The organism is Streptomyces sp. YPW6 (genome assembly GCF_018866325.1).
Taxonomy (GTDB): domain Bacteria; phylum Actinomycetota; class Actinomycetes; order Streptomycetales; family Streptomycetaceae; genus Streptomyces.
Genome location: NZ_CP076457.1, coordinates 228,612 through 286,282, shown reverse-complemented (window position 1 = coordinate 286,282; position 57,671 = coordinate 228,612). Strand labels below are relative to the sequence as shown.

At 72.3% G+C, this 57,671-nt stretch carries 45 protein-coding genes and 3 pseudogenes (2 of these 48 cut by a window edge); 24 read left to right on the top strand and 24 right to left on the bottom strand.

All coding sequences use genetic code 11. The annotated features are described in order from the left end of the window. A protein-coding gene (gene hypE, locus KME66_RS01225; RefSeq protein ID WP_301184485.1) for a hydrogenase expression/formation protein HypE crosses the window boundary here: on the top strand, positions 1–894 show its 3' portion. 177 nt of this gene lie to the left of the window's left edge; 894 of the gene's 1,071 nt are visible here — the last part of the coding sequence; its start codon lies beyond the left edge, outside the window; the stop codon is at positions 892–894. Positions 895–918: 24 nt separating this feature from the next. Here hypE and KME66_RS01220 read toward each other — a convergent pair whose 3' ends face one another. Beyond that, a complete protein-coding gene (locus KME66_RS01220) occupies positions 919–1,947 on the bottom strand; it encodes a S66 peptidase family protein (protein WP_216317965.1) in 1,029 nt (342 codons plus the stop codon). A gap of 208 nt (positions 1,948–2,155) precedes the next feature. On the opposite strand from KME66_RS01220, the gene KME66_RS01215 reads away from it, so the two are divergent. The 5 genes from KME66_RS01215 to KME66_RS01195 all read left to right on the top strand — a co-directional run bounded on the left by KME66_RS01215 (position 2,156) and on the right by KME66_RS01195 (position 5,331). Then, positions 2,156–3,049 carry a siderophore-interacting protein gene (locus tag KME66_RS01215; RefSeq protein WP_216317963.1) on the top strand — a complete coding sequence of 298 codons (894 nt, stop codon included), beginning with the start codon at positions 2,156–2,158 and terminating at the stop codon, positions 3,047–3,049. A 168-nt stretch (positions 3,050–3,217) separates the two neighbouring features. Continuing rightward, positions 3,218–3,436 (top strand): MbtH family protein, encoded by a 219-nt coding sequence (locus tag KME66_RS01210; protein ID WP_073223454.1) that lies wholly within the window; start codon positions 3,218–3,220, stop codon positions 3,434–3,436. A 220-nt stretch (positions 3,437–3,656) separates the two neighbouring features. Beyond that, entirely contained in the window at positions 3,657–4,220 is a 564-nt protein-coding gene (locus KME66_RS01205) for an FABP family protein (RefSeq protein ID WP_216317961.1), read from the top strand. Between the two features lie 243 nt (positions 4,221–4,463). Continuing rightward, positions 4,464–4,892 carry a DUF4190 domain-containing protein gene (locus tag KME66_RS01200; protein WP_216317959.1) on the top strand — a complete coding sequence of 143 codons (429 nt, stop codon included), beginning with the start codon at positions 4,464–4,466 and terminating at the stop codon, positions 4,890–4,892. Positions 4,893–4,944: 52 nt separating this feature from the next. Next, on the top strand, positions 4,945–5,331 hold the full coding sequence (locus KME66_RS01195) for a VOC family protein (RefSeq protein ID WP_073223448.1): 387 nt from the start codon (positions 4,945–4,947) through the stop codon (positions 5,329–5,331). A gap of 362 nt (positions 5,332–5,693) precedes the next feature. Here the strand turns inward: KME66_RS01195 and KME66_RS01190 are convergent, their stop codons facing one another. The 8 genes from KME66_RS01190 to KME66_RS01155 form a co-directional block, all read right to left on the bottom strand. Further along, a complete protein-coding gene (locus KME66_RS01190) occupies positions 5,694–6,629 on the bottom strand; it encodes a PfkB family carbohydrate kinase (RefSeq protein WP_216317957.1) in 936 nt (311 codons plus the stop codon). Further along, positions 6,626–7,615: a zinc-dependent alcohol dehydrogenase family protein gene (locus tag KME66_RS01185; protein ID WP_073223444.1), complete on the bottom strand. Its 990-nt coding sequence runs from the start codon at positions 7,613–7,615 to the stop codon at positions 6,626–6,628. Before KME66_RS01185 ends, KME66_RS01190 begins: the two co-directional genes overlap by 4 nt. Next, on the bottom strand, positions 7,612–8,496 hold the full coding sequence (locus tag KME66_RS01180) for a carbohydrate ABC transporter permease (RefSeq protein ID WP_216317955.1): 885 nt from the start codon (positions 8,494–8,496) through the stop codon (positions 7,612–7,614). The genes KME66_RS01185 and KME66_RS01180 overlap by 4 nt, the downstream gene beginning before the upstream one ends. After that, the gene (locus tag KME66_RS01175; protein WP_216317953.1) at positions 8,493–9,458 is read right to left on the bottom strand and encodes a carbohydrate ABC transporter permease; all 966 of its coding nucleotides are present in this window, start codon (positions 9,456–9,458) and stop codon (positions 8,493–8,495) included. Before KME66_RS01175 ends, KME66_RS01180 begins: the two co-directional genes overlap by 4 nt. Further along, on the bottom strand, positions 9,455–10,819 hold the full coding sequence (locus tag KME66_RS01170; protein WP_216317950.1) for a sugar ABC transporter substrate-binding protein: 1,365 nt from the start codon (positions 10,817–10,819) through the stop codon (positions 9,455–9,457). Before KME66_RS01170 ends, KME66_RS01175 begins: the two co-directional genes overlap by 4 nt. 132 nt (positions 10,820–10,951) lie before the next feature. Further along, entirely contained in the window at positions 10,952–11,713 is a 762-nt protein-coding gene (locus KME66_RS01165) for a DeoR/GlpR family DNA-binding transcription regulator (protein WP_073223435.1), read from the bottom strand. A 265-nt stretch (positions 11,714–11,978) separates the two neighbouring features. Further along, the gene (locus KME66_RS01160; protein WP_216317948.1) at positions 11,979–12,878 is read right to left on the bottom strand and encodes a TIGR03620 family F420-dependent LLM class oxidoreductase; all 900 of its coding nucleotides are present in this window, start codon (positions 12,876–12,878) and stop codon (positions 11,979–11,981) included. 98 nt (positions 12,879–12,976) lie between these two features. Continuing rightward, positions 12,977–14,179, bottom strand: a complete 1,203-nt coding sequence (locus tag KME66_RS01155; protein WP_216317946.1) for an erythromycin esterase family protein — start codon at positions 14,177–14,179, stop codon at positions 12,977–12,979. 58 nt (positions 14,180–14,237) lie between these two features. Here KME66_RS01155 and KME66_RS01150 point away from each other — a divergent pair. Beyond that, a pseudogene (locus tag KME66_RS01150) lies at positions 14,238–15,012 on the top strand (TioE family transcriptional regulator). Positions 15,013–15,021: 9 nt separating this feature from the next. Here KME66_RS01150 and KME66_RS01145 read toward each other — a convergent pair. The 3 genes from KME66_RS01145 to KME66_RS01135 all read right to left on the bottom strand — a co-directional run bounded on the left by KME66_RS01145 (position 15,022) and on the right by KME66_RS01135 (position 18,647). Next, a complete protein-coding gene (locus KME66_RS01145; RefSeq protein WP_216317944.1) occupies positions 15,022–16,680 on the bottom strand; it encodes an acyl-CoA dehydrogenase family protein in 1,659 nt (552 codons plus the stop codon). Positions 16,681–16,753: 73 nt separating this feature from the next. Continuing rightward, on the bottom strand, positions 16,754–17,359 hold the full coding sequence (locus tag KME66_RS01140) for a TetR/AcrR family transcriptional regulator (RefSeq protein ID WP_073223428.1): 606 nt from the start codon (positions 17,357–17,359) through the stop codon (positions 16,754–16,756). 55 nt (positions 17,360–17,414) lie between these two features. Further along, positions 17,415–18,647 carry a metallophosphoesterase gene (locus tag KME66_RS01135; RefSeq protein WP_216317942.1) on the bottom strand — a complete coding sequence of 411 codons (1,233 nt, stop codon included), beginning with the start codon at positions 18,645–18,647 and terminating at the stop codon, positions 17,415–17,417. 467 nt (positions 18,648–19,114) lie between these two features. On the opposite strand from KME66_RS01135, the gene KME66_RS01130 reads away from it, so the two are divergent. Together KME66_RS01130 and KME66_RS01125 are read left to right on the top strand one after the other, a co-directional pair. Then, complete coding sequence (locus tag KME66_RS01130) at positions 19,115–20,728, top strand: S8 family peptidase (RefSeq protein ID WP_216317935.1); 1,614 nt, start codon at positions 19,115–19,117, stop codon at positions 20,726–20,728. 213 nt (positions 20,729–20,941) lie between these two features. Continuing rightward, positions 20,942–24,032, top strand: a pseudogene (locus KME66_RS01125) (AAA family ATPase). 266 nt (positions 24,033–24,298) lie between these two features. Here KME66_RS01125 and KME66_RS01120 read toward each other — a convergent pair. Then, positions 24,299–25,231: an aldo/keto reductase gene (locus KME66_RS01120; protein ID WP_367303621.1), complete on the bottom strand. Its 933-nt coding sequence runs from the start codon at positions 25,229–25,231 to the stop codon at positions 24,299–24,301. A 555-nt stretch (positions 25,232–25,786) separates the two neighbouring features. Then, positions 25,787–26,434, bottom strand: coding sequence for a CBS domain-containing protein (locus KME66_RS01115; RefSeq protein ID WP_216317933.1), 648 nt, complete (start codon positions 26,432–26,434; stop codon positions 25,787–25,789). An 870-nt stretch (positions 26,435–27,304) separates the two neighbouring features. On the opposite strand from KME66_RS01115, the gene KME66_RS01110 reads away from it, so the two are divergent. From KME66_RS01110 to KME66_RS34375, 7 genes are all read left to right on the top strand, one after another. Next, positions 27,305–27,727 carry a pyridoxamine 5'-phosphate oxidase family protein gene (locus KME66_RS01110; RefSeq protein ID WP_216317931.1) on the top strand — a complete coding sequence of 141 codons (423 nt, stop codon included), beginning with the start codon at positions 27,305–27,307 and terminating at the stop codon, positions 27,725–27,727. 589 nt (positions 27,728–28,316) lie between these two features. Then, positions 28,317–29,012: a response regulator transcription factor gene (locus KME66_RS01105; protein ID WP_073223855.1), complete on the top strand. Its 696-nt coding sequence runs from the start codon at positions 28,317–28,319 to the stop codon at positions 29,010–29,012. Positions 29,013–29,139: 127 nt separating this feature from the next. Then, a complete protein-coding gene (locus KME66_RS01100) occupies positions 29,140–30,897 on the top strand; it encodes a GAF domain-containing protein (protein ID WP_216317929.1) in 1,758 nt (585 codons plus the stop codon). A 678-nt stretch (positions 30,898–31,575) separates the two neighbouring features. Beyond that, on the top strand, positions 31,576–32,451 hold the full coding sequence (locus tag KME66_RS01095) for a universal stress protein (protein WP_216317928.1): 876 nt from the start codon (positions 31,576–31,578) through the stop codon (positions 32,449–32,451). Positions 32,452–32,754: 303 nt separating this feature from the next. Further along, on the top strand, positions 32,755–33,654 hold the full coding sequence (locus KME66_RS01090; RefSeq protein WP_216317926.1) for a universal stress protein: 900 nt from the start codon (positions 32,755–32,757) through the stop codon (positions 33,652–33,654). Between the two features lie 32 nt (positions 33,655–33,686). Next, positions 33,687–34,718: an alcohol dehydrogenase AdhP gene (gene adhP, locus KME66_RS01085; RefSeq protein WP_216317924.1), complete on the top strand. Its 1,032-nt coding sequence runs from the start codon at positions 33,687–33,689 to the stop codon at positions 34,716–34,718. Next, positions 34,715–34,843: a hypothetical protein gene (locus tag KME66_RS34375; RefSeq protein ID WP_269086424.1), complete on the top strand. Its 129-nt coding sequence runs from the start codon at positions 34,715–34,717 to the stop codon at positions 34,841–34,843. The genes adhP and KME66_RS34375 overlap by 4 nt, the downstream gene beginning before the upstream one ends. Positions 34,844–35,400: 557 nt before the next feature. Here the strand turns inward: KME66_RS34375 and KME66_RS01080 are convergent. Beyond that, complete coding sequence (locus KME66_RS01080) at positions 35,401–36,576, bottom strand: cation:proton antiporter (protein ID WP_216317922.1); 1,176 nt, start codon at positions 36,574–36,576, stop codon at positions 35,401–35,403. A 4-nt stretch (positions 36,577–36,580) separates the two neighbouring features. Then, a complete protein-coding gene (locus KME66_RS01075; protein WP_073223416.1) occupies positions 36,581–37,060 on the bottom strand; it encodes a cation:proton antiporter regulatory subunit in 480 nt (159 codons plus the stop codon). 360 nt (positions 37,061–37,420) lie between these two features. On the opposite strand from KME66_RS01075, the gene KME66_RS01070 reads away from it, so the two are divergent. The 6 genes from KME66_RS01070 to efeU all read left to right on the top strand — a co-directional run bounded on the left by KME66_RS01070 (position 37,421) and on the right by efeU (position 43,682). Next, positions 37,421–38,338, top strand: coding sequence for a universal stress protein (locus KME66_RS01070; protein WP_216329009.1), 918 nt, complete (start codon positions 37,421–37,423; stop codon positions 38,336–38,338). Positions 38,339–38,593: 255 nt separating this feature from the next. Continuing rightward, positions 38,594–39,475 (top strand): universal stress protein, encoded by an 882-nt coding sequence (locus KME66_RS01065; protein WP_216317919.1) that lies wholly within the window; start codon positions 38,594–38,596, stop codon positions 39,473–39,475. An 88-nt stretch (positions 39,476–39,563) separates the two neighbouring features. Then, a complete protein-coding gene (locus KME66_RS01060; protein ID WP_216317917.1) occupies positions 39,564–40,121 on the top strand; it encodes a hypothetical protein in 558 nt (185 codons plus the stop codon). Positions 40,122–40,307: 186 nt separating this feature from the next. After that, positions 40,308–41,441 (top strand): iron uptake system protein EfeO, encoded by a 1,134-nt coding sequence (efeO, locus tag KME66_RS01055; protein WP_073223412.1) that lies wholly within the window; start codon positions 40,308–40,310, stop codon positions 41,439–41,441. Further along, positions 41,441–42,718: an iron uptake transporter deferrochelatase/peroxidase subunit gene (gene efeB / locus KME66_RS01050; RefSeq protein ID WP_216317915.1), complete on the top strand. Its 1,278-nt coding sequence runs from the start codon at positions 41,441–41,443 to the stop codon at positions 42,716–42,718. Before efeO ends, efeB begins: the two co-directional genes overlap by 1 nt. Positions 42,719–42,740: 22 nt before the next feature. Then, on the top strand, positions 42,741–43,682 hold the full coding sequence (gene efeU, locus KME66_RS01045) for an iron uptake transporter permease EfeU (RefSeq protein ID WP_216317913.1): 942 nt from the start codon (positions 42,741–42,743) through the stop codon (positions 43,680–43,682). A gap of 457 nt (positions 43,683–44,139) precedes the next feature. Here the strand turns inward: efeU and KME66_RS01040 are convergent, their stop codons facing one another. From KME66_RS01040 to KME66_RS01010, 7 genes and pseudogenes are all read right to left on the bottom strand, one after another. Beyond that, positions 44,140–45,447, bottom strand: a complete 1,308-nt coding sequence (locus KME66_RS01040; RefSeq protein ID WP_216317911.1) for a DUF4241 domain-containing protein — start codon at positions 45,445–45,447, stop codon at positions 44,140–44,142. Between the two features lie 433 nt (positions 45,448–45,880). Then, positions 45,881–46,213: a hypothetical protein gene (locus KME66_RS01035; protein ID WP_216317909.1), complete on the bottom strand. Its 333-nt coding sequence runs from the start codon at positions 46,211–46,213 to the stop codon at positions 45,881–45,883. Between the two features lie 290 nt (positions 46,214–46,503). Further along, a complete protein-coding gene (locus tag KME66_RS01030; protein ID WP_216317907.1) occupies positions 46,504–48,027 on the bottom strand; it encodes an aldehyde dehydrogenase family protein in 1,524 nt (507 codons plus the stop codon). Between the two features lie 99 nt (positions 48,028–48,126). Then, positions 48,127–49,386 carry a GAF domain-containing protein gene (locus tag KME66_RS01025; protein WP_216317905.1) on the bottom strand — a complete coding sequence of 420 codons (1,260 nt, stop codon included), beginning with the start codon at positions 49,384–49,386 and terminating at the stop codon, positions 48,127–48,129. A 114-nt stretch (positions 49,387–49,500) separates the two neighbouring features. Next, positions 49,501–50,088, bottom strand: a complete 588-nt coding sequence (locus tag KME66_RS01020) for an N-acetylmuramoyl-L-alanine amidase (RefSeq protein ID WP_216317903.1) — start codon at positions 50,086–50,088, stop codon at positions 49,501–49,503. 258 nt (positions 50,089–50,346) lie between these two features. Beyond that, positions 50,347–51,740: pseudogene (locus tag KME66_RS01015) on the bottom strand (SWF or SNF family helicase). Continuing rightward, positions 51,737–54,805: a DEAD/DEAH box helicase gene (locus tag KME66_RS01010; protein ID WP_216317901.1), complete on the bottom strand. Its 3,069-nt coding sequence runs from the start codon at positions 54,803–54,805 to the stop codon at positions 51,737–51,739. The pseudogene KME66_RS01015 and the gene KME66_RS01010 overlap by 4 nt, the downstream one beginning before the upstream one ends. 261 nt (positions 54,806–55,066) lie before the next feature. Between KME66_RS01010 and KME66_RS01005 the strand changes: the two genes are divergently transcribed. Beyond that, positions 55,067–56,137 (top strand): acyl-CoA desaturase, encoded by a 1,071-nt coding sequence (locus KME66_RS01005; protein WP_216317899.1) that lies wholly within the window; start codon positions 55,067–55,069, stop codon positions 56,135–56,137. A gap of 80 nt (positions 56,138–56,217) precedes the next feature. Further along, on the top strand, positions 56,218–56,400 hold the full coding sequence (locus KME66_RS01000; RefSeq protein WP_073224262.1) for a hypothetical protein: 183 nt from the start codon (positions 56,218–56,220) through the stop codon (positions 56,398–56,400). Positions 56,401–56,730: 330 nt separating this feature from the next. Here the strand turns inward: KME66_RS01000 and KME66_RS00995 are convergent, their stop codons facing one another. Continuing rightward, a protein-coding gene (locus KME66_RS00995; RefSeq protein WP_216317897.1) for an IS110 family transposase crosses the window boundary here: on the bottom strand, positions 56,731–57,671 show its 3' portion. Its footprint extends 262 nt past the window's final position; only the last 941 of its 1,203 coding nucleotides appear in the window; its start codon lies off the right edge, out of view — the gene reads right to left on this strand; the stop codon is at positions 56,731–56,733.

Here is a 57,671-nt window from a genome sequence, read left to right as displayed (position 1 = left end):
TCCGCGCACGTGACGATGGGCGGCGCGAGGCTGGCCTTCTCCACCGACTCCTTCGTCGTGCGGCCGCTGTTCTTCCCCGGAGGCAGCATCGGCGACCTCGCGGTCAACGGCACCGTCAACGACCTGGCCATGGCGGGCGCCGTGCCCGCCTACCTCTCCTGCGGCTTCATCCTGGAGGAGGGCATCGAACTGTCGGTGGTGGGCCGGGTGGCGCAGGCCCTCGGCGACGCGGCCCGCACGGCGGGCGTGACCGTCGCGACCGGCGACACGAAGGTCGTCGACGCCGGCCACGGCGACGGGATCTTCATCAACACCGCCGGGATCGGCCTGGTCCCCGACGGCGTCGACATCCGCCCGCAGCGCGCGGCGGCCGGCGACGCGGTCCTGGTCAGTGGGCAGATCGGGGTGCACGGCGTCGCCATCATGAGCGTCCGCGAGGGCCTGGAGTTCGGTGTCGAGATCCAGAGCGACACCGCGTCCCTGGCCGGCCTGGTCGGCGACATGCTCGCCGTCTGCCCGGACCTCCACGTCCTGCGCGACCCGACGCGGGGCGGCCTGGCCACCTCCCTCAACGAGATCGCCTCGGCCGCGGGCACCGGCATCACCCTGGACGAGGGCGCCCTCCCGGTCCCCGAGACCGTCGCCAACGCCTGCTCCTTCCTCGGCCTCGACCCCCTGTACGTCGCCAACGAGGGCAAGCTCGTCGCCTTCGTGCCCCCGGACCACGCCGACGCGGTCCTGGAGGCGATGCGCGCCCACCCGCTGGGCAAGGAGTCGGTCCGCATCGGCACCTGCGTGGAGGAGCACCCCGGCATGGTGGTGGCGGCCACGGGCCTGGGCGGCACACGCGTGGTGGACATGCCGCTGGGTGAGCAACTGCCCCGCATCTGCTGACGCCGGACGCGATGGTTCCGGCGCTCAGTCCAGCGTCTGCGTCACCTCGCTGCGCGTGGCGGTGTGCACGATCCGGCACCGCGCCCCGTTGACGAGCGGCAGATACGGCGGCACATGGCCGCATTCGACGTCGGCGACGATCGGCACGTTCAGCGGTCCGAGCGCGTCCATCACGGCCTGGTGCTGGGTGAGCGAGGCGGTGTCCGGGGCCGCCGTCCGGCCGACGAGCACGGCGTTCGCGGCCTCGAAGAATCCGGCCATGCGCATCCCGTGCAGAGAGCGGCAGATGGCGAGCGCGTCGTCGCCGGCGGCCTCCACGTATACGAGAAGGCCCTCCGGGGCGTGCGTCCGGGCGAACGCCGAGGTGTCGAGGTAGGGCGTTCCGGTGAGGTTGCACAGCGTCTCGACGCAGCCGCCGATCAGCCGCCCCTCGACGTCCACGTCGCCGCTGCCGTCGAGCCGGGTCCACCGGCCCGGGATGTCGAGCGTGAGGGTACGGGCGTCGGGGTGTGCCGCCCAGTCGTCCCAGCCCGAGGCCCGGTGCCGTTCCGGCGGGACCTGGGTGAACCGGTGGCCCGGCGGGGCGGCGACGACGTCGAACCAGGACAGCAGCCCCTTCGGAGTCCGGTACGGGGTGTCCATGAGGTTGTTCCCGTGCACGGTCGCCACCCCGGTGAGCAGGGTCAGCGGCGTCATCACGGTCGACATGTCCGAGTAGCCCACCACCCAGGTCGGCTCCGCCGCCCGCACTGCTTCCCAGTCGATCAGCGGCAGCAGGTCGATGGCGGTCTCCCCGCCCCACGGCGGCACCACGGCCCGGATGCCGGGATCCGTCAGCATCGCCGTCAGCTCGGCCGCCCGCTCGGCCGCGGGCCCGCTGACGTGCCCGGAGCCGTCCATGCAACGGCCCGTCACGACCTCGTACCCGCGCGCCTCCACATCGCGTACGGCGACGGCGAGCCGCTCACGCAGCTCCTCGGGCACTCCACTCGAAGGGGAGGTGACTCCGACGCGGTCACCGGGACACAGGGGGCGTGGGTATCGAACAGACATGCGTGGGATCTTGGCACAACCGCCCGCGCCGTCGGGCTCCCCCGCCGGACGGCGCGGGAACCGGGCGTGCGTCATCGGCAGGCGGCCCCCGGACGACGCGGTCTCGAACCTCGGCGCGGGGAAGGTTAGGCTGACCTAAGTCAGTTCGGTTCTCTCGTCCCGCGGGCGAGTTGCTCAGGCCGACCACGCGTACGAAGGGGCAGTGTCCATGACGATCCACCGAGCCGTCGTCGCCCGAGTGCGGCCGCTCACCGCGAGCATGACCCGTGTCACCCTCCACGGAGAGGGCCTGGCGGGTTTCCGGACCACCGGGGTCGGCGACGAGTACGTGCGGATCTTCCTCCCGCACGGCCCGGACCGCACCGACGTCTCGCTGCCCCGGACCACCGAGCAGGGCGGCTGGGAGACCCCCGAGGGGCGGCCCGTCGCGCCGATGCGCACGTACACGATCCGTGCCGTGCGCCCGGAGGCGGGCGAGGTCGACATCGACTTCGTGCTCCACGAGGGCGGGGTGGCGTCCGGCTGGGCCGCCGGGGCGCGCCCCGGTGACGTGGTGGGCGTCAACGACCCCACCGGGCTCTACAGCCCCCCGGAGGATCTGTCCTGGCAGGTGCTGGTAGCCGACCAGACCGGTCTGCCCGCCGCCGCCCGGTTGCTGGAGAACACCCCGGAGCGGGTCCGGACCCGGGTGGTCCTGGAGGCGCCCGACCCCTCGGCCGTGCTGCCGCTGCGTGAAGCGTCCGACTCCAAGGTGACCTGGACCTACGGCGGGAACGGCCACGGGCCGAGCCGTCTCGCCGATCTGGTCGCCGCCGCCGTGCCGCCCGGCACGGACCTCGCGGGCGGGTACGTGTGGGTGGCCGGGGAGACCAACGCCCTGCGCGCGGTGCGCCGCTACCTCCGGCGCGAGCTGGGGCTCCCGGCCGAGCGCTTCAAGGTCGTCGGCTACTGGATACCGAACTCCGACACCTGGTCCGAGCGGTACGAGGCCCTGCCCGACGCGGTGCGCTCCGAGTTGGAGGCCCTCTGGGACAACCCGGCCGGCGATTCCGAGGACCTCACCATCCGCTACGAGGCCCGCCTGAGCGACCTCGGACTCTGACGCCTCCGCAGCCGTGCTCCCCGGGTCCGCGTGCACCGCTCACCGCCGGTGCGGCGAAGGTGCGGGACGGGGGCCGGTTGCGGTATCGGTGAGTCAACCGCCCGATGGATGGGTAGAGTTGCCGCCGTTCGAGTAAAGGTAGCCTTACCTGACATCACGGAGGATGCGATGGCCAATCCGTTCGAGGACGAGGACGGCACCTACCTGGTGCTCGTCAACGACGAGGGACAGCACTCCTTGTGGCCCGCCTTCGCCGAGGTGCCCGCCGGGTGGACCGTCGCCCACGCGGAGGACACCCGCCAGGCCTGCCTGGACTACGTCGAGCGGAACTGGACCGACCTGCGGCCCAGGAGCCTGGTGGAGAGCACAGCCGCCGATTCCGCGTAGGCGTTCCCCGAACCGCCGTTACGGGGGCCCGGCGGGGGAGCGGCCGGCGGCGCACCCCGTGCGGGAGGACCGGGCTCGCTGACGGGTCGTCCGGCGCCACGAAGAACTCCGGGATGATGCTCATCCGGGCGTCATGCGCGACGCCCACCACCATGACCGGCCGGAGACGTCCTCGGCTGCGGCCGGCACCGGCCCCGACGGATTCAGGAGCGCACCCCGCATGAACCACCCCGTCCGTGACGTCCCCTTCCCCGACGCGCCGAGCACCGACGCCTTGCCCGCGCCCCACCCCCTGCTCGCCCCGGTGACCGGATTCCTCGGTACCTGGCGGGGTACCGGGAGCGGCGGGTATCCGACGCTGGAGGCGGACTTCACCTACGCGCAGGAGGTCACGTTCAGTCATGACGGGCGGCCCTTCCTGGCGTACGAGGCGCGGGCCTGGCTGCTGGACGCGGACGGGAATCCCCTGCGCCCGTCCGCCCGGGAGGCCGGCTGGTGGCGGCTGCAGCCGGACGGCCGCGTGGAAGCCCTGATCACCCAGCCGACCGGCATCGCGGAGATCCTGTCCGGTCACGCCCGCGACGGCGCCGTCGACCTCGCCACCGAACAGGTCTCCCGCACCTCCACCGCCAAAGAGGTCGACGCCACCCGCCGTCGTTACACCCTGACGGATCCGGACACGCTGGCCTTCGTCCACGACCTTGCCGCGGTGGGCCGGCCGCTCCAGCACCACCTGTCGGCCCGGCTCCGCCGGACGGCGCCCGGCCGGGGCGCAGGCCTCTGACACGGCGGGCGAGGGCGGACGACGCACGGCACGGCACCTCGGCGGCGTTGCCGCGACGCCCTGCCGACCGTACGGTACGCGGACGATCCCGCGCCGTGCGATGCGCCGCGGCTGACGCCGACCGCTGATCCGCGCCGCTGGTCAGAGACCTGTTGGTTGCCGGAGTGTGACCTGGCCGCCGGCATGGCGACGGGGGCGCTGGGCAGGTGGACGGAAAGCCAGGAGAACAGGAGCACCTTCCCGATGTCCCTTCCCTCGTACCCGGATTCCCCGTACTCGGCGCCGCCCGCGGCGGGCCACGATCCCTATGGCGGTCAGCCGCCCGCCCGGACGAACGGCTTCGCCGTCGCCGCGCTGGTGCTCGGCCTCCTCGCCTGCCTGTTCTTCTGGACCGTGGTCGGCGGACTGCTCCTCGGCCTGCTCGCCGTCGTCTTCGGTGTCATCGCCGCCCTCCGCACCCGTCAGGGCCGCGCCCCGCGCCGCGTGATGGCCATAGTCGGCGCCGCGTTCGGCGCGCTCGGGCTCATCGGGTCGGTGATCGTCCTCGTGGTGGCCGTCTCCGTGTTCGACTCCCAGGAGTTCAAGGACCTCGAGAACTGTGTGGAACGGGCCAACGGGCAGGCGGCGGAGGACCGGTGCATGGAGGACTTCATCGACGGCCTGAGCAGCTGACGGTCCCCGGAGGAACCGCCGCCCCGCCGGGCGGCGGCGTACGCTCGGGACCATGGTGCATGTACTGGGCAGCAGGATCCTGCTCCACCCCGCCGACCCCGAACGTTCCCGCGCCTTCTACGGCGAGGCCCTGGGCCTCGCCGTCTACCGGGAATTCGGAACGGGCCCCGAGCGCGGCACGGTCTACTTCCTCGGCGGCGGCTTCCTGGAGCTCTCCGGCCGGGGCGAGGAGCCGCCCTCGTCGGCCGTGCGGATCTGGCTTCAGGTCGACGACGCCGCGGCCGCGCACGAGGAACTGCGGGCGAAGGGGGTCACCGTCCTGAGACCGCCGCAACGCGAGCCCTGGGGGCTGGTCGAGATGTGGATCGAGGATCCCGACGGCGTGCGGATCGCCGTCGTCGAGGTGCCCGGGGACCATCCGCTGCGCCACCGGCCCTGAGCGGCTCTCTCCGCACATCAGTCCACCCCCGCCCCGTGCCGCACCGCAGGTTGCACACGCACCCGGTGTTTGCCACGGTGTGGGTGGGTAGGCGGCCCGGTGATCACCGGGCGGCCCCGCCCGTTGGACCGTCCGCAACGGAGCACCGAGCAGATTAGGAGGGTTCGATGTCCTCGAAGCGACGTCGCAAGAAGAAGGCCCGCCGCAAGAACGCCGCGAACCACGGCAGGCGGCCCCAGAGCTGAGGCCACGCCGCGGCCCCGCCGGACTCCGAGTCCGGCGGGGCCGCGGCGGTTTCCGTGGGCCGGGGGAGGGCCGTGCGGAACTCGGGTCGACCTCCTGATGCCCGGCGGGCGGCCGGTTCACACCCCGGGCGGGGCCGTGGGTTCCGTTCCCGCCCGGGCGCAGACCGAAGCGGCTGTCGCGGCCGCGTACTCCAGCATCGCCCGCGCCTCTTCGCCGGACAGCCCGGTCCGCCACCCGCTCTCCGCCCCGAGCCAGGTCAGCATCCCCGCCATGAACGCGTCACCCGCGCCGATGGTGTTCACCACCCGCACCGGACGGGCGGGGACGGAGACCGGCGGGCCGTCGGGAAGGTACGCGGTGGCGCCCCGCGAACCTCGCGTCAGCACCACCAGCCGCCCCTGCCCGGCGAGCCTCCGGCAGCTTGCCTCCGGCTCCGCGTCCGGCCACAGCCGCCCCAGATCCTCGTCGCTCGCCTTCACGACCCGTGCGAGGGCGCACAACCCGCGCAGTCGCTCCAGGCTCCGTACGGGGTCCAGGGTGCGGTCCTCGCGCACGTTGGGGTCCACCGCGAGCACGGAGTCGGCGGCAGCCGCCCGCGCGGTGGCGGCCACCACCTCCGCCGCCGGATCGACGACCGCGGCGAGCCCGCCCGCGTACACCGCGCTGAATCGCGGCACCTCCGCCGAGCGGTCGGGCAGGGCGAAGGTCGCCGTGTCCCCGAGATGGAAGTGGTAGGTGTTCCGGTCACCCGGGTCGGCCACCGCGAGCGCCGTCGGCCGCGGCGGGCGGGCGCTCAGTGAGAGGTCGACGCCCGCCCCGGCCAGCCACGCCTCAATGCGGCCCCCGAAAGCGTCGTCGCCGAGCCCGCCCGCGAAGGACGGCCGCCCGCCCAGCCGGGCCAGGCCCACCGCCACGTTCGCCGGAGCACCGCCCGGCTGGGCGACCCGGACCGCGGCGTCGTCCCCGGCCGGAACCAGATCCACCAGCGCCTCGCCCAGCACGAGGACGGAGCCGGGGACCGCGCCGGGGCCCGGGGGCGAGGCGTCGCTCACGGCTGCACCACGATCTTGCGGCCGATCCCCGCCTGGAAGCGCTCGATGGCCTGCGGGTACTGCTCCAGCGGCAGGCGGTCGCTGATGAACACCGAAGCGTCCAGCACCCCGCTCGCGAAGAGCGCGGCGGCCCGCTCGTAGCTGTGCAGAACCGCCATCGACCCGGTGATGGTGATCTCCTGGTTGTAGATCCTGTACGGCTCGATCACCGCCGTCGTAGCGTAGTCCGAGACCCCGAACTGCAGGAACGTACCGCCCTTGGCGACCCTCCCCAGCCCGTCCTGGATCGCGGCGGCGTTGCCGGTGGCGTCGATGACGACGTCCCAGCCGCCCGGACGGTCCAGTTCCTCGGCGCGGGCCGCCGCCCCGGTGCAGCCGAGCGTCGAAGCGGTGGCGAGGCGCTGGGGATTGACGTCCAGCACGTCCACCGAAGCGGCGCCGGTGCGCTTGGCCAGCTCCAGCATCATCAGACCCATGGTCCCGGACCCGTAGATCAGCACCTGGGCCCCGAGATTGCCGTTCAGCACGTCGTAGCCGCGCACCGCGCAGGACAGCGGCTCGATCAGCGCCGCGTCCCGGACGTCGATGTGGTCCGGCAGGCGTACGCAGTTGGCCACGGGCGCCACCGCGAACTCGGCCGCGCCCCCGGGCACGGTGACGCCGATCGCCGCCCAGTTGTCGCAGAGGTTGCCCCGGCCCGAACGGCAGTAGCGGCACTCGTGGCAGTGCAAGGAGGGGTCCACGGCCACCTTGTCGCCGACGGTCAGCTCGGTGACGTCCGCACCGAGGGCCACGACCTCCCCGGCGAACTCGTGCCCCGGCACGATCGGCAGCGTCGGGGCGAACTCACCCTGGAGGATGTGGAGATCGGTGCCGCACAGCCCGCACGACGCCACCTCGACGACCACGTCACGCGGTCCGGGCGCGGGGTCCGGGACGGTGGTCACGGAGACCTTGCCGACGGCTTCGACGATGGCTGCCCTCATTTGACTGCTCCCAGCGAGAGGCCCTGGACGAGTTTGTCCTGGGCGGCGTAGCCGGCGACGAGCACCGGCAGGGACACGACCACGGACGCCGCGCACAGCTGGGCCAGGAAGAGGCCCTGGCTGGTGACGAAGGTGGTCAGATGGACGGGGGCGGTCCCGGCGACCACACCGGTCAGCACCCGTGCGAACAACAGCTCGTTCCAGCTGAAGATGAAGCAGATCAGGGCGGTCGCGGCGATCCCGGGACCGGCGACCGGCGCGACGACTTGGCGCAGCACCGTCGGCAGCCGGGCCCCGTCGACCTGCGCCGCCTCGATGATGGAGACGGGCACGTCCGCGAGGAAGGACTGCATCATCCACACCGCGATCGGCAGGTTCATCGAGGTGTAGAGCAGGACCAGCAGCCAGATGTTGTCCAGCAGCCCGGTGTTCTTCGCGAACAGGTACACCGGGAGCAGCCCGGCGACCACCAGGAGCATCTTGGTGGACAGGAAGAAGAACATCACGTCCGTCCACTTGCGTACCCGCCGGATGGACAGCGCGTACGCGGCGGGCAGCGCGAGCAGCAGCACCAGCACGGTCGAGAAGAACGAGGCGCCCAGGGAGTTGACCAGCGGGGGCCACGGGGTCGGTCCGCCCCCGCCGCCGAAGAACGTGCGGTAGCCGTCCAGGGTCAGGGCGGCGGCGAGCGAGGGCGGGTTGGTCGCCGCGTCGGCCTCCGCGTGGAAGGACGTCAGCAGCATCCACAGGGCGGGCAGGCAGAAGCCGATGCCCACCACCCAGGCGACCACGCCCAGGGCCGCGGAACGGCGGCGGGCCGTGCGTTCGAGCCCGCCGGCGGACGAGGGGACGGACGGGGACGTCGCGGTCGAGGCGCTCATGCGCGGCTCGCCTCCTCACGGAAGAGGGAGGAGACCACCCGGAGCGCGAAGGTGGCGATGATGATCGTGCCGATCACCACGACCACCCCCGCCGCCGACGCCAGCCCGTACTCATGGGCCCGGTAGAAGGTCTCGTAGACGGTGTACGGGAGATTGGCGGTGCCCAGACCGCCGGAGGTGATCGTGAACACCGCGTCGAAGTTCTGCACGATGTACACCGACCCCAGCAGGATGCCGAGTTCGAGGTAGCGGCGCAGATGCGGCAGGGTCAGATGGCGGAAGATCTGCCAGGGCCCGGCCCCGTCCAGCCGCGCGGCCTCGATGATCTCGGCCGGCCGGCTCTGCAGCCCGGCCAGCAGGATCAGCATCATGAACGGCGTCCACTGCCACACGAGCGACGCCTCGACGGCGATCAGCGGCATCTCGGACGTCCACTCCGGCTGCGCGACCGACTCGATGCCGAACAGCTCCCCGAACCAGGTGAGTACGCCGTTGAACAGCCCGTACTCGGGGTTGTAGAGCGCGTGCTTCCACAGCAGCGCGGCGGAGACCGGCACGAGCAGGAACGGGGTGATCAGCAGGGTGCGCACGAACCCCCGGCCGAAGAACGCGCGGTCCAGGAGCAGCGCGAAGACCAGCCCCAGCACGACGCTGACGATCACGACCGTCGCGGTCAGGACGACGGTCGTCACGACCGATTCGCGCAACGCCTCGTCGGTGAAGACGGAGGCGTAGTTGGACAGACCGGTGAAGTGCCGCTTCTCCGGCTTCAGGGAGTTCCAGTCGAAGAGCGAGATCACCAGGGTCGCCACGAACGGCAGCTGGGTGACGGCGATCAGGAAGATCAGTGCGGGCAGCAGGGGCGCGCGGGTCGCCCAGGCGCGCCGCCGGCCACCGCCGCCCGGCTTCGGTACCGGAGCCTGCGCGGAAGCCGTGGGCTCTCTGGTCGCGGTGACGGTCATCGGTACTCCTCCGCTACCTTCTCGGCCAGCTTCTGGGACGCGGCGAGCGCGGCGTCCACCGACTGGCGGCCCGCGATGGCGGCGCTGATCTCCTGCGCCACCCGGGTGCCCAGATCGGTGAACTCCGGTACGCCGACGAACTGGATGCCCGCCGTCGGGCGGGGCTGGGTACCCGGGTTCTTCGGGTCGGCCTCGGATATGGCCCGCTCGGTGACGTCGGCGAACGCCCCCGCCTCCGCCCGGTAGTCGGGGTTGGCGTAGGTGGAAGCCCGTTTGCCCGCGGGGACGTTGGACCAGCCGCTGGTGGCGCCGACGAGCTCCTCGTACTCCTTGCCGGAGGCCCAGGAGACGAACTTCCACGCGTCGTCGGCCTTCCTGGACGCCTTCTGCAGGCCCCAGGCCCACGTGTAGAGCCAGCCCGAGCTCTCGGTCCGCTCCACCGGGGCGGGGACGTACCCGATCTTCCCCTTGACCGGAGAGCCCTCTGCCTCCAGGGAACCGGCGCCCGCCGTGGCGTCGTACCACATGGCGGTCTTGCCCTGTGTCATGTTGTTCAGACACTCCGCGTACCCCGACTGCGGGGCGCCCAGCTCCCCGTGCTCACGCACGAGATCGACGTAGAACTTCGTCGCCTTCTTGAACTCCGGTGCGGTCAGGCGCGGTTCCCAGTCCTCGGTGAACCAGGTGCCGCCCATCGTGTTGACGACGGTGGTCAGCGGGGCGATGACCTCACCCCAGCCGGGCAGCCCGCGCAGACAGATGCCCTTCATCCCGCGCTCCGCCCCGTCCGTCCGCTCGGCGAGCTGCGCCACCTGCTCCCAGGTCGGCTTCTCGGGCATGGTGAGGCCCTGCTTCTCGAAGACGTCCTTGCGGTACATCAGGAAGGACGACTCGCCGTAGAACGGCTGGGCGTAGAGCCTGCCGTCCTCGGCGGTCAGCGACTGCCGCAGCGGCTCCAGGATGTCGTCCTGGTCGAAGGCGGTGTCGGCCGCGGCGTAGTCGTCGAGAGGGTGCAGCCAGCCGTTCTTCGCGAAGAACGGCAGCTCGAAGTTGCTGATGGTGGCGATGTCGTACTGTCCGGCCTGGTTGGAGAAGTCCTGGCTGATCTTGTCGCGCACGTCGTTCTCGGGCAGCACCGTGAAGTGGACCTTGATGCCGGTCTCCTCCGTGAAGTGCTTCGCGGTCAGCTTCTGCAGTTCGACCATCTGCGGGTTGTTCACCATCAGGACGTTCAGCGCGTCGCCGCCCCCGAAGGAGGTCCCGCCCGCTCCGGCGCAGCCGGTGGCGAGCAGGGCCAGTGCGGCGGTCACGGCACACGTCCGCCCCCGCATACGTGGTCGGCGGCGTCCGGGATGAGGCATGGGGGCTCCTGATCAGTCGTAGCGGCTCGGCGATCGGGTGGACAAGGGCATGGCGAGCCACGCCCCGGCGGGTGGGGGAGCGGAGCGGTGAAAGGTGCGTCCCGCGGACGGGGACACGGGCGGTGGGGACGGTCAGACGCGGATGACCTGGGGGCCGAGCAGGGAGTAGCGCTGGGCCTCGGCCGAGGGGAGACCGGCGTCGGTGACGATCGCCTCGAAGTCACCGACCCCCGCGAACCGGCAGAAGCTCACCGCCCCGAACTTGCTGTGGATCCCGGCGAAGACCCTCCGCCGCGAACTGCGCAACGCCTGCGCCTTGACCTCGGCGACAGCGGGATCGGGGGTGGTCAGACCGTACTCGCGGGAGATGCCGTTGGCCCCGAGGTAGGCCAGGTCGATGACGAACTCGGAGAGCATCCGGGAGGCCCAGTGGTCGACGGTCGCCATGGTCGAACCCCGGACCCGGCCGCCCAGCAGCAGCACCGAGGTCTTCTCGACCCCGGCGAGGGAGGTGGCGACGGCCAGGGACGCGGTGACCACGGTCAGCGGCCGGTCCTGGGGCAGCGCCTCGGCGACGAGCTGCGGGGTGAAGCCCTCGTCGACGAAGACCGTCTCGGCGTCACCGAGCAGATCGGCCGCGGCGGCCGCGATGCGCGACTTCTGCGGAACGTTACGGGTGGTGCGGACGGCGAGCGTGGTCTCGAAGCCGGCCGACTCCACCGGGTAGGCGCCCCCGTGGGTCCGGCGGACGAGCCCGTGCTCCTCCAGGACGTGCAGATCGCGGCGGACGGTCTCCTTGGCCACCTGGAACAGGTCCGCGAGGGCGTTCACGCCGACCGATCCCTCCCGCCGGGCCGTGTCCAGAATTCCCCGGCGGCGTTCCTCGGTGTCCACGGTGCACTTCCCTGGTCGCTGCTGCGCCCGTTTCGGGCGGAGCCCGATGGTCCGTTCGGGCTCATGTGTCGTTTGTACAAGCAGTCCAGGGGCCACGACCAGCCGCTTCACCGAATCCCCTCGGCCCGTTCGTGCCCGTTTTCCGGGTGCGACAGCGCAGGTCAGGCCCGGACGGCCGCCGTGTCGGCCGTCCGGGCCGCCCGCTTTCACGTGTTCGCCGCCCGAATGGCGCCCGAATCGCGGGACGGGGGTGTCGCGCCGGCTGTCAGAGGCCGGAGCCGAACGCCTGTGCCAGCTCGCGCCATTCGGCGCGCGGCAGGCCGGCGCCGCCCTCGTCGGCGGTGAGCACCTGCAGCGCGACATGGTCCGCGCCCGCGTCGAGGTACTCCCGCGTCCGGCGCTTCACCTCCTCCGCGTCCCCCAGCGCGAAGAGCGCGTGGAGGAGCCGGACGCTGCCGCCGCCCTCGAAGTCGCCTTCCGTGAACCCGAGGCGCAGCAGGTTGGCGGTGTAGTTGGGCAGCTGGAGATACCTGCCCAGCATCGCCCGCGCGGTGCTCCGGGCCCGGTCGAGGTCGGTGTCCAGCACCGCGGTCAGCTCCGGGGCGAGCAGCGCGTCGGGGCCGAGCGCCGCACGGGCCCGGGCGGTGTGCTCGGTGGTGACGAGATAGGGGTGCGCCCCCAGCGACCGGTCCGCCGCGAGCTCCAGCATCTTCGGCCCGAGAGCCGCCAGGACCCGATGACCGGATCCCACGGACGGTTCGGCGGCGTCGAGCGCGTCGAGGTAGGCCGTCATCGCGCTGTACGGCTTCGCGTACCGGGGCGCCATCGGGCCGTGGCTGACGCCCAGTCCGAGGACGAAGCGGCGGCGCGCGCCGGGATCGATAGCCGACACCGCGGCCGCCACCTCCTCCGCCGTGTGGTTCCAGATGCTCAGGATGCCGGTGGCCACGGTGATCGACCGGGTGGCGGCCACGACGGCGGCGGCGTCCCCGGGCGTCGGACTGCCCCCGATCCAGACGGTGCCGTACCCCAGCTCCTCGAGTTCGGCGAGCGCCTCGGCGGCTGCCTTTCCGCCCGTGTCGTCCACGCGTGACAGGTGCAGGGCGCCGCTCCAGATCCCCACGCGTCCGAAAGCGCTGCCCGTTCCCGCCATCTCAGAAGTCATGATGTGATCAACAACGGTCCGGCCCGGCTATTCCTGGCCGAACGGTCATTCACCCGCCGGATGTGCGGGCCCGGTGCCGCCGACCGGGACGGGTTGCCTCAGCCCTCGGGGACGTCCTTCATGAACACGACCCCGTCGACACGGGCCAGGTGCGCGGGGTCGAGGGGCGCATAGCCGAAGTAGGGGGACGTCCGCCGTACGGGGCCCGTGGCGGAGAGGACGGAGGCCGCCTCGGGGCCGCTCACCAGGAAGGTCGGGGCCGGGAGCGCGTACAGGGCTCCTTCGACGGTGTCCGGCGGCGGGACGTCCACGCCCTGGTGCCGCAGTGTGCCGAAGGCGGTGGCCAGGAAGCCGTACTCCTCTCCCAGGCGGCTGTGCACGAGGGCGCCCGCGCTCCACCACTCCAGCCGCTGCCCGCCCATCCGCACCGAGCTGAGGTCGCGCTGGAGATGGCTGTTGTGCGCGTGGACGAGAAGCGGCCCCCGCTCCGCGAGCGCGAGGAGGTTGCCGGCCATCATCTCGTCCCGCAGGCCCGACAGCCGCGCCAGCCGGTCCGCTGAGGCGTCGGCCATCTTGCGGTGGTAGCGCAGAAGCCCCGAAGCGGTCCGCGCCCGAAGCCGCGCCCGGTCGAACGCCTCCCGTGAGGTCGCCGCGATCAGGTGCGGCGCCCAGGAGTGGAGCAGCGCCTCCAGGTCATCGGCGAGCAGCCGCAGTTCCCGGGCCTCGGCCGACCGGCCGAAGGACGCGGTCGGGTTCAGCATCGCCTCGGGGTCGGTCCACCGGTCGTCGGGGCCGAGCAGACGATCGAGCGTCTCGGCGGTGCAGGGGACGAGCCCCGGGCCGACGTGGTCGGTGAGCGTGCGGTGCAGCGCCGTGAGGGTGGCGCGGGGACTCGCGGCCCAGGCCATCTCCAGCGGACCGTCGAAGCCGGCGAACCGGACCTGGTCGGACGCCGGCCGGCCGTCGTTGAACGCGCGCATCCAGCAGACCAGTTCACGCTGCGCCGCGGACACTCCGAGACCGTGGCTGAACCCGTGCTCCAGCACGTCGTCCAGGGCGCCCGCGCCCGTCGTCACGTAGGCGTCCACGAGGAGCCCGGCCACGCAGTCGCTCTCGACGGCGATGGTCCGGTACCCCTCCTGCTCGACCAGCTGCCGGAAGAGGCCGTTGCGCAGGCGGAGCGGGGTGTCCACACCGTGGGTGGGCTCACCCAGGGCCAGGATCCGGGGCGGCGAGGCGAACAGCCCCATGGCGGAGGCTGCTTCGACGGCATGGGCGATGTCCTCGATGTCGTTGACCATGACATCAACCGTATCGTTGAACCTTCGGTGGAAACTTCTGCGAGATATCCTCGGGAGCATGGCGAAGAACCTTCAAACAGCGGGTCGCCTGCGCCCGGTCGACCTGGCCCGTCGCCACGGAGTGTCGACCCAGGCGGTGAGGAACTACGAAGCGGCGGGAATCCTCCCGCCCGCCGGGCGCACCGCCCACGGCTACCGCACCTACACCCCGCTGCACGCGGTCGCCCTGGGAACGTTCCTCGCCCTGGTCCCCGGCCACGGGCACGCGACCGCGACCGCGATCATGCGGGCGGTGAACAGCGACGCACCGGCGGAGGCGTTCGGCCTCGTCGACGGGAGCCACGCCCAGCTCCTGGAGGACCGCCGGACCCTGGACGCCGTGGAAGGAGCCCTGCGGGACCTGGGGTCGCCGGCCGTGCCCGCACCCGACGACGGGGCGGGTCCCGGCGCGATGTTCGTCGGACCGCTCGCGGCGAAGCTGGGCATCGTGCCCGCCACGCTGCGCACGTGGGAGCGGGCCGGGCTGGTGACCCCGCGCCGGGACCCGCGGACCGGATACCGGGTGTACGACGCGGCCGACGTACGGGACGCCGCGCTGGCTCACCAGCTCCGGCGGGGCGGCCACGGCCTGGCGCAGATCGCCCCCCCTCATCGCCCGCGTGCGGGCGGCCGGCGGTCCGGAGCCGCTCGCCGCCACCCTGCGCGACTGGCACGCACGGCTGACGGCCCGCGGGCGCGCCCTGCTGGCCGGGGCCGCTGAGCTGGACGGCTATCTCCGCGAACGTGAAGGGCCGGTACGGGCGCTGAGCCCGCACCGGCCGAACGGCGCCTGAGCGGACCGGTCAGGCCGGCAGCCGCCCCAGCAGGCCCGCGAAGTCCGTGCCCGCCGGAAGGGTGCCGAACGCGAGCCCCTGGTCCCCGGCCAGGCGCGACGCACAGAACGCGTCCGCCACCGCCGCCGGAGCATGGCGCACCAGCAGCGAGCCCTGCAGGACGAGAGCCGCCCGTTCGACGACCCGGCGGGCCCGGAGCTGCGCGTCCTGCGGGTCGGCCAGCTCCGCCCGCAGCTCCCGCCAGGCCGTGTCGAGCCGCGCGTCCGCCCCGGCGGCCGCCCCGATCTCGGCGCTCAATGCCTCCAGGGACTCGGGCTCCCGCGTCAACGCCCGCAGCATGTCCAGGGCGTTGACGTTGCCGGAGCCCTCCCAGATGCCGTTGAGCGGGGCCTCGCGGTACAGCCGGGGCATCCCGGACGCCTCGTCGTACCCGTTGCCCCCGAGGCACTCCAGGGCCTCCGCGACCGCGACGGGCTGCCGCTTGCACACCCAGTACTTGCCGACGGCGGTGGCGAGCCGGAGGAAGGCGCGCTCCCCGGCGTCGCCCCGGTGGGCGCGGTCGGCGGCCCCCGCCAGGCGCAGGGCCAGGGTGGTGGCGGCCTCGGACTCCAGGGACAGGTCCGCCAGGACGTTGCGCATCAGGGGCTGGTCGATCAGCTCGACGCCGAACACCGAGCGGTGGCGGGCGTGGTGGGCCGCCTGCGCGAGCGCGGCACGTGTGCCGGCGGCGGACCCGAGTACGCAGTCGAGCCGGGTCATCGTCACCATGTCGATGATCGTGCGCACGCCCTTGCCCTCGTCACCGACGAGCCAGGCCACCGTGTCGTCGAACTCCGGCTCGCTGGAGGCGTTGGACCGGTTGCCGAGCTTGTCCTTGAGCCGCTGGATGCGGAAGGTGTTCCGGCTCCCGTCCGGCAGCACCCGCGGCACCAGGAAGCACGACAGACCGCCGGGCGACTGGGCCAGGACCAGGAAGAGGTCGTTCATCGGCGCACTCGTGAACCACTTGTGCCCGCGCAGCCGCCAGGTCCCGTCGGCCTGTTCGACGGCGGCCGTGGTGTTGGCGCGCACATCGGTGCCGCCCTGCTTCTCCGTCATCCCCATCCCGGCGAGCAGGCCGCGCTTGGCCGTGGGGGTGCTCAGCCCGGGCTCGTACACCCGGCTGGTCAGCAGCGGCTCGTACGTCTTCGCCAGACCGGGGGAGCGGCGCAGCGCCGGGACGACGGCGTACGTCATCGAGACCGGGCACAGATGCCCCTGCTCCAGCATCGTGGCCAGCATGAAGCCGCCCGCGCGGGCGACATGGGCCCCGGGGCGCTCGTCGGCCCAGGCGGCGCCCGCCAGCCCCGCCCCCACCGAGGCGGCCATCAGCGCGTGGTACGCCGGGTGGAACTCGACCTCGTCGATCCGGCGGCCGAAACGGTCGTGGGTGCGCAGCTCCGGCTCGTGCCGGTTGGCCTGGTCGGCCCAGTGCTGCGCCTCCTCGCCGCCGACGTACCGCCCGAAGCGGTGCAGCTCCTCCAGGTGCCAGGCGGCGCCCTCGCGGCGCACTCCTTCGAGCAGCACCGCGTCGTCGGCCGCGTCGTGGCCGGTGAGCGGTGGCGCCTGGTTGGTCACCTCGTGCGTCACTGCGGTCGGGTTGCTGCGCGGTGCGGTGGGCACGGACATCGGATCTCCTCCGGAAGGCGGGACGGCGGGGCGGGGCGCACCGGGTGCGGGGCCGGGCGAGGTGCGGACCGGTTCAGGGGGCCGCGCCGACGCAGCGCAGGGCCACGGCGGTCAGTCCGGCGACGAGCAGGTCCGCGTCCTGCGCGGCCGGGGTGCTCAGCGGGTGGACGAGGACCTCGCCGATCGCGCCGGTGAGCGCGGCGGCGGTGATCTCCGCGTCCTGGCCGGGAAACCGGTCTTCGGCGATTCCCTCGTCGATCACCGAGGCGAACAGCGCCCGGTAGCGGCGACGGAACGCCAGGCGTTCCGCGCCGACCGCCGGCTCGGCGGGCGCCGCGAGGAGCGCGTACGCCAGACCCTGGTTCTCCAGGGCGCGGCGGGCGAACACCTCCACTCCCCGCCGCACCCGGTCGGCCGGGTCGCCGTCGCCCCGCAGGACCTCGCCCAGCACGTCCACCTCGCGCTCGGCGGCGCGCCGGAAGACCTCGACGGCCAGCGCGGACTTGGACGAGAAGTGCTGGTAGACGGAGCCGGCGGCGATGCCGGCCGCGTCGGCCACCGCGGTCACGGACGCCTGCGCCCAGCCGACCTCGGCCACCACCTCGGTGGCGCGGAGGACGAGATGGTCGCGGGCGGCTTCGAGCCGGTGGAGCTCGGCGGCGGTCTTGCGGTAGGCCATGAAAGAAGTGAACCATCATTCAGAGGTTCCGGCCATGGCCTGTCCGCTGTCCGTTTCAGGACGGGGCGGCCTCCCGGGGGGACCGGAGGACGAGCAGGGTGATCTCGCTGGGGGCGAAGACCCGGAAGGGCGGCCCCCAGAAGCCCGTGCCGCGGCTGGTGTAGAGCAAGGTCCGCGCACCGTGGCGGCTGAGCCCCGCGACGGCCGGCTGGTCGACGCGGACCAGGTGGTGGAAGGGCCAGATCTGGCCGCCGTGGGTGTGGCCGGACAGTTGGAGGTCGATGCCGTGGGCCGCCGCGCGGTCGATGAACTTGGGCTGATGGGCGAGGAGCAGGACGGGCAGGGCGGGATCGGCGCCGTCGAGGGCTTCCGTCAGGTCGGTGCGGTGGCCCGCCAGCCCGGAGGACTCGGCGGTGACGTCGTCGACGCCGGCGACCACGAGGGTGTCACCACCGCGTTCGAGCAGCAGATGGCGGTTGCGCAGTGGCTCCCACCCCAGTTCGTCCATCAGATCGACCCAGCCCTGGGCCTCGCTGTAGTACTCGTGGTTGCCGGTGACGTAGACCCGGGCCCGGGTGGCCCGCACCGTGCCGAGGGGAGCGGCCTGGGCCCGGCGGCGTTCTGCCGTGCCGTCCGCGATGTCGCCGGTGTGGCAGACGAGGTCGGCCTCCAGGGTGTTCACCGTCTCGCAGACGCGGGCGGACCAGCGGGCGCGGTCGAGCGGACCGTAGTGGGTGTCGGTGATCAGGACGACGCGGGTGCCGTCCAGCCCGGTTCCCAGGCGGGGCAGTTCCACGTCGAGCCGGCGGACGCGCGGCACGCGCCGGGCCTCGGCGTACCCCCGGGCGAGCAGCGCGGCGGAGACGCCGAGGACGGCCCAGGTGACGATCCGCGCCCGGTCCTGCCCCTCCCCGACGCCGGCCACGGTCAGGGTGAGCCGCAGCAGGACGCCGAGCAGTACGGACCAGGTGAACAGGACCCATATGACGCCGAGCAGCGTGTCCCCGACGATCGCGGCCCCGTCCTGCTGACGCCTGCCGTGCCCCCGTGCCATCGCGAACGGCATACCGGCCATGCCGAGGACGAACAGCGCGGTGCCGGCCGGTGCGACGGGCAGCGGCCAGCGCTGACCGGTGTGCAGGAGGATCCAGCACGGCACGGCCCACAGCAGGACGGGGGCGAGCAGGGGGACGAAGCGCATCAGGCGCTGGAGCCGGCCCGGCGGTGCTTCCCGCTCCGCGCCGCCTGCCGCGCCGTCCGCGGATCGGGTGTCTCCGGTCTCGGTCACGCTCGCCCTCCCGGGGTTCTGCCGGGGCGGACGCCGCCGGTGTCCTGCTTCTGCTTCGGCCTCATGGCCGGATTCTCTCGCGGAACGCGGGGTCCGCTTCAGGGGGCCGGCCCGCGCCCCTCCCGGCCGTCGCGGCAGGACGGTGCGCAGCCGTGCGGGCGTCGCGGCCCTGGTGCGGCGGGAGTTCGCGGACGGTTCGCGGGCGGGGGGATTCCGGGCGCGACGCGGCCCCGCACCGCGCCCCGCCCGGTGCCGCAGCCGCCGCACCGCCGTTCCTTTAGGTAGGGCTACGTATTGATAGGCGCCGTCCGAGCGCCGCAGACTCTGGGCGGCAAAGCGCATCACAGGTCATCCCCGCGGCCGCCCGGCCCGATCTCCCGTCATCACGGCTCCTTCGTGGTGCCCGCTCCGGGCGGTCCACCCCCACCAGGCCCGGCAGGGCCTGCAGCGCATCAAGAGGAGTAGCTGTGGATCGTCCAGTTCGCACCCTGCGGAGACTGCTCGCCGTCGGGGCCGGTGCCGCCCTGCTCGTCGGCGCCGCCTCGACCGCCGGGGCCACGGCCTCGCCCGTACCGCCGGGCGGTGGCGAAGGCCGCATCGTCGGTGCGGACCGCCCCGACGCGGTCGAAGGCTCCTACATCGTCACCCTGAAGGACTCCGTGGCCCGTTCGGAGATACCCTCCGTCGCGCGGTCCCTGTCGCAGCGCCACGCGGGCCAGGTCAGGAGCACCTACACCACCGCCCTGCGCGGCTTCTCGGTGAAGATGAGCGAGGAGAAGGCCGAGCGCCTGGCCGCCGACCCCGCGGTCGCCCGGGTGGAGGCCGACGGCGCGGCGTACGCCACCGGAACCCAGCCCAATCCGCCCAGTTACGGCCTGGACCGCATCGACCAGCGCAACCTGCCGCTGGACAGGAGCTTCACCTACCCGAGCGACGCCTCCGGCGTCACGGTGTACGTCGTCGACTCCGGTGTCCGTATGAGCCACAGCGACTTCGGCGGCCGGGTCACCAGCGGGTACGACTTCATCGACAACGACTCCAACGCCTCGGATTGTCATGGGCATGGCACTCACGTCGCCGGGACCGCCGCGGGCAGCTCCTACGGGGTCGCCAAGGGCGCCAAGATCGTCAGCGTCCGTGTGCTGAACTGTCAGGGCAATTCCGGCACCACCTGGGACCCGGTCCTGCGCGGTATCGACTGGGTCACCAAGAACGCCAAGAAGCCGGCCGTGGTCAACATGAGCGTGGGCGGCGGCAAGACCCAGTCCATCAACGACGCGATCAGCAACTCCATCGCCTCCGGCATCACCTGGGTCGTCGCTGCGGGGAACAACAACGCCGACTCCTGCCAGTACTCGCCCTCGTCCACCCCGGCGGCGATCACGGTCGGCGCCACGAACAGCTCGGACGCCCGTGCCACCGGGTGGAACAACGGCCAGGCCTCCAACTACGGCACCTGCCTCGACATCTTCGCCCCCGGCGACCGCATCAACTCCGCGTCCAACGCGGGCGACAGCGCCAGCCAGTCCATGAGCGGCACCTCCATGGCATCCCCGCACACGGCCGGTGCCGCCGCCCTGCTCCTGGCGGCCGACCCGTCGCTCACCCCCGCCCAGGTCCGGGACAAGCTGGTCGCCGACGCCACCCCGGACAAGATCAGCGACGCCCGCACCGGCTCGCCCAACCGCCTGCTGTACACCGGCACCGGCGGCGGCGAGGACCCCACCGACCCGCCCGGCAAGAAGTTCGAGAGCACCGCACAGGTCCAGATCCGGGACAACACCACCGTCGAGTCCCCCATCACCGTGACCGGCATCGACGGCAACGCCCCCACCGACCTGTCGGTCACCCTCGACATCCGCCACACCTTCCGCGGTGACCTCAAGGTCGAACTCCTGCCGCCGGGCGGCGGCGCCGCCGTCCTGAAGAACTTCAACTCCTACGACAGCGCCGACAACGTCCAGGGCACGTTCACGGTCAACGCCTCCAGCAGCCCCGCCAACGGCGTCTGGAAGCTCCGCGTCACCGACAACTGGGTCAACGACACCGGCTACATCAACTCCTGGTCCCTCCAGTTCTGATCAGTCCGCCGCCCCCGGGCCGGTGAGCCTCTCCGCGAACCTCACCGGCCCGGGACCGGGGGCGTCCCCGGCGCCCGCACCCGCGCCGCGGACGCCGCTCCTCTGTGCAGCGCCGCCGGAACGGGCCATCATGAGCCCGTTCCGGCGGCGCGGTCGCATCGCCGGCCCGCAGATCCGTCCCGCCGATGCCGCCCAGGAGCGCGGAAGGAAGCCGTGAACGCCGAGCCGCCGCCCCCCTCCGCCCCCGGCCCCCCGACCGGGCGCTCCGCCCTCCTGGACGACGTGTGCTCGCAGTTCGCCCGCCGGCCCGCCGTCGTGGTGATCACCGGGGAGGCAGGGGCGGGCAAGAGCAGGTTCGTCCGTGAACTCCTGCGGCGGACCACGCCACCGGACGGCGTCACCCTGGTCGCCCGCTGCCACGAGGGGGACACGCCCCTGCCGTTCGCCCCGCTCGTCGAGGCACTGAACCGCTCCCGCCCCGGGCCGCTCCCGGCGGACCTGCCGCCCGTGACCGGGGCCCTCCACGCGCTGCTGCCCGACCTCGCGGACCGGCTCCCGCCCGCGCCGCCTCCCCTGGGCGACCCGAACGCCGAACACCACCGCGTCCTGCGCGCCCTGCACGCGTACACGGCGTCGCTGGGGGAGGCCGTCCTGGTCGTCGAGGACGTCCCCCGGGCCGACGCGTCGACCCATGCCTTCCTCCGCGCGGTCGTCGCCGACCCGCCGCCTCGGCTGGCGCTCGTCCTCACCGCGCGCAGCCCCACCGCTCCGTACACCGATGCCGAAGGAAGCGACGGGCTTCCGTTCCCGTTGCGCACACCGGCCCACGCAACGGTGGTCGAGCGGCACCTCGCGCCGTTGTCCGCAGCGGAGACGGGCGCGCTGGCCGCCGGACTGCTCGGCGTGCCGGCCGTCCCGGACGCGTTCGCCGACCGTCTGCACCGGTGGACGGGCGGCCTGCCCCACGTGGTCGAGGAAGTACTGCGCGGACGGCACGGCTCCGGGGAGATCCCCACCGACCTGGCGGGGGAGCCGCCCCTGCCCGCGTCCGTGCGCCGCGTGGTCGTGGAGCGGGTGCGCCACCTTCCGCCGGCGGCGCGCCAGGTGATCGCCGCGGCGGCGGTCCTCGGCGCCCCCGCGCCCGTCGAACTGCTGCGTTCCGTCGCGGGACTGGGCGATACGGAGACGCGTCGAGCGGTCGCGGCAGCGCTGAGGGAGGGCGTCCTGCGGCGGACGGGCGGCGCCGGGACCGCCCCCCGACCCTTCCCCCACGAGGCCGACCTCCTCGGCGACGGCACCCGCACCTCTCGCCACGACGGCGCTCACGCCTGCCCCTACGGGGCTGACAGCCGCGACGATGGCGATGGCGACGGCACCTCCCGCCACGCCGGCACCTGTGCCCACGCCGACGAGGCCGACATCCCCGTCGACGTCGACGGCGACGGTGACGGCGCGTCCCGCCACGACGCCACTTACGCCTTCCCCTACGACCTGGCGCGCCGGGCCGCGTACGAGGCGGTCGCCGAACCGGAACGCCCTGTGCTGCACCTGCGTGCGGCACGCGCCCTGGCCCGGCACACGAGCCCCGTCCCGCTGGCGGGTATGGCCGAGCACTATCGGCGCGCCGGCCGCCCCGCGGAGGCGACACGCTGCCTGGAGGCGGCCGCGGACCGTGCGGCGCGGCGAGGAACGCCGGCACGGCCGCGGCGCGCTACCTCGGCGCCCTGCGCGGCGGGCCCCGGCCGTGGTCCGCGACCGGGTCGCGCTGAAGCTGGCGCGCGTCGCGCTGAACGCCCGGCCCGGCCCCCAGGTGCCCGCCGCGCTGCGGCACGTGCTCGACCAGCGCTCCCTGGGCCCCGGGCCGAGCGGGGAGATCCGGCTGCTCCTGGGCCTGTTGCTGCGCAACCAGTCGGGTTCGGGGCTGGAGGCACTGGAGGAGATAGCGCGAGCGGTCCCGGACCTCCTCGTCGTCTCGACCGGCCAGGCCGCACGCGCGCTGGCGATCACGGCCATCCCCTCCCTCAAAGGCTGGCCGGTCGACGAGCACCGCCGTCTGCTGGCCGAGGCGGAGCGCCTGCTGCCCGGCGTCGAGGAGGAGGACCTGCGCTCCGCCGTGCTGGCCAACCGTGCCACGGCCCTTGCCCTGATGGGTGACCGGTCGGCGTGGGAAGCGGTGGCGGACCTGCCCGAGGGGCTGACCGGAGAGGCGGCGGCGCGGGTGTACGCCAATCTGGCGGGCGCCGCGAACTTGCTGGGCCACCCGGAGCGTGCCCGTGCCTTCCAGACCCGGGCGTGGCAGGAGGTGCGGACGCACCACGCGCCCTATCTGGAAGCCTTCGTCGAGACGACGGACGTGGTCACGGCCTTCACCGGGGGCCGGTGGAATGGGCTCCTGGGACGTGCCGAGCGTGCCGAGGCGCAGTACCGGGACGTGCCCGACTTCCACGCGGAGGCCCTGCTGGTCTGCGGACTGCTGCGGCTGCACGCCAAGGGGCAGACGCAGGTGGCGCGGCGTCTCCTGGAGCGGGCCGTACGCACGACGGCGCTGGACACCGGCGTGGTGCTGACCGCCGCCGCGGCTGCCGTGGCCCGGGTCCATCTGGCGGCCGGGCGGCCGTCGCAGGCTGTCCAGGCGGTGGACGAGGCGCTGCACCACATCCGGCGTACGGGGGCCTGGGTGTGGGCGACCGCCCTCGTGGCGCCGGCGGTCCAGGCGCTCATCCGGGACGGCCGCCCCGTCGAGGCCCGTCGCCTGGTGGCGGAGCTGGCCGGAGGCATCGCCCACCGGGACGCGCCGGCGGCCCGGGCCGCCCTGCTGACCGGCCGGGCCCTGCTCACCGCCATGGACGATCCGCGGTCCGCGGGTGCGTCGTCCGCCGCGCTGTACGCGTCGGCGGTGGACGCCTGGACGCGGTTGCGGAGACCGTACGAAGCCGCGTACGTGAAGGAGGCCCGGGGTCTGCACCTGCTGGCCTCGGGCGTCGCGGGCGGGCGGACGGTACTGCACGAGGCGATCGCGGCCTACCAGGACATCGACGCCGTATGGGATGTGCTGCGGTGTCAGCGCGAACTGCGGGAACACGGCCAGACCACCGTTCGCAGACCCGGCGCTCTGGGGTACGGCGATCACCTCTCGCCCCGGGAGCGAGCGGTGGCCCAGCTCGCCGCGCTCGGCCTGTCGAACCGTGAGATCGCGCGCGAGTTGGTCCTCTCGCACCGGACGGTCGAGCACCATGTGGCGCGCGCTCTGCGGAAGCTGGGGGTGTCCTCCCGTACCGAGATCGGTCCGCACCTCGGACCGTGACCGAAGGCGATAGGCCGCCGTCGCGCTCCGCAGGCCAGTTTCCGCCGTCCCCTTGCCTTTCACGGCCGATGCCCCACCGATTCGCCCTGAGCGCTGCCCTCGACGGTTCGCCGTCGGGGCAGCGCCTGTTGACGCCGGCGTGCCGAGTTCCCTCGCCACGTTGTCGGGCAGGCCGATCCCGCCGGCCCGTGCCACGGCAACGCAGGTGTCTGCTCACGCTCTTCGTACGCTGTCCGGTTCTCCTCGGCGCTGATGCCCCGTGACCTTCAGGGCCGGTCCTCCGCGGGCGGAGGCATGTTGTCGAGCTCGAAGAGGTCTTGCGGTGTGAGGGCCAGATTCGCCGCCCGGATGTTGGAGCGTGCGTACGCCAGGCGCGTCGTGCCGGGGATCGGGACGACGTGTTCGCCCTGGGCGAGCAACCAGGCCAGGGCTACCTGCGACTCGGGGGCGTCGTGCCGTTCGGCGACCTTGCGCAACGGGGTGAGGATCCGGCGGTTCTCGGCGCGAGCGGCGGAGGTGAACCGGGGGTGACGGGTGCGGAGGTCCCCCGGTGCGAAGGAGGTGTCCGGGGTGATCGTGCCGGTGAGGAACCCCCGCCCCAAGGGGGAGAAGGGTACGAACAGGGCGCCGTTGCGGGCGCACCAGCCGACGACGTCCTCACCGTCCCGCCGGCCGCCGAGGGCTGCCCGGGACCAGAGCGAGAGCTCGGACTGGATGGCGGCGACGGGGTGGATGCGGTGCGCGCGCTCGGCTTCCCGGACGTCCACGTCGGAGAGGCCGATGTGGCGGATCCTTCCGTCCTTCACCATCGAGGCGAGCGCACCCCAGCTCTCCTCCAGGGGGACGGCCGGGTCGACCCGGTGCAGATAGCAGAGATCCACGCTGTCGGTCCCCAGGCGGCGCAGGCTTGCCTCCACCGCCGCACGGAGGTGCGCCGGCCTGCCGTCGCAGTGCCAGGTCAAGGTCGCCAGGTCGTCCACCACCATGCCGACCTTGGTCGCGACGAGGACCTCGGAGCGGCGGTGGCCGAGGGCCCGCCCGATCAACTGCTCGTTGTGGCCCTCGCCGTAGACGTCGGCGGTGTCCAGCAGGGTGATGCCGAGGTCGACCACCGCGTTCAGCAGCGAAGCCCAGGCCCGGTCGTCCAGGTCCGGCCGGGCGTACATCCAGGGGCTGAGACCGGCGCAGCCCAGGCCCACGGCTCCGATCCTTCGCCCGTCCGGCCGGAAGGATCTGGTCTCCGAAGGGTGACTGTTCCGTGCCTGCTCCACCAGGGCCATGCGGCGTCCCCCGTGACGTTCCGAAGCGGTCGTCACCACCCTAGGGGCGGGTGCGCAGCCCCCGAGAGCGCTTCCTCGCCAGATCGCTGGCCGAGTCGCTTCGTTGACTTCCTGGCGGCCACGCGGGCGCCTCCCCGATCCCGCGCGTGACGGCCGTGCACAAGGGTCCGGGCGGACTCCGGGGGAGGGTGCCGCGGCCCCGCGTCCGTGGTGCGAGGCCGCGAGGACCGCGCCGCCCTCTCCGGAGACGACGCACCGGTATCGCCGCTGCGGGGTGGTCGGCGGCGGCCCGCGGATGTGGAAGGAGGCGTCCGGCCGCATCGACCTCCGGGACGTTTCGGGGGACGGCCGGGTCAGTCGTCAGGATGACGTTCGAGCCGCCGGACGGCGGTCCGACGGGTCCGCCACCGTCACGCAACACCCGGCACCAGCCCGGGCCGCCCGAGCTGTCGGCCGACCCTGCTCGCCGGGCGCTCACGCACGTCCGGTACGAGCGGGCCCGGCCGGTTCCCCACCGTCGTCGATGCGGAAGCCCAGACCGTTCACCACGCCGACCACCCCTTCAAGGCGCCAGGCGGCGTGGACGATCTCCCGTACCCGGGAACGCAGTCGCACCCGGCCCTCGAGAGTGACGACACCGTCGCGAACGGAGACGAGGACCCTCTCGGACGGGAGTTCCGCCGCTCCGCCCCCGATCTCCTCGGTCACCTCCCGGCGGATGTCCTCGTCCGCACGCAGGAAGACCCGGAGAAGGTCGCGGCGGGTGGCGATGCCGATGAGGCGATCGGCCTCGTCCACCACGGGCAGCCGCTCGACACCGCGGCGCTCCATGATCCGAGCGGCGTCCGCCACGCTCTGCTCCGGGTGCACGGTGATGGCAGGGCTGGACATCATGTCCTGCGCCGTCACGGCCAGGGGCGGAGCGGAGCCTTCCCGACAGGCCTGGGCGCACACCAGGTCGCTTCCGGACAGCACACCGAGGACCTTGTCGTCGGTGTCGACCACCGGCAGTCCGTTGATCCGGTGGTGGTCGAGCAGTCGCACGACCTCTTTGAACGATGTCGTCGGACCGGCCTGCACGACGTCCCGGGCCATGACCTCACCGACCGTGCGCGTTGGCATGATGCATCCTCCTTCACGAGCAGGGGCGAACAGAGCGGGAGCCGGCGGCCGCCCCCGGTGCCCGCCGGACCTGGCAGGTGCCGCGTGACGCCGACTTCTGCGAGCCGTTCCGCCACGGCGACTGCGCGATCGCCCGACCGGCGCCGCCGTGGTGAGTCCGTTCGGTGCCGTCCCTGACCGCGTGCAGGGTGGGGGAGATCTCACGGGCACCGAGCTGCCGCGTGATCCGTCGCTCCGCTGTCTGTGTCGGGCCGCCACGTCCCAAGACTGCAGCGCTCGGCAGTCACGGACCAGGGGCGGCCGGTCCTGGTGGGGAGGGCCCCCTCGGCCCTGACCACAGGGCCGAGGGGGCCGTGCCCTGCTGCTGTCTGCTCCGCTCGGTGCCTCCGGTGCCTCGGTGCCTCCGGTGCCTCCGGTGCCTCCGGTGCCTCCGGTGCCTCCGGGGCGGCCTGATCGGCCCCCGGACGTGCCTCCGGAGCCTGGAACGGCGGCCAAGAGACGGTTCAGTCCGGTTGGAGGGAGAGGAGGCCGCCGCCTCGCGTCCTCGACCCTGAGGTGGCATCGGGGAGAAGGCGTTCGGCGTCCTCGTGCAAGCGAAGGCGGCGTCGGCCGGGCCCCGGTCACTGTCGCTCTCGGAACGCCGGGACGCTGGTGCCCCGGGACGTTGGGGCCCGGGGCGGCACGGGTCAAGGGGCCCTGCCGCGAGCCTGACGGCTCTCCACCGAATCCGGTCGGCCCCTCCGGAAGGGCGCCGCGGCTCGGTCACACGACTCGCTCGCAGCGGCGGATGCGGCCGTCGGCTGCCGGGACCCGCAGACAGGGGCCGACCGGCCCTACCCGGCGTCCCGGTGAGGCGCGGAGGATGGTGGGATGCTCGAGAACGACGCCATCCGCATTCTCGACCGGCTGGAATGCCTTCGTCTGCTGGCCGAAGTGCCGCTCGGCCGGGTCGTGTACACCCGGCAGGCGCTGCCCGCGGTCCTCCCGGTGAACTTCGTCCTGGACGAGGACGACTCCGTGGTGCTCTACACCTCGGCGGTCTCCGACCTCGTGCAGGCCATCGACGGTGCCGTGGTCGCTTTCGAGGCGGACGAGTTCAGCGCGGCGACCCGGTCGGGCTGGAGCGTGGTCGTCACCGGTCGGGCCGACGTGGTGGCCGAGCCCGCCGACCACGAACGGCTCTCGCGGTCCGGCCCACATTCCTGGATGCCCGTACGCGACGGGGTCTTCGTGCGTATCGAGTCCGATCTGGTCACGGGACGCGCGACCATGGGCACACGCGCCCCCGGATGAGCGAACGCTTCGGCATCGGTGCCTCCGGTCGGCGGTGCCGGCCGGACACGGCCGACCCGAAGGGGCGGTCCGCTCTCCGGGAACCGCCGCTCCGGCGTTGGGCACGCTGCGGCGTGCGCCCCGCGCGCGGGGCGCGACCGCCCTCGGGGCCGTACCCGCACCGGATCAGCAACTGCGGCCACCCGAAACGAGGTCCGCTTGATGCAGGGGGCGGGGCGGGACCGACGAGCAGAACCCGGAGCGACACCGGACGCGGACTGCGGGCGCGCTCAGCAGAAGGGCTTCCGCAGACGGCTCGTCGAGCAGACCGGTGACCGGCGACGACGGGCTCGCTCCTCACCGCGGCCGGGGCATCCCGCACTGCCTCCGCCGCAGTCCGCGCAGCGGTCCCACTCCTGGGCATCTCCTTTCCGCTGGGTGACACGCCGATGCCCGGCCAGGCGCTCGTGGACCGGCTCCGCGGCCCGCTCCGCGAGCGCGGGCCCGCCGTCCACCGACACGGAGGGAAGTGGGGCCGACCGGCCCTGGTCCTGGGCCGTCCGACAGGATGAGGATGCCGGGACAGCACGAGGCGCACGAGGAGCGGTGGATGACGCACAGCGAGCAGGACGGCAGCATGGGAGGCCCGATCAGGGTGTTCCTCCTGGACGACCACGAAGTGGTACGCCGAGGGGTGCACGACCTGCTGGAGGACGAACCGGACATCACGGTCGTCGGGGAAGCGGCGACGGCCGAGCAGGCATGGGTGAGGCTCCCCGCCCTGCGACCCGACGTGGCCGTCCTCGACGTGCGTCTGCCCGACGGTGACGGGGTGACCGTCTGCCGTGAGCTCCGCTCGGTGATGCCGGACCTGGCCTGCCTGATGCTCACGTCCTTCGACGACGAGGAAGCACTGCTGGACTCGATCATGGCCGGAGCCGCCGGGTACGTCCTGAAGCAGATCCGGGGATCGGACCTGGTCACGGCCGTACGGACGGTGGCCCGTGGTCAGTCGCTGCTGGACGCGAGCGCCACCACCAAGCTCATGGCGCGGCTGCGCAGCGGACAGCAGCCGGCCGAGAAGCCGGAGACGCTGCCGGGGCTGACCGACCGCGAACGCGAGATCCTCGACCTGATCGGTGAAGGGCTGACCAACCGGCAGATCGGGCAGCGGCTCTACCTCGCGGAGAAGACGGTGAAGAACCACATCTCCCGCCTGCTCGCCAAGCTCGGCGTGGAGCGCCGCATCCAGGCCGCGGTCATCGCCACCCAGGCCCGCGACCGTATGCGACCTGACGGACGCTGAGGACCAGAGGCCCGCCGGCGCCTCCGCACGGCTGCGTCGGTCTCGTCCGCCGCTCCTGTTCGAGCCGTTACTGTGGTGATGATCGGGACGGTCGCCGACGGGCGGTGTGGCGTTGGAGGAGCAGCGGGTGGAGAACGCCGAGGGGGTCGGCGAGGCGCGGGTGCGGCTGCCACAGCTGCGACTGGACGAGCTGCTGGAGGAGCTCCAGGCTCGGCTGGACGCGGCGCGCGGGACCCGGGACCGGGTGCACAGTCTGCTGGAGGCCGTGCTGTCGGTCGGTCGCGAGCTGGACCTCGAACAGGCGCTGCGCAGCATCGTGGAGGCCGCGGCGGCACTGGTGGACGCCGAGTACGCGGCGCTCGGGGTGATCGGCCCGGACGGCGAACGGCTGTCGGCCTTCCACACGGTGGGTGTGGACGAGGAGCAGATCGCGAGGATCGGACCCTACCCGGAAGGCCACGGCATCCTGGGCGAGCTGATCCGCCACCCCGAGCCATTGCGGCTGCCCAGCCTCTCCGAACACCCGGCCTCCTACGGCTTCCCGGCTCATCACCCGCCGATGAACACCTTCCTCGGCGTCCCCATCCGGGTGCGTGACCACGTCTTCGGCAACCTCTACCTGACGGAGAAGCGCGGCGGGCAGCAGTTCGACGTCGACGACGAGTCGGTGCTCGCCACGCTGGCCGTAGCGGCCGGCGTGGCGATCGACAACGCCCGCCTCTACGAGGAGTCCCGGCTGCGCGAGCGCTGGCTGGAGGCGAACGCGGAGATCACCCACACGCTGATGTCCGGCGCCGACCATGGTGGGGTGCTGCCGTTGATCGCGGAGCGGGCCAGGGAGATCACCGCTTCGGCGCTGAGCGTGGTGGCCATGCCCGTGAGCGGGACGGACACACTCGCCGTGGAACTCGCCGTAGGTCAGGAGGCCGACGTCTGGCGGGGAGTCGTCCTGCCGGTGGAAGGGACGCTCGTCGGACAGGCGTTCGTTCGCCGGGCTCCTGTCAGCACCGCTGACCTCTCACGTGACACCCCGCTCTCGGTCGGCGCGCCGCGCTCCGACGGGCTGGGACCGGCCGTCGCCGTGCCCATCGGCTCGCACGACGAGGCTCAGGGCGTGGTCCTGCTGGTCCGGCAGTCGGGTGGCCGGGAGTTCACCGGGAAGGAGACCGAGTCGCTCCAGGTCTTCGCCGCGCAGGCCGCTGTCGCGATGGAGCTGGCGGAACGCCGTCAGGACGCCGAGCAGATCACCCTGCTGGAGGACCGCGACCGGATCGCACGCGACCTGCACGACCTGGCGATTCAACGGCTTTTCGCCACCGGCATGACGCTGCAGAGCGCCGGGCGGCGTGTCCAGGACGATGTGGCTTCCGAGCGGATCCTGCGGGCGGTGGACGACCTCGACGAGACCATCAAGATCATCAGGTCGACGATCTTCGGCCTGCGCTCCCGCGACGACGACGCGGCGCCCGGCCTGCGCTCCCGTGCGGTACGCGCGATCGGTGACGCGGCTCCCCTTCTGGGCTTCGCCCCCAGTGTCCGTATGGAAGGCCTGCTCGACACACACGTGCCCGGCCGGATCGCCGACCATGTCATGGCCGTCCTCACCGAGTCCCTGACCAACATCGCCCGGCACGCCCGCGCCGACCGCGCCGACGTGGTGCTGGACACCGACGGCAAGCAGGTCCGCCTGACGGTCACGGACAACGGCGTCGGCATCCCGGCCGGAGGCCGTCGCAGCGGCCTGGCGAACATGGCGGAACGCGCACGGGCGCTCGGTGGCGACATGGTGCTGGAGAGTCCGGAGGGAAAGGGAGCGCGGCTCGTGTGGCACGCTCCCCTGCCGCAGTCCTCGAAGCCTGCGGAGGGTGACCGGCCCGCCTCGTGAAGTGCGGCTTCAGCGCCTGAACGGAGCTTCCGCTCCTTTCCCAGGGCCGCTGTGGGCCTTTCGCAGGGCCGCTGGGGGCGGTAGCCCGGCCCAGTCGCTCGCCGCAGCGGCGTGGGCCGCCCAAGAGGCCCGCCTGCGCGGTCTGCCCCTGCGCCTCCTCCAGCCGGCAGGGACCGTACGCCGTTCGTCGGTTCCGCCTGCCGGGGGAGGCAGGGGCACCGCACCCCATGGAGCTACCACGACCCGGCACGGGGCGGAGCGCGGCCTTCCTGAGACGGCCGACCGGCTGGGGGAGAGGCCTCCCGACCTCGACGCCGGCGTCGAACAGAGAGGATCGGGCACCCCGCGGAGGTGCTGCTCTCCGCGACGGAGCCGACGTAACCGACGCAGCCGGCGGAGGTCTGGTGACGGGGTCGCGAGGGCTCGGTGTCCCCAGCGGACTCCTGGCCGGATCGGCGGCCATGTCCGTCATCGCATGTGCCGAGCGCCCGGTTCGTGGTGCGGCCCGGAACCGGTGCGAGGCCCCGTCGGACAGCAGGATCAGGGCCGTTCGGGCCCACACCGGGGACGATCGGCCCCGACACCATCCGTCGGCCCCGTGTGAGGCTCACACCATCACACCATCGTCATCGCATCCGCTGGAGTCTTGCGCTCGCGGCCGCAGCATCAGGAGGCAACATGTCCGGGACCATCACCGTAGGACTGGACGGGACCGACCACGCTGCGGCGGCGGCGGACTGGGCCGCCCAGGAGGCGGAGCGCCGGCGGTCGGCCCTGCGACTCGTGCACGCCTGGGTCTGGCGCCCCACCGACGTGGCGTACGTCGGAGACCGGGCGGCCGAGGAGCGTTGGGTGCGGAACATGCTCGACGAGGCCCGGTCCCGCGTCGCCAGGGAGCACCCGGCCCTGGACGTCACGACGGGGCTGGTCGTCGACGACCCGGTGCCCACTCTGCTGGCCGAAGCTGAACGCGCCGAGATGCTGGTGCTGGGGTCGCGCGGTTACGGCACCCTGGCCGGCTACCTGATCGGTTCCGTCTCGATGAAGGTGTTGCGCCGTGCGGCCGGGCCGGTCGTCATGGTCGGGAAGCCGCATTCCGGCACGCCCCGGCACGCCTCGGAGGTGGTGGTCGGCGTGGAACCCGGGCAGATCGGTGACGCGGTCCTGGAGTTCGCTTTCTCAGCCGCGGCCGAACGCGGAGCGGCCCTGCGCGCCGTACACGCCTGGAGCGTCCCGACGGCCCCCGCGTGGAGCCCGGGTTCGCTGTATCTGGTCGACGAGGCGAACGGTCTGGAGCGGATCAACAGGGAGGAGCTGGCCGAGACCCTCAAGCCGTGGCGCGGCAAGTATCCGCAGGTCGAGGTCGTCGAGCAGGTCGAGATCGGCTCCGCATCCGAGGTTCTGCTGTCCAGCAGCGCCGACGCCTGCCTCGTGGTCGTCGGGCGGCGCAGCCACGAGGCGGTCCTGCGGCGTCTCGGCCCGGTCACCCACGCCGTTCTGCACCACGCCACAGCCCCCGTGGCGGTCGTGCCTCACGACTGTCCCCCGGAATAGGACCGCCGCCCGTATCTCCTCACGGTGCGGGCAAAGACGAAGGCGATGCCGACCCTCCCGCGTCGGCCGGAGCGGCCTGGGCGGGCCGCCGCCGACGACTTCGTGCACGGTAGGTGGTGGGACGTCGAACGTGCGCGAGCGTGGCCAGGAGCTGGACGGCGAAGACCATCCGGCGCCTCGAACCGCCGCACCCCCGCCCCGATGGGGCCGGTCGGCCCCATCGGGGGACCAGCGGCCCCTCCCCGGGAACCTGCCGGACAGCGACGCTGGAACCAGAGCATCCGACACCTCAAGGAGACGGTCATGGCCCGCACGATCACCGTAGGACTCGACGGATCGGCCGAAAGCGGAGCCGCTGCCGAGTGGGCGGCCCGCGAGGCGAAGCTGCGTGGCCTGCCGGTACGCCTGGTCCACGTGTGGATGCCGGTGCCGGAACCGATGGCCCAGGCTCCGCTCCTGGGAGCAGAAACCCACCAGCACTGGACCGAGCGGGTCCCGCGCGAGGCCGCCGAAGGGCTCAGGCTGCGCCACCCGGGGGTCGAGGTGAGCACCGAGCCGCGTAGCGGGACACCGACCGAGGTTCTTGTGGAGGTCGCCCGCGACGCGGAGCTGCTGGTCCTCGGATCCCGGGCGCTGAGCGGGCTCGGCGGCTTCCTCGTGGGTTCCGTCGGACAGGCCGTGATCGCCCGGACCCAGGTGCCCGTGGTCCTGGTACGCGCCGGGGAACAGGCCGCCGACGAACACGTCATGGACCCCGCCGGAATCCCGTCCGCCGCCACCGCCTTCCGGCCCGTCGTCCTCGGCCTCGACAACCCCGACGACGCCGTCATCGCCTTCGCCTTCGAGGAGGCGAAGCGTCGCGAGACCGCTTTGTACGCTGTCCGGGCCTGGGACTCGTGGCCCTACGCCGTCTACACCGTCGGGCCGGGCTTCGAGCACCACGAGGACTTCTCCCGCCAGAGGGCCGACGCACTCGCCGAGACCCTGCGCCCGTGGCGGCAGAAGTACCCGGACGTCGAGGTCGTCGAGATATCCCGCCCGGGCAGCGCCGCCGCCCTCCTGGTCGATACCTCCCATGACGCCTCCCTCGTCGTCGTCGGCCGGCGTGTGCGCCGCAACCCCTTCGGCATCCACATCGGTGCCGTGACCCACGCGGTGCTCCACCACTCCGCCGCACCCGTCGCCGTCGTCGCACACGACTGACGCGCATCCGCACACAAGAGAACGAGGACATCATGAAGGCAGCGGTCGTACGGGAATTCGGTCAGCCCCTCGTCATCGAGGAGCGCCCCGATCCCGAGCCCGGCCCCGGACAGGTCCGCGTCCGTGTCGAGGCGTCCGGGCTGTGCCACACCGACATCCACGCCGCGAACGGCGACTGGCCCGTCAAGCCCACCCCACCCTTCGTGCCCGGCCACGAAGGGGTCGGACTGGTCGAGAAGCTCGGCGAGGGAGTCACCCATCTCGCCGTCGGTCAACGGGTCGCCGTGCCGTGGCTCGGCAGCGCGTGCGGGCGCTGCGAGCACTGTCTGTCGGGCTGGGAGACGCTGTGCGAGAGCCAGGTCAACACCGGCTACGGCTGCGACGGCGCATACGCCGAGAAGATGCTGGCCCGGGCCGACTTCGCCCAGCTGGTGCCCGAGGGCGTCAGCGCCGTCGACGCGGCCCCGCTGACCTGCGCGGGTGTCACCACGTACAAGGCCCTGAAGGTGGCCGGCGTCCGGCCCGCACAGCTGGTCGCCGTCTCCGGCGTGGGCGGTCTCGGTCATCTGGCGGTGCAGTACGCGAAGATCGCCGGTGCCACCGTCGCCGCCATCGACGTCACCGACGAGAAGCTCGAACTCGCCCGTGAGCTGGGCGCGGACGTCCTCATCGACGCCCGTACCCAGGATGTCGGGGCGGAGCTGAAGCGGCACGGCGGCGCCCACGCGGCCCTCGCCCTCGCCGTCAGCCCGGCCGCGTTCGAAGCCGTGAACTCGGGCCTGCGCCGCGGTGGGAAGCTCGTCATGGTGGCCCTGCCGGCGCACGGCACCATCCAGGTGCCGATCTTCGACACCGTGCTCAACGGCACCTCGGTGATCGGCTCCATCGTCGGTACCCGCCAGGACCTCGCGGAGGTCTTCCAGCTCCACGCCGCCGGCCGGACGAGAGTCATCCACGAGACCCGCCCGCTCACCGCCGTCAACGAATCGATCGACGAGGTCCTGAACGGGCAGGTCAAGGCCCGCATCGTCTTCGACCTTGGCGAGGGAGGCGGAGGGCGATGAACCTGCCCCCGGTCGTCGGTGTCGACGGCTCCGAGCCCAGCCGGCGGGCCGTGGGCCGGGCGGCCGACGAGGCCGCCCAGCGCCTGGTGACCCCGCGCTCCGTGTACGAGGCCGTGGCGGCATAGACGCTGCGGTGGCCACGGGGCCGAAGGCCGGCCATGCGGGCCGGTCAGCCCAGGCGGCGGCTGACCCGACGCAGGCAGAGTGGACCCGCGGCGACGGTGGTGGGCAGGCCGACGGCGTCGGCCTGCCCACCACCGTGGCGCTGTCTTGTGTGCCGCCCCTTCCCTCGGCGACCGCTCCCGCGGACGCCATTGCGCGCGGTCCGCAGGGGCAGGGGCGGCGGCCTCGGAAGGCAGGGGGATCGAGGTCGCTGGGGCCTGGGGACGGTGTCGTCCGTGCCCTTGCTCTTGCCCGATGCCATGGACGACGACGGCGTTCTCGTTCCACGGGCTCTCGGCGGCTTCGTCGTCGACGGCGACGGTGCGGAGATGGGTGTACGGGGACCGCCGCGCCCCGGGAGGAGCGCCGGACGCGGGAGACGTGCGGGATGCGCCGGTGCGGCGGGCCGCTGCGCAGGGCCGGGCTCCCGGCCCGGGTTCCCGTGCTGTCGCCGGCTCAGACCGTGGCCCTTCGGGTGTCGACGCCGCCCCCATGGGGAGGCGTGGTGCCGTCCGGCGGATCAGGGCACGGACGGGCTGCGGCACGGTGAGCGGCTCGCATCGGAGGGGCGCGGTCCGGTGAACCGGGTGATGACGGGGCCGGCCACGGCGAGCAGGAGGACATAGGCGGCGACCAGGGCGCCGAGCCGGTCGTGGCCGGTGCCCATGAGGCCGATGACGACGATGGAGAACTCCCCCCGGGCGATGAGCGCGGTCCCCGCCCGGAGGCGCCCTCGGCGGCCCACTCCTTCCCGCCGTGCCGCGTACCAACCGGACGCCACCTTCGTCGCGGCGGTGACCGCGGCCAGGAGCAGGGCGGCCGGAAGGACCGGTAGCAGCGAGTCCGGTGGGATGGACAGGCCGATGGCGAGAAAGAACACCGCGGCGAACAGGTCTCGCAGCGGGCTCAGTACCTTCCGCGCCCGGTCGGCTGCCTCGCCCGTGAGGGAGAGCCCGACCAGGAAGGCGCCGACCGCCGCCGAGACGTGGACGGCCTCCGCCAGGGCCGCCACGACCAGTGTCACGCCCAGGACGCGCAACAGCAGCTGCTCCGCGTCGGGGTGCGACAGCAGCCGCCCCAGGTGATGCCCCCACCAGTAGGACAGGGTGAGCGCCGCCGCGACGGTGCCCAGGGCGAGCAGCACTCCCAGCAGGGCCTGCCGCCACGTGCCGCCCGCGGCCACGACGGCCAGCAGCGGAAGGTACGCGGCCATCGCGAAGTCCTCCAGCACCAGCACGGACAGGATCGCGGGGGTCTCCCGGTTGCTCATCCTCCGCAGGTCGCCCAGGAGCCGGGCGATGATGCCCGAGGAGGAGATGTAGGTCACTCCGGCGAGCGCCAGGATTCCTCCGGCGTCCAGCCCGAGCAGCCATCCCGCCACCGCACCGGGCGTCGCGTTCAGCACGAGATCGACCCATGCCGAGGGCAGGTGGCGGCGCAGGCTGACCGTGAACTCCGGCACGGTGAACTCAAGACCGAGCACCAGCAGCAGGAGCACGACGCCGATACCCGCGCCGGTCTCCACGAAGGAACCGGCTGCGGGGACCGGAGCGATGCCTCCTTCGCCCAGCGCCAGGCCGGCCAGGAGATACAGCGGGACGGGGGACAGCGCGAAGCGTCGCGCCAGTGTGCCCAGCAGACTCAGGAAGGCGAGGATGATGCCCAGTTCCAGCAGCAGGGCGACCGAGATGTGCATCAGCTCAGCCCCGGACGAGCTGTTCCACCGCGGCGATTCCCTCGCGGGTCCCGATCACCACCAGGACGTCACCGGCACTGAGGACCTTCTCCGGCCCGGGGGAGGGGATGACCTCCTCACCGCGGACGATCGCCACGATCGACGCACCGGTGCGTGTCCGGGCCCTGGATTCCCCCAGCGGGCGCCCGACGTACGGGGTACCGGCCAGCACCTCCACCTGCCCGGAACTGAGGCCGGGCACCTCTCTGGTCAGATCCGCGAATCGCTCGGCGATGCGCGGCGCGCCCAGGATGTCGGCGAGGACGTCGGCTTCCTCGCGGGTCAGCCGGAGCACAGCCCGTGCCTGGTCCGGGTCGCCTTCTCCGTAGACCGCCAGTTCGAAGTCGCCGGAGCGCCGTGCGACCACGCCGACCTTGTCGCCCTCCAGATTGACGAACTCGTAGAGCAGTCCTACACCCGGCAGCAGTACTTCGTTGACGTCCACCCGTGCTCATCCCGTCTGCCGTGAAGGCGTTGTCGTGCGGCTGTCTGTCGAGACCGTCGTGCCATGGGTGTTCGGCATCCGAGGACGGCACCTCAAGCTTTGGCCTGGGGTGCGGAGGCCCACGGCTCACTCTTCCTCGCGCTGCGGGTGGGGCGGCAGGGCCCGAAGGGCCCCGTACGGAGGGCCGGACGGGCTCCCTGCGGCCACTGGATCCGGCCGGATGGAGGCAGTGGCCGTGTCGGACGAGCGGGTCGGGACGTTCGGCCCCCTGACCGTGGCCCACACGCCCCATGGCGGGAGGAGCACGGGTGGGGTGGGCTGGGGGTAACGGAGTCAGGCGGTCCGGACGAAGGAGGCATGGTGAGCGGTCTGGTGGTCGTGGGTGCGGATGGATCGGAGTCAGGTTTCGCCGCGGTGGAGGTGGCGGTTCGGGAGGCACAGGCGCGCGGGACCGGGCTGCGGGTGGTGCACGCGCTGGTCTGGCCGGTGACGTACACGCTTCCGCGCCCTTTCCCAGGGGGCACGTCGCCGTTGGGGCCGCCGCCGATGGACCTGTCCGAGGCCAGGCTCCGGGAGATGGCAGAGGGGCTGGTGGCCGAGGCGGTCGGGCGTGCGCGGGCGGTGGCGCCGGATGTCGAGGTCAGCCATGCCGTGGTGGCCGGTGAGCCCCTGACCGTTCTGGAGGCGGAGTCCCGTACGGCCGAGCTCGTCGTGGTGGGGTCCCGGGGGCTGGGCGCGTTCACCGGGCTGCTGGCCGGGTCTACGGCGGTGCACCTGGTGGCACACGGGCGGTGTCCTGTGCTGGTGGTCCGCGAACAGTCGGGCGCGGACGGTCCGGTCGTGCTGGGCGTCGACGGCTCCGTCGCGGGTGAGCCGGCGGTGGACTTCGCCTTCGCCACGGCGGAGCGGCGGAAGGCCCCCCTGGTGGCGCTGCACGCCTGGACAACGTGGAACGCGCCGCTGCCTGCCCCGCAGGACGCGTCCGCTCCGTACGCCAATCCGCCCGGGGCTCTCGCCGAGGAAGAAAAGACGCTGCTGTCCGAGGCACTCGCGGGCCACCGGGCACGGTATCCGGATGTGGTGGTGGAGCACCGGGTGGTGCACGGCCCAACCCGGGAGGCGTTGATCGACGCGAGCCGCTCCGCACAGCTGATGGTGGTCGGGGCTCGAGGGCGCGGCGGGTTCGCCGGACTGCTGCTCGGCTCGGTCAGCCAGGCCGTGCTGCACCATGCCCACTGCCCGGTCGCCGTGGTGCGGGCTGCGGACGCGCGGCACTGAACACGCCCCGGCGCGGGCCGGCCGACGCGTTCCGGGGGCGGACGGGGACTGCCGGCAGACGGTGATCGCACCGCACGGCGTCGCACGGCATCGCGCAAGCGGGTGCCCTGCCCGGTCGCGACGGCATCAGGGCTGTCGTGAGGACCGCATGGTCCTGCAGGCAGTCCGTTGGTCCCCGGGCGCACTGGCTTGGCTGAGACGAGGATGAGGATCAAGGAGCCGCGCATCGGCGGCGTCCGGGGACGGGAGACTGCAATGACTGATCCGGTGATCGTAGGGGTGGATGGTTCGGCTTCCAGCCTCGAGGCGGTCGACGTGGCGGCGCGTGAGGCGCGCCTGCGCGATGCCCCGTTGCGGATCGTGCATGCGTTCGGCCATGCGCCCGGGCACCGGCCGTCCGGCGTACCGCCGTGGAGCCCGGCCGACGACGGTCTGGAGCCGATGGCCCGGGGAGTGCTGGCCGATGCCGAGGGCCGGGCCCACGCGGCGGCACCGGGCGTGGCCGTGACCCGGTCGGTGGTGGCGGGGGAGACGGTGGAGGTGATGGAGATCGAATCGAGGTCGGCGTCCTTGGCCGTCGTCGGCAGCCGGGGGCTGAGCGGGTTCTCGGGGCTGCTGCTGGGCTCGACGGCGGTGCATCTGGCCGCGCACGGCCGTTGCCCGCTGATGGTGGTGCGAGGCAGTGCTGATCCGTCCGGAGCGGTGCTGCTGGCCGTCGACGGCTCCGACGCCGGCGGGGCCGCGGTGGAGTTCGCGTTCGCCGAGGCCGCTCTGCGCGGGGCCCCGCTCGTGGCCCTGCACGTCTGGAACACCTGGAGCGAGCGCGCCTACGAAGGCCCCGGCGACCCCCTCAGCGCCATGGTCGTCGATACCGAACGGCTCCGAGAGGCCGAGCAACGCCTGTTGGACGAGACGGTCGCCCCCTGGCAGAAGGTCTTCCCGCACGTCACGGTGGAGCGGCGGCTGGAGCGTGCCCGGATCCGCCCGGCCCTGATCGACGCCAGCCGCGACGCCCAACTGGTCGTCGTCGGCGCCCGGGGACGCGGGGGGTTCACCGGCCTGCTGCTCGGCTCCGTCAGCCAGGCCCTGCTGCACCACGCCCACTGCCCCGTCACCGTGGTCCGCGGCGAGGAATGACCGCGCCTCAGCAGATCACGACCGGGAGCAGCGCTCTGCCGGTACCGGGGACCCGCAGCCGGATGCCCACCGACGCGACGCCGCCGACGTGGCCGCCTCGCTCGCCGTGGTTCCGGCACGGGGCCGGACGACCGCGGACGCCCGACGACCGGCCGACACCCGGGGCAACGACGAACTGGCCGAACCGGTCCGCCGGCCCCAGCGGCTCGGTCTGCCGGACCGGTTCCGCGGCCGGCTGATCGGCGTCCTGCTCGCATCCGCATCCGCATCCGCATCCGCCTCCGAATCCGAATCTGCCTCCGCAGTCGTCGCCAGGGCTGTCGGTGAGGCCAAGGACGCTCTCGTCATCACCGTCGTCCTGCTCATCGACGCCGCCATCGGCTACCTGCGGGAAAGCCGTGCCGAGCGCAGCGCCGAAGCAGTGCGCCGGACGCTCGTCCCCACGGTCCGAGTGCGCCGTTACGGTGAGGTTCAGGTGGTCCCGGCCGGCCCTCTGGAAGAGTCGGCGCGGCGAGGACAGCGGCCCCGGGGGCTGAGCCGCGATCCGGCTCTGATCCTGAACTGCGAGAGGCGCCCGGCCCCGGTCTCCGACCCGTTCGTACCGGAGGTTTCGCGGTGCCGCGTCAGCCCACCGAAGGGCGATTGACCCGCGCTTGACCTTTCCTTGGGTGTCCCATGGGTGGCTTGTGACCGGATCGCGCCCCACGTCCCCGGGGGAGAGGTGAATCACTGTCCGAGTGGGTTCGGGCGAGGTAAGGCTCGGTTAAGTTAGGTCCGCCTCACCGTCCATGACCGCACCATCATTCGCTCTCTCATCTCCAGTGGAGCCCGTATGCGACCCGTTCGACCCGCCGTCACCGCTGCCGCCGCTCTGGCCGCATTGACCGTGGTAACCGGCTGTGCCGAGAAAGGCGGCGGCGCGGACGACTCGGTCGTCAGGGTCGTCGCGAAGGACGACGCCTGCGAGGTGTCCACCACGGAGATCCCTGCGGGCCACGTCGAGATCGCTGTGGAGAACAAGGGCTCCAAGGTCACCGAGGTCTATGTTCTGTTCCCCGACGACCGCATCGTCACCGAGCGGGAGAACATAGGCCCCGGCACCAAGGCGAAGATCACAGCGGAGATCAAGCCCGGTACGTACGAGATCGCCTGCAAACCGGGTATGAAGGGTGACGGAATCCGCCAGACCGTCGAGGTCTCCGGCGGCACGGCGGCCCGACGCAGCCCCGAGATGGACGCGGCCGTGGCCGGCTATCGGGCGTACGTGCAGGCGCAGGCCGACGAGACGCTGCCCAAGGTCAAGGTGTTCACCGACGCGGTCGAGGCGGGAGACGTCGAGGCGGCCAAGAAGGCGTATGCCGAGTCCCGCATCGGCTGGGAGCGGACCGAGCCCGTCGCGGAGTCCTTCGGCGACATCGACCCGAAGGTCGACATCCGTGAGGACGGCCTGGAGGACGGTCAGAAGTGGACCGGATGGCACCGTCTGGAGAAGGCCCTCTGGCAGGACAAGAAGCTGGGGGCCGAGGAGAAGGCGCTCGCACGCCTCCTCCACGAGGACTTGACCGACTGGCAGAAGAGGGTCGGCAAGGCCGAGATCACCCCGACCTCGATGGCGAACGGCGCCAAGGAACTCCTCGACGAGGTCGCCACCGGCAAGGTCACGGGTGAGGAGGAACGTTACAGTCACACCGACCTCGTGGACTTCAAGGCCAACGTCGAGGGCGCGGAGAAGTCGTACACCCTGCTCAGGCCGATCGCCTCGAAGAACGACGCGACGCTGACCGGTACGCTCGACAAGCGGTTCGCGGAGCTCAACACGCTCCTGGACACCTTCCGCGCGGACCGGACCGGCTACGCGTTCGTCGCGTACGACAAGGTCGGCCCGGCGGACCGCAAGAAGCTGTCCGACGCGGTCAACGCGCTGGCCGAGCCGCTGTCCAAGCTGGCTGCCGCGGTGACCAAGTGATGCCCGGTCCCGAGGAGTCGGCACAGAAGCGAACAGGGGCGCCGGGCAGCGGCCCCACGGCACCCTCGCGGCGCGCTCTGCTCGGCTGGGGCGGAGCCGGGCTGGCGCTCGGCGCCGTGACCGCGGGCGGTGCGGTTGCCGCGGTGCGCACACCCGGCCCGGAGCAGGCGGACAGCGGCGCGGCGGTACCCTTCCACGGCGCGCATCAGGCGGGTGTCGCCACCCCCGTCCAGGACCGGCTGCACTTCGCGGCGTTCGACGTGACGACGAAGGACCGGGCCGAACTCGTCACGCTGCTCAAGGAGTGGACCCGCGCCGCCGAGCGGATGACGGCCGGGCAGAGCGTCGGCGACGGCGCCTACGGGGGCTTGGCCGAGGCTCCGCCGGACGACACGGGCGAGGCGCTCGGACTCAAGCCGTCCCGGCTGACCCTCACCATCGGTTTCGGGCCGTCCCTGTTCGCGAAAGGCAGGTTCGGGCTCGAGAATCAGCGGCCCGAAGCGCTGGTGGACCTCCCCACGTTTCCCGGCGACAACCTCGACGCGGCCCGCAGCGGCGGCGACCTGTGTGTGCAGGCGTGCGCCGACGACCCGCAGGTCGCCGTGCACGCCATCCGCAACCTCGCCAGGATCGGCATGGGGCGGACCGCGATCCGCTGGTCGCAGCTGGGGTTCGGCAAGACGTCCTCGACGACGCCGGACTCCCAGACCCCGCGCAACATGATGGGATTCAAGGACGGCACCCGGAACATTTCGGGTACGGACACGGCCGCACTGGCCGAACACGTGTGGGCCGACGAGAAGGACGGCGCGGCGTGGATGGCCGGGGGCTCGTACCTGGTCGCCCGGCGCATCCGGATGCACATCGAGACCTGGGACAGGGCGCCCCTGCGGGAGCAGGAGGACATCTTCGGCCGCGACAAGGGCGAGGGGGCGCCGGTCGGCAAGGCCAAGGAGCGCGACGAGCCGTTCCTGAAGGCGATGCTGCCGACCGCCCATGTGCGGCTGGCCCACCCCGACACCAACAACGGTGCGACGATCCTGCGCCGCGGCTACTCCTTCACCGACGGAACGGACGGCCTGGGCAGGCTCGACGCGGGACTGTTCTTCCTGGCCTACCAGCGGGACGTCCGCAAGGGTTTCATACCGGTGCAGCGTAGTCTCGCGGCCTCCGACGCACTCAACGAGTACATCCAGCACGTGGGTTCGGCGGTCTTCGCCGTCCCGCCGGGCGTCCGCGACACCGACGACTGGTGGGGCCGGGCACTGCTCTCATGAACGACACCGTGGAAGGACCGGCATGTTCGGCAACTACCTGATCGGCCTGCGCGAGGGTCTCGAGGCAAGCCTGGTTGTCTGCATCCTCATCGCGTATCTGGTCAAGACCGGCCGCCGGGACGCGCTCCGCCCGGTGTGGAGCGGTATCGGTATCGCCTGCGCCATTTCCCTGGCCTTCGGAGCCGCACTCGAATTCGGCTCACAGGAGCTGACGTTCGAGGCGCAGGAAATGCTCGGAGGCACCCTGTCGATCATCGCCGTCGCGCTGGTGACCTGGATGGTCTTCTGGATGCGGCGTACCGCGCGCCATCTGAAGAAGGAACTCCACGGGAAACTCGACGCGGCCCTGGCCATGGGAACCGGTGCCCTGGTCGCCACCGCCTTCCTGGCCGTGGGCCGTGAGGGCCTGGAGACCGCGCTGTTCGTGTGGGCCTCGGTGCGGGCGAGCGGCGAGGGCTCCTCGTCCCCGCTGATCGGCGTCCTGCTGGGCATCGCGACCGCGATCGTCCTGGGCTGGCTGTTCTATCGGGGCGCCCTGCGGATCAACCTGGCCAGGTTCTTCACCTGGACGGGTGGCCTGCTCGTGATCGTGGCGGCCGGAGTGCTCGCCTACGGAGTCCACGACCTCCAGGAAGCCCGGTTCCTCGGCGGTCTGCACACCAAGGCATTCGATGTCACGAGCGCCGTTCCACCGGACAGCTGGTACGGCACCCTGCTCAAGGGCATCTTCAACTTCCAGGCCGATCCGACCCTGCTGCAGGTCATCGTGTGGACGCTCTATCTCGTCCCCACACTCGCGCTGTTCCTCGCCCCGAACAGCTTCACGCGTACGGCGGAACGGCACACGCGGAAGGCGACGAACGATCAGGGCGCCTCGGTGGCCGGCCGACCCCAGGAGGGCGCCGACGCCGAGTGTGATGACCCGCCACCGACGGGAAGCCCGGCCAAGGCCGGCGAAGCCTGATCCCCACGTCCGCTTCGACAAGCCGGTCCTCCGTGAACAGCGACTGATGGAATGACGGCCCCGGGGAACCGCTACCCAAACTGCCAGGCTCCCTTCGCTCATCCGCGAGACCCGCACTGGACCGGGTCCTCCAGGACGGGTCGGAAAGGGCAACCGGCTGGGTGGTCAGCGCCGACGCCGACCAGTGGCACCAGGAGGTCCGACGGACCCTCCAAGCACTCGGAACACCCAGTGGTCACGCATCGTGACAGCTTCACGAACGTCGTGCCGGAACCGCTTCTTGTGGACAGAGCCGGCCGGCTCTGCCCACAAGAAGCGGGAGTCTCTTGACGATGAAGGCGGGAGGCGCCCCGACGGAGGCCAAGTCCATGTTCATGAGTTCGGGAGGCACCCGCGACCTGATGGGCAACCGGGCTGCCGAGAACGTCACGAAGGGCACCCGGAGGCAGGAGCCTGCCTACGCAGCCGCGTGGGTGGGGGTCCCGTCCTGCTCCGGAAGCAGCTCGGGCATCCCCTCCACCAGCACCACGACGCCGACAACCTCACCGTCCTCGGAACGGCCGACCCACACCGGGTAGGTGCCGTCACCGGTCGTCGCGAAAGCCGTGAGCTCGCCGCCGGAAGCCTCGTCGCGGGTGCGCTGCGTGAACATGGAACCGTCGTCGATGTCCTCGTACCCGTCCAGGTCGGACTCCCCCTGGATCAGCCCCCGTTCGAAGAGCGCGATGAGTGGCTCCCAGGCCCCGGCGTCGGCGAAGCAGCCGGTGGCGCCGTCGGTGTCGAAGCCGGCTATCTGCTGCTCGATGAACAGCCGGGGATCGTCGTCCGGACCGAGGGCCATCTCCCAGGTCGCGGCGGGGGTCTCGTGGACGAGCAGGCGCACGGCCGTGGCTTCCGTGGTCGTGACCTCGGCGTCCCGCCACTCGCAGTGGTAGCTGAAGCGGGTCCGCGCCTCGTCGAGTACGTACTCCCCGGGCCGCACAGGGACCGTGATGCACGGCAGCCCGTCGCCGTGGCGGATGTCAGGGCCGGAGACGGCCAGCAGCCCGCTGGGTACGCGCAGGGTGCCGACCCGGCGCGGCTCCACGACGGTCATCTCGGGGTGGTACCCGTCGGTCACACGCACCCCGGGCCGGAACAGCTCGTTGATCGGCCCGGGCTGTGCGGGGCGCGGCGGGCGCCAGCAGGTAGCGGGGGTGTCTCCCTCACCTGGCTCCGCTGCCTCGGCCACCTCAGCCGTTTCCAAGGCGGGCGGCTCGCTGAGCCCGTGTACCTGGGCCGAGAGCAGCGGCCACTCCCCGAAGGCGGGGCGGTCCATCCAGCGCTCGTCGTCCCGGAGTCCGGGCGAGGTGATGGAGGAGCCCCCGCCCTGCCCCTGCCGCTCCTCCGTCCGTCGGCCCTTGCCGTCGGGGTAGAGGTCCACGGTGATGCGTGGGCACGTCTTGTCGAACTCCGCCATCCCCGGTCCTGTGTAGTACCAGCCGACGGAGTACCGACGCAGCAGCCGCGACGGGTCGTCCAGCAGCCGCATGTCCAGGTCGTAGGTGCGGCGGCCGAGGGCGTCGTAGACCCACAACCCGACGTAGTGGTCCCGCCAGGAAACCAGTCGTACCTCCAGCGGAGCCTCCCGGCCCGGCTCCCGGTACACCGCCACGTACGGAAGCCCGGCGGCATCCCGCTCCCGGGCCCTTGCGGCGGATATCGGCCACCATGGCGCACAAGCCTCCAGGTCCCATGCCCGCGCGTACCCCACCTCGACGACCATCGCCGCTCCTCTTCCCACAACCCGCCTTGGTTCTGTGCTGAGCTGCAAGGTAGCCGCCCCCTGTGACAACGGTCCCACTGGACGGGCAGTCGGCCCGCTCCGGCGCCGAAGGAGGACGGCGACGACGTGGTCGTCTGCGGCGAGCTGGACGGCGGGCGCGGTCTGGGCGGTGGTCCAGCCGACGCGGTGGGCGACGTCGGCCAGGTACGGGGTGGGAGGCCCGGCCTGCTTCTCGGTCGCCGTGCGGGGCGCTCTATCTGCGAGGCCGGGGTGGGCTGCCGAAGTGGCGAGCGATGGCCTCGGCCCGGCCCGAAGCACCGAGCTTCCTGGTCGGGCATTCCGCTGTTACCAGAGAGTGGTCGGGGAACCTGCATCAGCCAGAAATGGTGGAGTGCTTTCTCGACCTGATGGCTCGGGTTGCGTGCCGGGCGGATCAACGGAGGGGCGAAGCCTCTGGCGAACGGCGAACAGTGCGCGACAAGATCCACCGTCCGCCACGAACGTCGTGTGCCTCTCTGTCCTCCCCGTCGCCGACGTCATGGGTGCGGTGCGGGTAGTCGCCGGGGGAGAGGGCGACGATCGCGTCACCCTCGACCTTGATGCAGTCCTCGTCGTCGGGGTCCCTGTCGAGCCAGATGCTGAGAGAGTCCACGTCGATCACCGCCGCGCCGAGCGGAAGGACAGGGCTGTCCGTGAGGAGAGCCCACCCGCAGTTCGTACAGAGCCGCTGGACGGCTTCCTCGAACGGGATAGCGAACTGGCTCACGGAAGCGGCCGACCGCAGTGCGCGGCACTCGGGGCTTCCGCGGAGCTTGCCCTTCCCACGCCCGTGGATCGTGCTGCAGACCCGCGCGGCCTCGCTATGCCGTGCCACCACAGGTGTCAGAGGGTTGTCGCCTGCCTCACCCCGGAGGGGAGTCTGGTCCGGGACTGGTCCGGAGGCTGTGCTCGTGCAGGTCGACCATCGACTTGAGGCAGTCTGTTGTCTACCCGGAGTGACTCCGGTGCCGGACTGCCTGGAGCGCTACGGCGTCTCCAGGCAACCGACTTCAGGTTCTAGAAGAACCCGAGCTTCTTCGGACTGTATGAAACGAGAACGTTCTTCGTCTGCTGGTAGTGCTCCAGCATCATCTTGTGGTTCTCCCTGCCGATGCCCGACTGCTTGTAGCCGCCGAACGCGGCGTGGGCCGGGTACGCGTGGTAGCAGTTCGTCCAGACCCTGCCCGCCTTGATCCCGCGCCCCGCCCGGTAGGCCGTGTTGACGTCGCGGGTCCAGACTCCGGCGCCCAGCCCGTACAGGGTGTCGTTCGCCGTGCTGATGGCGTCGTCGAAGTCGGTGAAGGACGTCACGGCCACGACCGGGCCGAAGATCTCCTCCTGGAAGACCCGCATCCGGTTGTCGCCTTCGAAAATCGTCGGCTGCACGTAGTAGCCGCCCTCCAGCTCACCGCCGTGCTCGATGCGCTGACCGCCGGTCAGGATCTTCGCACCCTCCTGCTGGCCGATGTCCAGGTACGAGAGGATCTTCTGCAACTGGTCGTTGGAGGCCTGGGCGCCGATCATGGTGTCGGTGTCCAGCGGGTGGCCCGGGACGATCTGCTCGGTACGGGCGACGGCCGCCTCCAGGAACGCGCCGTAGTGGCCGCGCTGGATGAGGGCGCGCGACGGACAGGTGCACACCTCGCCCTGGTTGAGGGCGAACATCGTGAACCCTTCGAGGGCCTTGTCGAGGAAATCGTCGTCGGCGCGCGAGACGTCGTCGAAGAAGATGTTCGGCGACTTGCCGCCGAGCTCCAGCGTCACCGGCTTGATGTTCTCGGAGGCGTACTGCATGATCAGCCGCCCCGTCGTGGTCTCACCCGTGAAGGCGATCTTCGCGACGCGCGGGCTGGAGGCGAGGGGCTTGCCGGCCTCCGCTCCGAAGCCGTTGACGACGTTGACGACGCCCGGCGGCAGCAGCTCCGCCACCAGGCTCAGCCAGTAGTGGATCGAGGCCGGCGTCTGCTCGGCCGGCTTGAGGACCACCGCGTTGCCCGCGGCCAGCGCCGGGGCGAGCTTCCAGGTGGCCATCAGCAGGGGGAAGTTCCACGGGATGATCTGTCCGACCACGCCCAGCGGTTCGTGGAAGTGGTACGCGACGGTGTCGTCGTCGATCTCGCTGAGCGAACCCTCCTGGGCGCGCAGCGCTCCCGCGAAGTAGCGGAAGTGGTCGATGGCGAGCGGGATGTCGGCCGCCAGGGTCTCCCGCACGGGTTTGCCGTTCTCCCAGCTCTCGGCGACCGCCAGCTCCTCCAGATGGGCCTCCATCCGGTCGGCGATCCTGTTCAGCACCGCCGCCCGGTCCCCGGCGGACGTGGCGCCCCAGGCCGGGGCCGCCGCATGGGCCGCGTCCAGGGCCCGTTCGACGTCCTCGGACGTGCCGCGCGCGATCTCGGTGAACGGGCGGCCGTTGACGGGGCTCGGGTTCTCGAAGTACCGGCCCCGGGCCGGCGGCACGTACTCCCCGCCGATCCAGTGGTCGTAGCGGGACGCGTACGTGACGATCGCGCCCTCGGTGCCCGGCGCAGCGTAACGGGTCATCTCTGTGGCCTCCCGGATCCGGTGCCGCCCGCCGTTGGACGGCCCTCGGCGCGAGGCTAGGAACGCGGACGTTGCGAGCGCGTTGCACGAGGGAGGGCGTCAGCCGCGCTGCTCGGCGTCGAGCGCCCGGACCCTGGCCTGCAACGCCGGCCGCTGGCTCGCCGGAACCGCCCCGGCCAGCGCGCGCCATACCGGCAGGTCCTCCTCGCCCCACGGGCGGTACGCCCAGTCGGCGAGCAGCCCCGGATCGCCCCGGGCGATCAGCGCGGCCCGCAACTGCTCCTCGATCCGCCGCCGCAGGCGGACGACCGCGGGGGCCGCGGAACCCGGCAGCAGCGGCCCCGCGTACGCGTCCAGCGCCGCCGCCACCGCGCCCGAACCCAGCCGACGCGTCACCGTGTCGAAATCGGCGTCCACCGCGACCGCCAGCCGGTACGGGCGTGAGTCCAGCAGATCGGGTCCCAGCAACCGCCGGAGCCGGGAGAGCTCCGCCCGCAGGGTCACCGGGGTCACCGACTCGTCCTCGTACAGCTCGACCAGCAGCTCCTCCCCGCTCAGCCCCTCCGGTCTACGGGCCAGGGCGACCAGGATCTCGCTGTGCCGCCGACTGAGCCGCAGGTGCCGCCCGCGCCCCGCCAACAGCGCCTCGTCCCGGCCCAGCGCACTCAGCCGAACCGTGTCGGCGTCGGACCCGGGTGACGGCGTCAGCAGCGCGAGGTGGGACTCGGCGGCCCGGGCCACCGCCTGGACGAAGGCCAGACTGTGCGGATGGGCGAGCCGGTCCCCGCCGGTGATGTCCACGGCTCCCAGCACCCGGCCCGTACGGGGATCGTGCAAGGGCGCCGCCGCACAGGTCCACTGCTGGACCGGCCGCAGGAAGTGCTCGGCCGCGAAGACCTGGACCGGGCGGTCCAGTGCGATGGCCGTCCCCGGCGCGTTCGTCCCCGCCACGGACTCGGCCCAGCGGGCGCCCTCCACGAAGTTCATCAGGCCGGCCGCCCGGCGCGCCGCCGTGTGGCCCTCGACCCACAGGAGGCGGCCGTGGGCGTCGCACACGGCCAGCAGATGTTCCCCGTCCGTGGCGTACGCACCCATCAGTTCACGGATCACAGGCATCGCCCGGGCCAGCGGGTGAGCCGCCCGGTAGGGGCCCAGCTCGTCCGGGCCGAGCTCCACGACGGGGGCCTCGTCCGGGCTGACCCTCGCCCGCGCCGAGCGCCGCCAGGACGCGCCGACCACCGGTCGCACCGGCCGCTCCAGCCTCCCCGCCGAGGTGAACACATCGTGGGCCCGGCGCAGCGCACCGCTCTGTTCACCGGGATCGGCGTCCGCCGCCAGGGCCACCCAGGGATCCGTCAACTCACCCTCCGTTCAGGGCCGTCAGCCTCTCCCATCGTCGTCGCCGTCGGCCTGTGCGACAACCTCGCTGCGGAGAGTCATCGACACGACTCGTGGTGGCGGGGGGAGGGGGGCTCAGGCGGCGCCGCGGACGAGCCGGAGGTAGCGCTCCCAGTCCCAGTGGACGCCGGGGTCGGTGTGGTCGCTGCCCGGCACCTCGTGGTGGCCGACGATGTGCTCCCGGTCCCTGGGGATGCCGTGGCGGTCGCAGATGTCGGCGGTGAGCACGGCGGACCGCAGGTACATGATGTCCGTGAAGAACTCCTGGCGGTCCACCCACCCTTCGTGCTCGATCCCGATGCTCCGGGTGTTCCAGTTCCAGTTGCCCGCGTGCCAGGCAATGTCCTTCTCCCGTACGCACTGGGCGACATGGCCGTCGCCGGACCGCACCACGTAGTGCGCCGAGACCTGCTTGGAGGGGGCGCCGAAGATACGTGTGGTCGGCGTGAACAACTGCTGGGCCACATGGATGACGACACGGTCGATCCTGCGCTCGGAAGGACGGGAGGGGACGGTGTAGTTCGCGGGAGCGGCCGGAACCCACAGGGCCGTGGCGTAGTCGGTGGGGCCCTGGGGTGCGGCCACGGCCCGGACCGACGACGGCAGGACCGCCGCCGCACCCAACGTGGCGGCGGCGTACCGGATGATCCTTCTGCGGTGCAACAGTGCTCCTGGGCTGGGGCGGTGGGCTCCCGGTCGGCCGATCACCCCTGTCGCAGCACATGACGAGCGCACCGGATGTGCGGTTCCCCACCGGGCGTTTCCGGACTCGGGTGCGACTCCCGCGCATCCGGACAACACCACAGCCTTCCCCGGTCCCCCGTCCCCGGTCCCCGCTCCCCGGTCCCCGGTCCCCGGTCCCCGGGACCCAGGCACCCGGGACTCGGGCACCCGGCCCCGGGCCTTCCGGGAACCGCCGGGTCAGCCCGCGGCGTCCGCCCCGCTCGTCCCGTCCGCCGACCCACCCTCCTCGGCACCCGCCAGTGCGCCCGCCGGGTCGTCGTCCGCAGGTCCGGCAGGCACCCAGCGCCCACGCTCCTTGCGGTAGGGCCACCACCGCCCGTCCCGGTCGAGCCGCAGCTGGAGACCGGCGCCCGCCACGGTCCAGCGGGCCCGCCCGCCCGCCCGCAGAGCCGGGCGCTCACCGGCCTCCCACGCCCCGTCGAGCCGGTCACGGGCCCGCCCCAGGTCCGCCGGGTCCGGCTCCCACTCCTCGTCGAGCACGGCGAGCGCCGCGGCCCCGCCGTACCCCGGCGCCACCGCCCCGCCGATCACGGGCGGGCCCGTCCCGCACGTCCGGTCGGGCGTCCGCGCCGCTGGGTCAGCTCGACCGGGAGCGGCTGCTGCTCGTGCCCCGGGGCCAGGGCGCCCAGCAGCATCCGGTGAGCCCGCACCGCGCTGTCGGCCGCCAGCACCTCCAGCGCCGCCGGGTCGATGCCGGGAGCGGGCGGCGTCTCCGTGTCCAAGGACGGCCCGAGCCCCGGCGTGTCCGGGACCGGCGGGGGAGCGGGAAGCGGCGGAAGGATGCCGGCCGCCGCGAACGCTTCCCCGGCCGGTATCCCGCGCATCACCTGTCCCGTGTCGCTGGTGGCCGCTGCCGCACCGGTGCTCCCCGCCCCCACCGCACGGGCGGCGCTGCGCACCTGGAGCTCGTGCAGCAGCCGCCGCTCGTCGCGCCCCCGCGCCAGCAGCAGGACGAACGGGTCCTCGTCCAGCAGCCGCGCCACCTGGTAGCAGAGGGCACCCGAATGCGGGCAGTGGTCCCAGGCCCCGCAGGTGCACTCCGGCTCCAGGTCGCCGATGCCCGGCAGCAGTTCGGCCCCGGCGTCGGCCGCGTCCTCCACCAGATGCGGCGGCATCTCGCGGTCCAGCAGCGCCGCGATGTGCCCGGCCCGGTCCACGGCCATGTCGAGGAACCGGTCCCAGGCGCTCGCACCGAGCTGCTGGAGCAGGATGTCGCTGCGGTAGGCCGTGCCGTCGTGGTCCCGCACCATCGCCGTGATCCGCCCCGGCCGTACGGACACCGCCCCGACCCCGCCCTTTCTGGCCAGCCGGCGGCCCTCCTTCAGCTGCCGGCCGTCCAGCGCCGTGTCCTCCAGGGCCTGGAGCCACGCCCGGCCCCACCAGGACGTGGCGAAACCCCGGCCCTGCGCGGGGGGAAGCGCCGCGAACGTACGCTCCGGTCCGCGCCCGCCGTCCCGCGGCGCCCCGGCTCCGTCGTCCCCGCCCGGCGCGTCCGTGTCGTCTGCCCCGTACGCACTGTCCACGTCGTAGGGCGAGTCGTCCGCGTCGTCGTACCCGTAGTCGTCGCTCATCGTGCGCCCCCTCGCAGCTCGACCAGGTCGGCCAGTTCCGCGTCGGTCAGTTCGGTCAGTGCCGCCTCGCCCGAGCCGAGCACCGCGTCCGCGAGGTCCTGCTTGCGGGCGAGCATGCCGGCGATCCGGTCCTCGATCGTTCCCTCGGCGATCAACCGGTGGACCTGTACCGGCTGCGTCTGGCCGATCCGGTACGCCCGGTCCGTCGCCTGCGCCTCGACCGCCGGATTCCACCAGCGGTCGAAGTGCACGACATGACCGGCGCGCGTGAGGTTGAGCCCGGTCCCCGCCGCCTTGAGCGACAGCAGGAACACCGGAGCGTCACCCGCCTGGAAGCGGGCCACCATCTCCTCCCGCCGGGCCATCGGCGTACCGCCGTGCAGGAATTGCGTGCCCACCCCGCGCGCGGCCAGATGTTCCTCCAGCAACCGGGCCATCCGCACGTACTGCGTGAAGACCAGCACCGAGCCCCGCTCGGCCAGGATCGTGTCCAGAAGTTCGTCCAGCAGATCGACCTTCCCCGACCGGTCCGCGATCCGTGGCTGCTCCTCCTTGAGGAACTGCGCCGGGTGATTGCAGATCTGCTTGAGCGACGTCAGCAGTTTCATCACGAGCCCCCGCCGCTCGAAGCCGTCGGCGGCGGAGATCTCCGCCAGGGTCTCGCGGACCACCGCCTCGTACAGACCGGTCTGTTCCGGCGTCAGGGACACCGCCCGGTCGGTCTCGGTCTTCGGCGGCAGCTCGGGCGCGACGCCCGGGTCGGTCTTCCGGCGGCGGAGCAGGAACGGCCGCACCAGCGCGGCGAGTCGCTCCGCGGCGGCCGGGTCGCTGCCGCCCTCGACCGCGGCGGCGTACCGCGTACGGAAGGCGCCCAGCCGGCCGAGCAGACCGGGCGTCGTCCAGTCCAGGATCGCCCACAGTTCGGAGAGGTTGTTCTCCACGGGGGTGCCGGTGAGCGCGACCCGGGCCCGCGCGCCGATCGTCCGCAACTGCTTGGCCGTCGCCGAGTGCGGGTTCTTGACGTGCTGGGCCTCGTCGATGACGACCATGCCCCAGGAAGCGGCGGCGAGCCGGGACGCGTCCAGGCGCATCGTGCCGTACGTCGTCAGCACGAACGTGCCGTCCACCAGATCCTCCAGGGAGCGCGATGCCCCGTGGAAGCGGCGGACGGGGGTGCCGGGGGCGAACTTCTCGATCTCCCGCTGCCAGTTGCCCATCAGCGAGGTCGGACACACCACCAGCGTCGGCCCGGCGGTGTCCCGGTCGGCCTGCCGGTGGAGATGCAGGGCGATGAGCGTGATCGTCTTGCCGAGGCCCATGTCGTCCGCGAGACAGCCCCCCAGACCCAGGGACGTCATGGTGTTCAGCCAGTTCAGCCCGCGCAACTGATAGTCGCGCAGGGTCGCGGTGAGTGCCTCGGGCTGCCCGATCGACTGCTGAGCGGCGGATTCCGGATCGGCGAGCCGGTCCCGCAGCTCCCGGAGCCTGCCGGTCGCCGTGACCTCGACACGCCGGCCGTCCACCTCCGTCGAACCGGTGAGTACCGCGCTCAATGCGTCGATCGGGGTGACCTTGCGGTCCTGGGCCCGGCGGGCCCGCCGGGCTTCCTCGGGGTCGATGAGCACCCACTGGTCACGCAGCCGCACGATGGGCCTGGACGACTCGGCGAGCCGGTCCAGCTCCGCGCGGGTCAGTTTCCGGTCGCCCAGGGCGAACCGCCAGTCGAACGACAGCAGCGCGTCGGCGGAGAGGAACGAGGGCGCGTCCACGACCGTACGTCCCCGTGGCCCGACGCTCCCCTGCTCATCGTCCTCCGGGTCCGTGAAGTCCGGGCCCGTGCCGTCCGGGCGGGTGGCTTCCCGGCCGGACGGGCCGATCACGGCGCGTGCGGTGAGCTTCCTGGCCAGCTCCTTGGGCCAGTGCACCTGAACGCCGGAGGCGGCCAGAGCGCGTGCCGCGGAACCCAGCAGCTCGGCGACCTCCTCGTCGGCCGGTTCCACCGAGTCCGGCACCGCGGCGGAGAGCAACGGGGCCAGCGGGGGCCAGGCGCGGGCAGCCCGCCGCAGCGTGAGCAGAGCGTCCATCCGGGCCCGCGGCCCGAACGCGGCAGCGGTCCGCGAACCGCCCGTCCACAGCTCCGCCGCATCGGCGACCAGGGAGGGATCGCTGACGCTGTGGATCTGGAGCACGGCGCGGAACGACGGTGCGCCCGCGTCCGTACCGGGCGGCGCGCCTTCCGTGTCCGGGGCGTTCTCGTGAGTCCCTTTCGTGTCGTTCTGCCGCGACGCGAGGCCCGTGACCTCGATGCGCAACGACAGTCGTACGCCCGCGTCGTGACCGGCCGCCACATCGGCCGCCCAGGCCCGTGCCTCGGGCAGGTGCTGGGGCCGCTGTGCGCTGAACGCCGGGCCGGCGGCGAATCCCGCGGCCGGGGTCCGGGGCATCACGTCGGCCACGGCGTCGAGGAACGCACGCAGCAGGTGCTCCGGCTCGGGCAGCAAGTGTTCGCCGTCGCCGTCGCCGTCGCCGTCGCCGTCGCCGTCGCCGTCGCCGTCGCCGTCGCCGTCGCCGTCGCCGTCGCCGTCGCCGTCGTTCGCCGTCGCGTCCGGGACCGGGGTCGCGTGCGCGGTCGGCGGCATCGATGCCGCCAGCCCCCGGACGCGTTCGAGATCCTCGGCGCTCAGCGGCCCGATCCGCCAGGCATCGTGATCGGCGGTGCTCAGCCCCGGCAGCAGCAGACCGCGGGCGACGAACTGGAGGGCGAGGAGCGCGCCGGCACCCCAGAAGGCGGTGGCGGGGGAGGGCTGTGCGCTGGCGCGTGCCCGGGTCAGTACCGGAAGGGCGTCCCGTACAGGGAGGAACAGCGCCGGAACCGTCCGGGGCCGCAGGTCGGCGTCGATGACGGTCAGCTCCGACAGCGCCCGGTAAGGGGCGCAGAGGGTGCTGCCGTCCGGGTTCCAGAACGCGATCATGCTGGTCCGCGCCGGATCCGCAGGAATGAAGACGGCGGAGCAGCGGGAGAGTTCGGCGATCTCGGAGGGTTTTGCCGCAGGGTGCCTGTGCACAGGAATGGCTGATTCCTCAAACTTGACTAGTTGGCAGAGTCGCCGAGGGTACTCCACTGCGCCCTGAGCTGTGCCGCTCACTGGTGTGGTGTGCGTCACACCTCCGGATGGCCGGGTCTCGATGGTGCAGCCAGCCCCACCGTCGGACGCGGGGGTTGCCCCCGGGGGAAGCGGGGTGGTGGCGCCATGGCTCCCGACGGCCTTCGGTCCGTACGTTCGATGAGGTCAGCGCCCCAGAGGTTCCAGAGACCGGAGACGTCCATGCCCCAGGCGACAGGCACTGTTGCTGATCCCGCCGACGAAAGCAGCCCGGACCGCCGGACCGGCGTACGCGCCGAGGCGGCCATGAGCAACTTCGCGCCGCTGCTGCGCGCCGTGCGGGACCAAGGCCTGCTGGAGCGCCGCACGGACCGATACGTGCTCGACATCGTCGCCAATCTCACGGCGCTGGGTGCGCTGATCACCGGCTTCGTCCTGCTGGGCGACACCTGGTGGAGCCTGCTCCTCGCCCCGCCGCTGGCGGTCCTGTGGACCCGCACGGCCTTCGTCGCCCATGACGCGGGGCATGCGCAGATATCCGCGGACCGCAGGACGAGCAGACTGATCGCGCTCGTGCACGCCAATCTTCTCCTCGGCATGAACGAGGCGTGGTGGAACGACAAGCACGTACGCCACCACGCCAACCCCAACCACATCGACAAGGACCCCGATGTGGGCGTCGGCGCCCTGGTCTGGACCCAGAGGCAGGCGGAGCGGCGCAAGGGATTCGCCCGTCGGCTGACCAGGAACCAGGCCCGGCTGTTCTTCCCGATGCTGCTGCTCGAAGGCGTCGCGCTGAAGATCTACGGATTCCGGTTCCTGCGCCGGCAGCCCTTCCGGGAGCGAGCCGTCTCGGCGCTGCTGCTCACCGCGCACGTCGCCCTCGGCGTGACGCTGCTGTTCAGCACGGTGTCGCCGGGCAAGGCGGTCGTCTTCGCCCTGACGCTGCACGCACTGTTCGGACTGCACCTGGGCCTCGCCTTCGCGCCCAACCACAAGGGGATGGAGATGCCCGATCCGGACGGTGAGCGCTGGGGCCATCTCCAGCGGCAGGTCCTGACGTCGCGCAACGTGCGCGGCGGAGTCCTGACCGACTGGTTCCTCGGCGGTCTGAACTACCAGATAGAGCACCACCTCTTCCCGAGCATGCCCCGCCCCCATCTGCGGCTCGCCCAGCCCCTGGTCAGGGCGCACTGCGTCGGCATCGGCATGCCGTACACGGAGACCGGACTGATCGAGTCCTACCGTCAGGCGCTGGCGCACATGCACGAGGTCGGGGAACCGCTGCGGTAGCGCGGGAGCCGGGGAACCCGAGCGAGCGCGGAGGCGTTCTCACCACAGGAGCGGCGCCGGCCGCGAAGGAGGCGTGGACCATGTCGAACGGTGCGAAGGTCGCTGTCGGGGCTGTCCTCGCGGCAGCCATCCTGTGGCCGCTGATCGGATTCTGGTGGGCGCTGCTGGTGGTGATCGGCGTCCCGGTGGCGGGCTATCTGCTGCTGGACCCGTCCCAGCGGCGCCGGCTCCGCAGGATCAACCGCAAGGAGATCGGCCGCTGAGCCGGGACGTCTCGGGGGCCCCTATGGGTTTGGTCAAGCGCCCAGGATCGATACTGGGCATCGACTGTCTCTGTGGGGGGAACCGATGAATGCGTGGGCAGAGGTTGGGTGGGGTGTGGTCTTTGGTGCTGCCACTTTGATGGTGGCGTTCAACTGTCGCGATGTTGCGTGGCGGATCCATGGCTTCATGGCGAACACGGTGGGGGTCAATCGGCTTCTGACACCGGCGATGGTCAGGTTCACCTGTGGTGTTCTGGCCATCGCTTCGATTGTGAGCGTCGTGGTCGGTCTGGCCCGGCCCTGAGCGACTGGCGAGGATCCGTAGATGGTTCATGTCGCTGTGGCTGGCCGGGCTTCGTAGAAGGTGGCGTCGCGGAGCATGGCGAAGAGGACGTCGGCCCGGCGTCGGGCGAGGCAGAGCAGGGCCTGGGTGTGGTGCTTGCCCTGGCTGATTTTCTTGTCGTCATAGGCCCGGGAGGCCGGGTCGCCGAGGGCAGCGAACGCGGAGAGGGAGAAGGCTCGTTTGAGCTGTTTGTTCCCCCGCCGGGAGGGCTGTTCGCCTCGGATCGACGAGCCCGAGTTGCGGGTCGTCGGGGCGAGTCCGGCGTAGGCGGCGAGGTGGGCGGCGGAAGGGAAACTGCTGCCGTCGCCGACCTCGATGAGGATCCTTGCTCCGGTCCCGATACGGACTCCCGGCATCGAGATCAGGACCTTCGAAAGAGGGTGGGCCTCCAGCAGTTCCTCGATCCGTCCGGCCAGGAGCTTTCGCTGGTCGAGGACGGCGGTGAGCGAGGCGGCCAGGCTCGGGACGATCAGCGCGGCCGCTTCGGTGCCGGGGACCACCAGGATCTGCTCGTCCAGCGCGGTGAATATGTCCTCGGCCAGCCGTTCGGCCATGCGCGGGGCCTTCGGCCGCAGCAGCGTGACCAGTCGGCGCCGGCCGGCCTTGCGGATCTGGGCCGGTGACCCGAACCGTTCCAGCAGGGCCAGGACGGCCGGGTGCTGCAACCGCGGGCCCAGGACCCGTTCCAGGGACGGGTGGATTTGGGTCAGCAGGCCGTGGAGTCGGTTCGCGACCCGGGTGGCCTCGCCCGTCAGGTCGTCGTCGAATCCGACGATCATCTCCAGCTCGGCGATCGTCTCGTCTTCGACGTCGACCGAGCGCAAGGTGTGTGGCATCGCGCGGGCGTCGTCGGCGATGATGAACGCGTCCTTCGCGTCGGTCTTGGCCTCGCCGGGGTAGAGGTCGGCGATCCGCCGCATCGTCAGGC

Coding starts and splice junctions, on each gene's coding strand:
- KME66_RS01220 (WP_216317965.1), bottom strand. CDS start 1,947: ATGTCTGTTCGATACCCACGCCCCCTGTGTCCCGGTGACCGCGTCGGA.
- KME66_RS01215 (WP_216317963.1), top strand. CDS start 2,156: ATGACGATCCACCGAGCCGTCGTCGCCCGAGTGCGGCCGCTCACCGCG.
- KME66_RS01210 (WP_073223454.1), top strand. CDS start 3,218: ATGGCCAATCCGTTCGAGGACGAGGACGGCACCTACCTGGTGCTCGTC.
- KME66_RS01205 (WP_216317961.1), top strand. CDS start 3,657: ATGAACCACCCCGTCCGTGACGTCCCCTTCCCCGACGCGCCGAGCACC.
- KME66_RS01200 (WP_216317959.1), top strand. CDS start 4,464: ATGTCCCTTCCCTCGTACCCGGATTCCCCGTACTCGGCGCCGCCCGCG.
- KME66_RS01195 (WP_073223448.1), top strand. CDS start 4,945: ATGGTGCATGTACTGGGCAGCAGGATCCTGCTCCACCCCGCCGACCCC.
- KME66_RS01185 (WP_073223444.1), bottom strand. CDS start 7,615: ATGAGGGCAGCCATCGTCGAAGCCGTCGGCAAGGTCTCCGTGACCACC.
- KME66_RS01180 (WP_216317955.1), bottom strand. CDS start 8,496: ATGAGCGCCTCGACCGCGACGTCCCCGTCCGTCCCCTCGTCCGCCGGC.
- KME66_RS01175 (WP_216317953.1), bottom strand. CDS start 9,458: ATGACCGTCACCGCGACCAGAGAGCCCACGGCTTCCGCGCAGGCTCCG.
- KME66_RS01170 (WP_216317950.1), bottom strand. CDS start 10,819: ATGCCTCATCCCGGACGCCGCCGACCACGTATGCGGGGGCGGACGTGT.
- KME66_RS01160 (WP_216317948.1), bottom strand. CDS start 12,878: ATGACTTCTGAGATGGCGGGAACGGGCAGCGCTTTCGGACGCGTGGGG.
- KME66_RS01155 (WP_216317946.1), bottom strand. CDS start 14,179: ATGGTCAACGACATCGAGGACATCGCCCATGCCGTCGAAGCAGCCTCC.
- KME66_RS01145 (WP_216317944.1), bottom strand. CDS start 16,680: ATGTCCGTGCCCACCGCACCGCGCAGCAACCCGACCGCAGTGACGCAC.
- KME66_RS01140 (WP_073223428.1), bottom strand. CDS start 17,359: ATGGCCTACCGCAAGACCGCCGCCGAGCTCCACCGGCTCGAAGCCGCC.
- KME66_RS01115 (WP_216317933.1), bottom strand. CDS start 26,434: ATGCCAACGCGCACGGTCGGTGAGGTCATGGCCCGGGACGTCGTGCAG.
- KME66_RS01110 (WP_216317931.1), top strand. CDS start 27,305: ATGCTCGAGAACGACGCCATCCGCATTCTCGACCGGCTGGAATGCCTT.
- KME66_RS01105 (WP_073223855.1), top strand. CDS start 28,317: ATGACGCACAGCGAGCAGGACGGCAGCATGGGAGGCCCGATCAGGGTG.
- KME66_RS01095 (WP_216317928.1), top strand. CDS start 31,576: ATGTCCGGGACCATCACCGTAGGACTGGACGGGACCGACCACGCTGCG.
- KME66_RS01090 (WP_216317926.1), top strand. CDS start 32,755: ATGGCCCGCACGATCACCGTAGGACTCGACGGATCGGCCGAAAGCGGA.
- adhP (WP_216317924.1), top strand. CDS start 33,687: ATGAAGGCAGCGGTCGTACGGGAATTCGGTCAGCCCCTCGTCATCGAG.
- KME66_RS34375 (WP_269086424.1), top strand. CDS start 34,715: ATGAACCTGCCCCCGGTCGTCGGTGTCGACGGCTCCGAGCCCAGCCGG.
- KME66_RS01080 (WP_216317922.1), bottom strand. CDS start 36,576: ATGCACATCTCGGTCGCCCTGCTGCTGGAACTGGGCATCATCCTCGCC.
- KME66_RS01065 (WP_216317919.1), top strand. CDS start 38,594: ATGACTGATCCGGTGATCGTAGGGGTGGATGGTTCGGCTTCCAGCCTC.
- efeO (WP_073223412.1), top strand. CDS start 40,308: ATGCGACCCGTTCGACCCGCCGTCACCGCTGCCGCCGCTCTGGCCGCA.
- efeB (WP_216317915.1), top strand. CDS start 41,441: ATGCCCGGTCCCGAGGAGTCGGCACAGAAGCGAACAGGGGCGCCGGGC.
- efeU (WP_216317913.1), top strand. CDS start 42,741: ATGTTCGGCAACTACCTGATCGGCCTGCGCGAGGGTCTCGAGGCAAGC.
- KME66_RS01040 (WP_216317911.1), bottom strand. CDS start 45,447: ATGGTCGTCGAGGTGGGGTACGCGCGGGCATGGGACCTGGAGGCTTGT.
- KME66_RS01030 (WP_216317907.1), bottom strand. CDS start 48,027: ATGACCCGTTACGCTGCGCCGGGCACCGAGGGCGCGATCGTCACGTAC.
- KME66_RS01005 (WP_216317899.1), top strand. CDS start 55,067: ATGCCCCAGGCGACAGGCACTGTTGCTGATCCCGCCGACGAAAGCAGC.
- KME66_RS01000 (WP_073224262.1), top strand. CDS start 56,218: ATGTCGAACGGTGCGAAGGTCGCTGTCGGGGCTGTCCTCGCGGCAGCC.